Origin of the sequence: Streptomyces lusitanus, from assembly GCF_042647945.1 — a bacterium.
GTDB classification, from domain to species: domain Bacteria; phylum Actinomycetota; class Actinomycetes; order Streptomycetales; family Streptomycetaceae; genus Streptomyces; species Streptomyces pseudogriseolus.
Genome location: NZ_JBHRWL010000009.1, coordinates 1 through 55,707, shown reverse-complemented (window position 1 = coordinate 55,707; position 55,707 = coordinate 1). Strand labels below are relative to the sequence as shown.

The window sequence follows — 55,707 nt, the reverse complement described above, 5'->3', positions numbered from 1 at the left end:
CACGTTCGACGCGGTGACGTCGGCGGCGTACAGCGTGAGCCTGTTCACCGACTGGCGGGAGCCCGGCTTCCGGCAGGTGTGGGTGAAGCACCGCACCGACCGGCCGCGCACGGACTTCCCGTGGGCTGCGCCCGCGACGGAGAAGATGCACCCGGTGCCGGGGATGCCCGGCGTGAACTGCACCGAGCAGTTCGGCGTGCCGGGCCCGTGGCACGAGCGGCTGCCGCACTTCCGCGCGGAGTTCACGCCGAGCAGCGGCGCGGAGCTCCAGTCGGAGTACCTGCTGCCCCGCGAGGCGGCCGTGGACGCGCTGCATGCCCTGGACGCCGTCCGCGGAACGGTCGCGCCGGTGCTCCAGACCTGCGAGGTGCGCACGGTGGCCGCCGAGGAGCAGTGGCTGGGCCCCGCGTACGGCCGTGACACGGTGGCCCTGCACTTCACCTGGGTCGAGGACACGGCGACGGTGCTGCCGGTGGTGGGGCGCGTGGAGGAGGCGCTCGCGCCGTTCGCGCCGCGCCCGCACTGGGGCAAGGTGTTCACCACCCCGCCGGCCGAGCTGCACGCCCGTTACCCGCGGCTGCACGACTTCCGCGCCCTGGTCCGCGAGCTGGACCCGGAGGGCGTGTTCGGCAACGCGTTCGTGCGGGGGGTGCTGGGCGGCTGAGGGCGCGGGGTGCTGGGCGGCTGAGGGCGCGGGGCCTGCCGGGCCCCGCACACCTCCCTCCAGCTCAGTGGTCCGCGCAGCACGGCGTCGGGTTCGGCGCCTCGAACGGCACCAGCGTGTCCCCCAGGGCCGGCGTGGCGGCGAGGACCAGCACCCCGCCCTCCCACTGCGGCCGTACATGGTCCCGCGTCACCATGCGGGTGTCCGGCTCCGGCGGCAGCGGCGAGCCCAGCACCGTCACCCGCTCGATCGCGGAGCGCTCCAGCAGTTCCCCGACCGTCAGGGTGCCCGTGAGCCCGGACGCGCCCGGGTAGAGCACGGCGCGCCCCGACGGGTCCGGCAGTCCCGCCGACACCGTGCCGTACTCCCCCGCCGCGAGCCGCTCCCGCACGGTGTCCAGGAGCGGCGCGGAGGGCAGGGACAGCGACACCACGACTCTCGGGCGCGCGTCCCGCACCAGGTGGGTGCAGCCGACGGTGTTGCCGGGCAGGGCCAGCCGGTCCGCCAGCGCGTGCAGCAGATGGTCCGCCGCCCGCAGGTCCCGCGCGCCCGCGTCCACGGTGAGGGCGTGCACCGTCATGACGGGAGCACCCACACGGGGTTGGAGTAGAACCACAGGTCGCGCCAGGGGTCGGCGTCGCCGACGACGTCCAGGGCGGGACCGGCCGGGTCGGCCTTGGCGCCCATGACCCCGACGGCGGACCGGTTGCCGTCGGTGCCGCGCAGCCGCAGGTACACCGGGCGGTCGACCCGCCCGAGGTCGAAGGTGAGCCGCACGCTGCCCGTGGACTTCTTGACCTCGTACGACCGGACGACGGCCGCCGTGGGCGCGGTGAACGTGTCCCGGTCGGAGACCGGGCCGGTGACGTCGCCCTGGATGACGTCGACGCGGGCCAGTTCCGGCGTGAACCCGGCCCAGTTGGGGCCGCCGGCGAGCGCCACGTCGGCGGTCAGCGTGACCTTGGTGCCCTTGCGGACGTGCAGGGCGCCGCCGAGGGTGGCCCAGCGGCCGCCGCCGGCGACGCGGACGTCGAGGCCGGAGAGAAGCTGCCCGTGGTCGACCCAGATGCGGCCGGCGCGGATGCCGTCCATGACGGCGGCGTAGGAGAAGCCGTCGGCGCCGACGTGGGTACGGCTGTACTGGCCGGGCCAGAAGTCGCCCTGCTTGGTGTCGATCTTCCCCGCGTAGACGGGGTCGCCGTAGCGGCCGTCGGTGGCGAAGTCGCCCGCGCCGCGGGCGGCGGTGTCGGCGTACACCTGGTGGGAGTCGGAGTTGGCGGTGATCCACCAGGGGCGGCCCTCGGCGAGGAGGCTGTCCCACAGGCCGCCGACGGTGGCGGTCATCCAGTCGAAGCCGCCCCAGGTGCGGTAGCTCTCCAGCGGATAGCCGGGGAAGGAGTTCGCGCCGGGGCTGCCGTCGTAGATGCCGCGGGCGCCGCCCGGGCCGAGCGGGGCGGGCAGTCCGGCGGCCTGGTGGCCGGGGGCGCCCTCGAAGCCGACGGCGATCTGCCGGCCGGTGCCGTTGGCGTCGCGCCAGGCGCGGATCTCGTGCGGGGAATCGATGCCCTTGCGGGACGGGTGGTTGGCGAGCATCAGCGCGTCCTCGACCTTGCGGCGCCTGACCTGCTCGGCGAGGAACTGAAGACCGGCGACGGCGAGGGCCTCGTTGGCAGGGGTGGAGTCGCCCGCGCCCTTCACGCTGCCGTCGTAGTCGTTCTCGAACTGCTTGAGGACGGCGACCTCGTTGCGCCCGGGGTGGACGAACACGGTGCCGTGCTCGGCGGCCGGGATGTTCCACTCCAGGCCCTGGAAGACGAGAGTGTCCTTGTGCGCGGCGCGCGCCTGCCTGATGTCGGGGTTGACCTTCTCGACGCCGATCTTGGCGTGCGTGGTGCTGCCGTGGTCGGTGATGACCAGCCAGTCCATGCCGTTCCTGGCGCCCTGGCGCACCTGGTCGATGACGCGGTACTTGCCGTCGCTGCTGTACTGCGTGTGGATGTGGTGGTCGCCCGCCAGCCACAGGAAGCCCTTGGCGGGACCTCTGCCGTGCGTTCTGCGGTCGCCCGCGGCGGGCGCCGCCGTGGCCGCGCTGCCGGACAGGACGGTGCCGGCGGCGAGGCCCGCGCCGAGGAGTCCGGTGCGGCGCAGCAGCGCGCGGCGGGACGCCTGTCCGGGGTTCAGTGCCTCGTCGGGCACGGAGGTGTCGAAGGCGGCGGGCAGGGGGGCGGTCGCGCCGTGCCCGTGCCCGTGCCCGTGGTCGTGACCGTGGTGGTGGTGGTGCGGTCCGTGTGCGTGTCCGTGGCCCATGGGTGGAGGATCAGGGGGGCGCGTGAACCGGGGGCGTCCGCAGGGTGACCGGTGCATGCCACCGGTTCGACGGCTGCGGGCAGCGGAGCTCCTCGGGGCGCGGGGAACGGCGCGACCAGCCACGGATCAGCCGCAGGCGAGCGGCATCCCGCCGGTGTCGGCTACATTCACGTGTCCCGAACCCCGCCCGACCGACCGCCGGAGGCCCGCATCCCCCGCGCCGGACTCACCGCCGACCGCCTCGTGGCGGCCGCCGCCGACCTCGCCGACGAGGCCGGCTACGAGAACGTCACCCTGTCCGCGCTGGCCCGGCGTTTCAACGTCAAGGACGCGAGCCTGTACGCGCATGTGCGCGGGCTGCGGGACCTGCGTACCCGGATGGCGCTGCTGGCGGGCGGCGAGATGATCGACCGGATCGCGGCGGCGGTCGAGGGCCGCGCGGGGAAGGACGCGCTGGCCGCGTTCGCCGGCGCGTACCGCGACTACGCCCTCGGCCACCCGGGGCGGTACGCCGCCACGCAGATCCGCCTGGACGAGGCCACGGCGTCGGACTCCCCCGCGCTGCGCCGCACCACCGAGGTCATCAACGGCCTGCTCCGCGCGTACGGTCTTGAGGAGCCCGATCTCACGGACGCGGTACGCCTGTTGCGCAGCTCCTTCCACGGCTACTGCGCCCTGGAGTCCGCCGGCGCGTTCGGCGCCCCGCGCGACCTCGAGGCGTCGTGGGACCGGATGATCGACGCGCTGCACCTGACGTTGGAGAACTGGCCGCGCGGAGCGGCGGACCGGCCGACTTCGGATGTCAGGCGGCGAGCACCTGCACCTCCCGGTACGACGGCACCGTCCCCTCCCCCGCCGCCCGGCCCTCCCGCACCGCGACCGCCGCGTCCAGCGCCGCCCCGAGGGCCCGCCGGTACGGCAGCGAACCGAGACTGACGCGCCGCACGCCGAGGTCGGCAAGGTGGGCGAGGGACGGACCACCCGGTGCGTACAGGACGTTCAGGGGGCAGCCCTCCAGGGCGCGCACCAGGCCGGCGATCGTGCCGGGGTCGGCGAGACCGGGCACGAACACCCCGTCCGCCCCGGCGTCCCGGTAGGCCAGCACCCGCTCCAGGGTGCCCTCACCGTCACCGAGCCAGTACGTGTCCGTCCGGGCGTTGACGAAGAGACCGGGCGCGGCGGCGCGTACGGCGCGGATCTTCGCCACGTGCCGGCCCGCCGGCCCCAGCCCGTCCTCGAGATTGACGCCGACCGCGCCCCGGGCCCGCAACTCCGCCGCGAACGCGGCCACTTCGCCGGGATCGTCGCTGAAGCCGTCCTCCGCGTCGACGGAGAGCGGACACGGCAGCGTCCCGAGGACGCCGGCGAGACGCAGGGTCTCCTCGCGGGTGGCCCGGGCCCCGTCCGGCAGCCCCGCCGCCGCGGCGACGCCCAGGCTGGTGGTGCCGACGGCGGGGAAGCCGTGGGCGTGGAGGAGGGCCGCGGAGGCGTGGTCCCAGGCGTTGGGGAGCAGCAGGGGACGGTCCTGGTGGTGGAGTGCGGCGAAGGTGTCCGCGGGGCGGGCGGCGTGGTCGTCGGTCATGCGGGCCACGCTAGGCGCGGGACGCTTCGGCGCCCGCCGAACGGTCGGGCGTGAGCCGCTCGCTCCGGGGCGCGCGGCTCACTCGGGCCCGCGCGGCTCATTCCGGTGCGAACGCGTGCATCTCGTCCTCCTCGTCCGGCAGCACCACCCCGTACGAGCTCTCCGGGACCTCGTTCCAGGCGCCGGGCAGGTCACCGAGAGGCTCGGAGACGATCAGGCGGGCGTCGTCCGCGATGTCGCGCAGGAAGGCCACGTCCGGATGGAGGGACTTCAGCGTCTCGACGCGGGAGCTGTAGAAGAGGGAACGCGACTGCCGCTGCGTGGAGTAGCGGAACGCCCACAGCCGCACGCCGTCGGTCACCGCGACCGTCATCTGGAGGGCGGAGGCGACGCCGTGCTCCCGGCCGGTGCGCTCGACCAGGCCGGCCATGCGGGCGACGGCGCCGCGCGGATCGTCCTCCAGGCCGAAGGTGAGCGCCAGGTAGAACATCATCTCGGAGTCCGTGGACCCCTCGATGTGCGGGAAGAGGTCCGGGCGGACGGCCAGGGCGAGGTCGCGCCGCAGCAGCGGAAATCCCTCGATCGCCCCGTTGTGCATCCACATCCAGCGTCCGTACCGGAACGGGTGGCAGTTGGTCTGCTGCACCGCCGTGCCGGTCGAGGCGCGGATGTGGCCGAAGAACAGCGGGGAGACGACATGCCCGGCGATCTCCCGCAGATTGCGGTCGCTCCAGGCCGGGCCGATGTCCCTGACCACGGCGGGGCTGTCCTTGTCCGGCATGTACCAGCCGATCCCGAAGCCGTCGCCGTTGGTGGTCTCCACGCCCATCCGGGCGTGCAGGCTCTGGTCGATCAGGGAGTGGACCGGCCGGTAGAGGAGGTTCTCGAGCAGGATCGGCGTGCCCGAATAGGCGAGCCAACGGCACATGTCCACCGCCTTCCCCGTCGGAACGGGACCCTGGTACGGCCTCGGGTACCCAGCCCGCCGGGCGGGACGCGTCCCACGTCAGGTGCGGGGAAGGCGTACCGCGTCACGCGCGGGAACGGCCGCCCACGCACAGCGCCCAGATGACGAACCCGGAGAAGGCGATCATCACGACGGACCAGACGGGGTAGTACGGCAGCGACAGGAAGTTCGCGATGACGACGAGCCCGGCAATCACCACGCCGGAGACGCGGGCCCACAGGGCGCCCCGGCCCAGACCGAGGCCGACGAGCACCGCGATCGCGCCGAGCACGAGGTGCGTCCAGCCCCAGGCCGTCAGGTCGAACTTGAAGACGTAGTTCTGCGTCCTGACGAAGACGTCGTCCTCGGCGATGCCCATGATCCCGCGGAAGATGTCCAGCACCCCCACGAGCATCAGGGTGACGGCGGCGAAGACGGTCAGGCCGCCCGCCCACTCGCGCTTCGCCGACGGCGCGTGCGCGCCGTGTGTCGGATGTGTGGCTGTCATCGCTGTGCCTCGGTTCCGTGTCGTGTCCGCGATGGGGCGGACGGTGTCCCCCGCGCCGGCGAGGGCGTCCCGGTCACTCGCGGGGCCCGTGGCCGCTCAGGACCAGCTCCTTGGCCCTGCGGAACTCGTCGTCCGAGATGTCCCCGCGTGCCTTGATCTCGGAGAGCCGGGCCAGTTCGTCCACGCTGCTGGTTCCCTCCCCGGTCCCCTTCGCCGTCTGACGGATGTAACTGTCGAGCGCCTCCTGCTGGGCGCGTGCCTGGGCCAGTTCCCGGCTGCCCATGTTCCTGCCGCGGGCGATCACGTAGACGAAGACGCCCAGGAAGGGCAGGACGATCGTGAAGACCAGCCAGCCGGTCTTTCCCCAGCCGCTGAGGGAGTCGTCGCGGACGACGTCGACGACCACCCGGAAGAGCAGGATGAACCACATGATCCACAGGAAGAACACCAGCATGGTCAGCAGCGCACTGAGCAGCGGGTAGTCGTACGCGAGATACGTCATGCCGGTCATCTCCTCCTCGCTCGCGGGCCCTGAGTGCCCGCCCGCGGGCCCGCCGTCGCGCCGTGCCCGTACCAGCGTGTTCCGTCCGGCGCCCCGGTCGCCTCACCCGGCGCGGGTGATCCGCCGGGCGGCGCGCGCGGGGTGGGATGGACGGCGTGGACCGGTGGTCCGTGGAAGAGGTCCGTGAGAGAGGCGGGAGGACGGCGATGGCGGTACCGGACGCGTTCGACGCCTCCCGCTCCCCGGCCGAGCGGGCGTCGTACGGCAGGCGGGCGCGCGGGCGCGCGCCCCGCTCGGCCCACGCCGGGTTCTCGCCGGCTCCCGACCGGCCGGACCCGGTGGGCTTGCTGGAACGGCAGTCGGCCACCCGGCTGCACGAACTGGTGCCGGTCCGTTACGGCCGGATGCTGGAGTCGCCGTTCCGGTTCTACCGGGGCGCCGCCGCGATCATGGCGGCGGATCTCGCCCCGCTGCCGGACACCGGCCTGACCGTGCAGCTGTGCGGCGACGCGCATCTGTTGAACTTCCGGCTGCTGGCCTCCCCGGAACGGCACCTCGTCTTCGACATCAACGACTTCGACGAAACCCACCCCGGTCCCTTCGAATGGGACGTCAAGCGGCTCGCGGCCAGTCTCGCCGTCGCCGGGCGGGAGAACGGCTTCACCGTGGCGGAGCAGAGCGACGCGGTCCGCGCCTGCGTCGCCGCGTACCGGCTGCGCGTTCGGGAGTTCGCCGGGATGCGCACGCTGGACGTCTGGTACGCGCAGGACGACGCCGACCGGCTGCGCGAGCTGGCGGCGTCGTCCCTGACCTCCGAGGCCCGTCGGCGCACCGCCGAGGCGACGCGGAAGGCGCGCACCCGCACCCACCTCCAGGCGTACGCGAAGCTCACCCGTGCCACGCCGCAGGGCCGGCGCATCGCCGCGGACCCGCCGCTGATCACCCCGCTGCGGGAGCTGCTGGGCGGCGCCTCGGCCGAGGAGAAGGGCCTGCGCGCGGTTCTGGAGGGGTACACGCGGTCGCTGGAGTCGGACCGCCGCCTTCTGCTCAGCCGGTACCGGCTGGTCGACGTGGCCCGCAAGGTGGTCGGCGTCGGCAGTGTCGGCACGCGCTGCTGGATCGTGCTGCTGCTCGGCCGGGACGACGACGATCCGCTGCTGCTCCAGGCCAAGGAGGCGCAGGAGTCGGTGCTCGCCCCGTACACGGACGGCGCGGAGCCGGACAACCAGGGCCGGCGGGTCGTGGAGGGCCAGCGGCTGATCCAGACGACCAGCGACATCCTGCTCGGCTGGACGCACGCCACCGGCCTCGACGGCAGGCCCCGCGACTTCTACGTACGGCAGCTGCGTGACTGGAAGGGCATCGCCCGGCCCGACACCATGGACCCCGGCCTGCTGCGCCAGTTCACCCGCCTGTGCGGGGCGAGCCTGGCGCGGGCCCACGCGCGGTCCGGCGACCCGGTCGCCATCGCCGCCTACCTGGGGCGCGGCGACCGCTTCGACCGGGCGCTCGCCGCGTTCGCGCAGGACTACGCCGACCGCAACGAACGCGACTTCGCGGCCCTGGGCGAGGCGGTGCGGTACGGCCGGGTGCGCGCGGAGGGGCATTCCTGACCCGCGCCCCCGCCGGAGGGCTCACCGCGGCACCTGGCGCAGCTCCAGGATCCGCAGGCCGAGGGACTGGCAGCGGGCCAGCAGCCCGTAGAGGTGCGCCTCGTCGACGACCTGTCCGAACAGCAGGGTCTGCCCGGACATCGTGACGTGGTCGAACTCCGGGAACATCCGGATCAGCGGCTCCGACAGCTGCCCCTCGACGCGGATCTCGTAGCGCATGAGCCGCTCCCCGGGTGACGCCTGGACCGCACGGACCACGGCCGCACCCTTCCGATGGTCCGGCCCTCGGCGGCGGCGCGGCTCACCCCCGGCAGGTGAGGGCAGGTGAGAGGGGCGACGGCCCGGTGGGTGTTCAATGCTTCAGCCACAGCTTGCTCGCCAGGATGACCAGCCCCAGGAAGAGATTGACCAGGGCCGACAGCGCCATCAGCCGCACGGGCGCGCCCGCCTGCCGCGCCGCGGCCACGGACCAGCCCACCTGTCCCGTCACGGCGACGGACAGCGCGAACCACTGGCCGCCCTGCACGTCGAGGCCCAGCACGGGCCCGACGGCCACGGCCAGCGCCGGAGGCACGGCGGCCTTGACGATCGTCCACTCCTCCCGGCACACCCGGCGGACGACGGCACGGTCCGGCGGTCGCTGCGCCAGTCGCGCCCCGAACAGGTGGGCGTGCACATGGGCGATCCAGAACACCACGCCGGTGAGCAACAGCAGCAGCACGAGTTCGAGCCGCGGGAACGACCCGAGCGTGCCGGCCCCGACGATCACCGACGCGGCGAGCATGGAGCCGTAGACGCCCCCGGTGTAGTCGGCGTGCGTACGGCGAGGGGCGGACACGCCGTCCGCCCCCGTCCCGGGGTTCCGCGCGGGACGCGGCGCGTGTGTCCCGCCGGCCGTTCCGGCGGGGGTGCGTGCCCTGGGCGGCTGCGCCCGTCGGGGCGTCATGGCGTGGCGCCTGCTCACAGCAGGCCCAGTTCGCGGGCGCGGCGCACCGCCTCGTTACGGCGGCCCACCGACAGTTTTCGGTAGGCGTTCTTGAGGTGGGTCTTCACGGTGTTCACCGAGACGTACAGGTCGGCGGCGATCTCCTCCGTGGACATCGCCTGGGCCAGCCGCCGCAGCACGTCCCGCTCGCGTCCGCTCAGCTCCTCGACGGGCGGGGGCGGGCTCGTGGTCGCACGGGACGGGGGCGTGCGGCGGTGGTGGTGCGGGGTGGTCGTCAGGTACAGGTAGGGGCGGATCCAGGTCCCGGTCTCGGCGAGGGGCCGGCGCAGGCCCTCCCGGTGCGCCTCCCGCACCGCGCGGGTGACAAGGCGCCGCGCGGCGGCGGTGTCGCCCGCCCGGTCGGCGGCCCGCGCCCGCACCAGCGCGGCCCGTACGGTCACCGCCGGGCCGGCGTGTTCGTCGACGGCCGCCCGGTCGAGGAGCCGTACGGCCGCCTCGGGCCGTCCGGCGGCGAGCAGCACCCGTGCCGCGCCCACCGCGCACGCCGGCTGGTCGCGGGGCACCTCGGGCAGCAGCGCGGCGGCGTCCTGCGGCCGGCCCTCGGCGAGGCCGGCTGCCGCCGCGACCAGGGCCGTCTCGCCCCGGGCCCACGGCGACACGGTGTCGGCCGGCACCCCGGGCTCCACCGCCTTCCACGCCGCGCCGGGTTCGCCGCGCGCCAGGTGCAGACGCGCGGCGACCAGGGCACGCCCGGCCTCGAGGACGGGGTCCCGCAGCGCGGGGTGCGACTCGCCCGCCGTGTCGAGCAGCGCCCGGGCCTGCGCCAGTTCCTCGCGTTCCACGGCCACGGCGGCGAGGACCAGGCGTTCCACGCCGGAGGCGGCGAGGCGGCCCAGCCCGGACCGTACCGTCTCCGCGAGCGCCTCGCGCGCCGTGCGTTCGGCGCGATCCGGCCAGCCGTGCAGCACGTCGAGGAGGGCGAGCCGCGCCAGCGCGTCCTCGCGCGGCAGGGCCGTGACCGCCGCGCCGGGTCCGGTCGCCGCCGCCCGGGTCAGCGCGGCCCGGGCCCCCGCGAAGTCCCCGGCCCACAGCCGGGCGGACCCCAGGTGGTCCAGCAGCAGCGCGAGGAACTCCGGGTGGCGGTCCAGGAGTTCGGCGGGGATCTCGTCGCGCAGCGCCTCGGCCTCACGTACGGCGTCCTCCGCGCGGCGGGGTGCGCCGGCCAGCCGGGCGGTGAGGGCTTCCAGGAGGGCGCAGCCCATCCGGACGGCCGCCGTGTCCGCCACGTCAGCCGCGTCCGCCAGGTCGTCGTACCGGGTCGCCAGCTGCCGGGCCCGGTGGAGCCGGGCGGCGCCCCCGGCGAGGTCGCCGCGGGACAGCCGGACGGCGGCCCGTACGAGTTCCGGCGCGGGACCGTCGCCGCCCCGCTGCCCCATGCCGGAGAACAGCGCGGCGAGGGTGTCGGCGCGGGGGCCGGTGAAGAACTCGCCGAGGGCGAGGTCGTCGACCAGGGCGGAGGTGGTGAACTGCCAGTCGCCGGCGGCGGCGCCGTGCCCGAGCGCCTCCGGGACGGCCCCGGCCGCGCGGAGGCCGGCGGCGGCCCGCCGGTGCAGCTCGGGTTCCAGTCCGGGCCGGCGTACGCGCAGATGGGCGCGGAGGATCTCCGCGAACAGCGGGTGCAGCCGGTACACGCCGTGGCCGACGTGCTGGACGAACGCGTTGCTCCGGTGCAGCCGGGCCAGTACGGCCTCGGCGTCCGCGCGTCCCGTGACGGCGCTGGCCAGCCGCGGACCGAACCGGTCGAGGACGCTGACCCGCAGCAGCAGTTCCTGAGTCCCGGCGTCCTGCCGTTTGAGCACCTCGGCCAGCAGGAAGTCGGCGACGGCGCTCCGGTCGGCCTCGAACTCCTTGAGGCACAGCTCCGGGTCGGGTGCCTGCTCGGCCGCGAGGGCGCACAGCCGCAGTCCGGCGGCCCATCCCCGGGTCCGTGCCACGATCCCGCGCACGGCGGTCGGGGACAGCCGCAGGCCGTGCGCCTCCATCAGCCGGGCCGCCTCGCCGGGCGTGAAGGCGAGTTCGGCGTCACGGATCTCGGTCAGCTCGCCCGCGGCGCGGTACCGATGCACGGGCAGCAGCGGCTCGGTGCGGGTGACGAGGACGAGCCGCAGCCCCGGCGCGGAGTGACGCAGCAGGAAGTCGAGCTGGGCGGCGATCTCCGGGGCGGTGACCCGGTCGAACTCGTCCAGCACCAGGATCACGGGCCGGTCCCGGCCGCCGAGCAGGGCGGCGAGCCGGGCCGGCAGGGCGTCACCGACCCGGTTCGCGTCCGCCGGGAGGGCGATGTCCGCAGGCAGCGGCACACCGGAAGTACGCAGCGCCTGGAGGAGGTACGCCCAGAACATGCCGGCGCCCTGCCCGTCGGCGTCGGTGGTGAGCCACGCGACGGGCAGCTCGGGGCGCCCGGTCACCCAGTCCGCGACCAGCAGCGTCTTCCCGGCGCCGGCGGAGCCGTTCACCATGGTCAGGGGGGTGTGCAGGGCGCCGTCGAGGTGCCGGGCCAGCCGCTGTCTGCGCAGGAACGTGGCGGGCGGGGCGGGGACGGCGAAGCGGGTACGCAGGAACGGGTCGCCGTGCGGGTCGTACGTCTCGGCACGCTCGTACGTCTCGGCACGCTCGTTCGTCTCGACCCGGTGGCCGGCGCGGTGGCCTGTGTGGGGTTCCACGGCCGGGCGGTGTTCCACGGCCGGGCGGTGTTCCGCGGCCGGGCGGCCGCCGCCCTGATGTGCGGTTGTCACGGGCACTCACCGCCCTGGTCGGGCCGGGTTCCCTTCCAGCATCCCAGCAGCCGGGCCGGGGGGCGCGCCGGGGCCTGAACCTCGGTTAGCGTCGCCGTATGAGCACCACGGAATCCCTCGCCGCGGCCCTGGCGGACGGCACGGTCGTCCTGGACGGCGGCATGTCCAACCAGCTCGCGGCGGCCGGTCACGACCTGAGCGACGCGCTGTGGTCGGCGCGGCTGCTCGCGGACGAGCCGGAGGCGGTGACGGCGGCGCATCTCGCGTACTTCGAGGCGGGCGCGGACGTGGCGATCACGGCGAGCTACCAGGCGACGTTCGAGGGGTTCGCGCGCCGCGGGATCGGCCGGGAGCGGGCCGCGGAGCTGCTGGCGCTGAGCGTGGAGTGCGCCCGTACGGCGGCCCGGCGCGCCCCGGGTCCGCGCCGCCCGCTGTGGGTGGCGGCGTCCGTCGGCCCGTACGGCGCGATGCTCGCGGACGGGTCCGAGTACCGGGGCCGCTACGGGCTGTCCGTGGCGGAGCTGGAGCGGTTCCACCGCCCGAGGATGGAGGTCCTGGCGTCCGCGTCCCCGGACGTGCTGGCCCTGGAGACGGTCCCCGACACGGACGAGGCCGAGGCGCTGCTGCGCGCGCTGCGCGGGCTGGAGGTGCCCGCCTGGCTGTCGTACTCGGCGGCCGGCGGCCGTACCCGGGCGGGACAGCCGCTGGAGGACGCGTTCGCACTGGCCGCGCGGGCGGACGAGGTGATCGCGGTCGGCGTCAACTGCTGCACCCCGCAGGACGCGGACCACGCGGTCGCCGTCGCCGCGCGCGTGACGGGCAAGCCGGTGGTGGTGTACCCGAACAGCGGTGAGCGGTGGGACGCCCGGGCCCGCGCCTGGACCGGCGAGGCCACGTTCTCGGCGTCCCGGGTGACGGGCTGGCGGGACGCGGGGGCGCGGCTGGTCGGAGGGTGCTGCCGGGTGGGCCCGGAGACGATCGCGTCGGTCGCGCGGACGCTGCGGGGGTCGTAGCCGCCCGCGCGGCCCCCTTGTCACGGTCCCGCTCCGTGGTACGGTGCCATGAGTGCCGTGCAGCGCCCCGTCGGGCGCCGGGCCCCGTCTTCACCGCCGGAATCTTCTTCGCTTCGGCTTCTCTCCCAGCCGTCACGCCGGCTCTCGCACCGCCGCGTACGGCTTTCCCACACGGTCGCACGGCGACCGCAGTGAGGTTCCCACCGCTGTGAGGCGCGCACACGCCCTCCCCGAAGACCGCGGTTCCCCCCTTCCTTGCCGTCCTTGCTCCTCTTCTTTTCGTCTTCTCTCCTCTTCCTTCCGTCCTTCGAAAGGACCGACCACATGACCACTGCCCTCGACCGCCCCGGCCGGCAGACCTCAGCCTCCGGCCGACAGCAGAAGCAGCAGCAGTCCGAGTCCGTCACCGTCACCGGTGTCCTCGACGTCGACGCGACCGGGAAGGGCTACCTGCGCGGCGCCGGCCTCGTGGCCGGCTCGTCCGACCCGGTCGTCTCCTCCGCCCTGGTGCGCCGGCACGGGCTGCGCAAGGGCGACCTGGTGGAAGGCGTCCTCGGCGACCGCCGCGCGCTCACCGGCATCGCCCGCGTCGACGGCCGTACGCCCGGCTCGCTCGCGGGCCGTCCGGACTTCGGCGACCTGACCCCGGTCCACCCCCACCGGCGGCTGCGCCTCGAACACCGGGCGTCCGGGCTCGCCGGCCGTGTCGTCGACCTGCTCGCGCCGGTGGGCAAGGGGCAGCGCGGGCTGCTCGTGGCCCCGCCCAAGACCGGCAAGACGGTGCTCATCCAGCAGCTCGCGGCGGCCGTCGCGGGCAATCATCCCGAGTGCCGGCTGATGGTGGTGCTGCTCGACGAACGCCCCGAAGAGGTCACCGACATGCGGCGCTCGGTGCACGGCGAGGTGTACTCCTCGACGTTCGACCGTCCCGCCAAGCAGCACATCGCGCTCGCCGAGCTGGTCGTGGAGCGGGCCAAGCGGCTCGTCGAGGCCGGCGAGGACGTCGTGATCCTGCTGGACTCGCTGACCCGGCTGTGCAGGGCGTACAACAACGCGGCCGGCCCCGGCGGGCGGACCCTCAGCGGCGGCGTGGACGCCCGTGCGCTGATCGGCCCGAAGCGGTTCTTCGGCGCCGCCCGGCAGACGGAGGGGGCCGGTTCGCTGACGATTCTCGCCTCCGCGCTGGTGGACACCGGCTCGCGTGCGGACGAGTTCTTCTTCGAGGAGCTCAAGGGCACGGGCAACATGGAGCTGCGCCTGAACCGCGAGGCGGCGACGCGGCGCCTGTTCCCGGCGGCCGACATCACCACCTCGGGGACCCGACGCGAGGAACTCCTGTTCACCCCCGAGGAGCTGACGGCCACCCAGGGCCTGCGCCGCGCCCTGACCTCCCGCGACTCCGCGACCGACCTGGAGACCCTGCTGACGCGCCTGCGCGAGACGCCGGACAACGCGACGTTCCTCCGCCAGGTACGCCCGACCCTGCCGACCGGCTGACGCCGCCGAACGACGGCGCCCTCCGACCGTGGCTCACAACTGGTCGCCCGGCGACGGAGTGTCCGGCGGGTGGGTTCCGCCGCCGTCCTTCATGTCCTCGTCGCAGGTACGCCCCTGGTAGGACTGGTCGTTGGGGATCACCAACACCTCGGCGGTCCGTTCGGGGTGCTCGACGCCGAGCCAGCCGTCGCCCGTGCGCTCGGCCTTCTGGCCGAACGCCTCGCTGGCATGGACCGTCTGACAGCCCAGCACCACGCGCTCCTCGTCGACCGCGCAGGCGTCCACCGCCGGTCCCTTCCACCCGTCGACGCCCTGGAAGCGGATGTCGAAGTGAACCTGGTCGCCGTCCGCGGGTACCTGCGGATGAGGCTCCCTGCGCCAGTCGAGCACCTCGGCGGTGACGCCCGACGGCCGGCCGTCCGTGTCCACGACCTCCACCCGGACGCCCGCCTCCCCGCGCTCGGCGGTCGTGTCGGTGCAGTTCCACACCAGGGAGCAGCCGGACAGGGTGAGCGTCGCCAGGACCGACGACGTGCCGGCGAGTATCCGTGCGAGGGTCACCAGGACAGCCTCCGTTGTCGATGTGATCAGGGGCGGGGGTGCAGGATCTCCAGCGTCCCGGTCTCCGTGTCGAAGCTTCTCAGGGTGGTCAGGCGGGCCGACAGCGGGGGCGGCGGCAGGATCTCGGGGATGCGGCGGCCCGCGAAGGCGCCGGGGCGGCGGGTGCGGCCGAGGGTGATGTGCGGGCTCCACGTGCCCGGCGCGTGGAAGGGGTTGAGGGTCTCGGGCCGGTTGTCCGAGGTCACCGCGTCCCACACCTTCCGGTGCAGGTCGGTCAGCGCCTCGTCGGGCACCAGTGACCAGGCCAGGACGGACGTGGGCCGCTCGAAGCGGATCAGGCCCGCGAAGCGGACCGGCAGCGGCAACGCGGCGGCCGCCTCGGCCAGTTCCCAGCGGATCGGAGCGGTCAGCTCCGGGCACGCGGCCAGGGTGAGGTGGGGACTGTTGGTCGGTGAACGGTGCCGCGCCTGACTCGGCAGTCCCGCGTCCGCGAGCCTCCGCCAGGCCTCCCTGACCGCGGCGTCCGCCGTCTCGTTCAACAGAAGTTCCACCGTGCGCACCCCGGCAGCCTACTGGTGTGCCCGTGCGCCCCTTCCGCTTCGAACAGCGCGTTGCGGATGGGTCAACGCACGTGACGTCGCGGCGCGTCCGCCCCTTCAATGGCAGGCATGGTGCGCACATCAACAACGTCCCTCGCCCTCGCCGCCGTTGTCGCGGTCGCTCTCTCCCTCACGTCGTGTTCCTCCGGCGACGGCAACGACGGCGGCGGCGGTAACGGTGGCGGTAACGGTGGCGGTAAGGACCGCTCGGCGGGCGGGGCCGGCGCCACGGTGTCCGCGTCCGCCTCCGCCACGCCGTCGCCCTCCCCCTCGCCCACCGGGCCCTGCGCCGACGGGTCCTGTGAGATCACCGTCGGCGTCGGGGACGTCGTCGAGGTTCCCGCGACGTACGGGCTCGGGCCGATCGAGGTCACGGCGGTCGGCGGGGACGAGGTCGAGATGGCCGCACCGCTCCACGGGTCGGGCTACAGCATCGCCGGCTGTTCCGGGGGCGGCGGCGTGACGTCGCAGGGCGGCGGGGGTGTCCGGATCCAGTGCGGTGTGGGGCCGGCGGCGACCCTGAACGACGCCATGCGCCTCACGGTCGTCGAGGTACGCGGCACGTCCGCCGTGCTCCGTATCGCGCCCGTCTCCTGAGCGGCGGGCGGGGCCGGCGAAAACCATTGGCGGGCCGCTGCCCCCACGGCCGAGCATGGGGCGTATGACCGACGCACCCGCGCGATGGACCCAGGCCACCGTCTACCCCGACATGTGGACCGACCCGGACGACGACCCCCGGAACAACGAGGGCCCCGGACCCGACGGTGAGCTGCCGACCCTCAAGGACGTCCTGCGGGACTACCGGCTGACGCTGCTCATGAAGTGCGAGGGCCTTACCCCGGAGCAGCTGGCGCGGCGGTCGGTGCCGCCGTCGACGATGTCGCTGCTCGGGCTGGTGCGGCACCTCGCCGAGGACGAGCGGGACTGGCGGAACTGGATCACCGACGGCGAGCCGCTGCCCAAGCTGTACGGGCGGCGGGACGCCGACTTCGACGAGGCGGTCGGCGAGCAGGCCGTGGTGGACGCCGCGTACGCGGACCTGAAGCGGGAGCAGGACGCCACCGACGCCGTCCTCGACGCGCATCCGGACCTCGGCGAGCGCCTCGGCCGGGAGAACGTCGCCGTCCGGGAGCTGCTGGTGCACCGGATCGAGGAGTACGCCCGCCACTGCGGCCACGCCGACCTGCTGCGCGAGTGCGTCGACGGCCGCGTGGGGCAGTGAGCGGGGCGTCGCCCCGGCCGCGCCCACGTCCGCGTCCGCGTCCGACCGTGCGTCGCGGCGGCAGGCCGATGGCGTAACACCAGGAGAAATGCCCGCTTCGCCCGTGTCATGCTGTGGTTTTGTTCGATCACGGGTGTGTCGGGAGGCCGGGTGTACCCCTCGCGTGGAGGGCTGGACGAGCGGACCAGCCGTGGCCGGCGCGCTGCTGCCGCCGGGGAGTCGCCGAGGTGGACGCGTTGAGCGAGCACGACGAGCGGGGCGAGCAGCACGAGCGGGGCCGGCAGCACGAGCGGCGCGAGCCGGAGCGGGCGGGGCCCGGTCCCGCCCCGGAGCCTCTCGAGGTCCCGGACCTCCGGTTCCACCTGGACGCCGAGCTGGAGCGGATCGGCACCCAGCTGCGCGCCCTGACCGACGCCAAGGACCGGCTGCAAGGGCTGCTCGACGCCGTCCTCGCCATCAGCGGCGAGCTGGACCTGTCCGCCGTGCTGCGGCGGATCGTCACCACCGCGATGGACCTGGTCGGCGCCCGCTACGGCGCTCTGGGCGTGCTCCACGAGTCCGGCGAGTACCTGAGGGAGTTCATCACCGCGGGCCTGAGCGAGCAGGAGCGCGCCGCGCTGTCCGGGGTGCCCTTCCCGCACGGCCGCGGGGTGCTGGGGCTGCTGATCCAGAATCCGGAGCCGCTGCGCGTCGAGGACATCCCCGGGCACCCCTCCTCCGCCGGGTTCCCTCCCGGCCATCCCCCGATGCGGACGCTCCTCGGCGTGGCCATCAGCGTCCGCGGTGAGATCTACGGCGATCTGTACCTCTCCGAGCGGTACGACGGCCGGCCGTTCGACCGGGAGGACGAGGACGTCGTCGTCGCCCTGGCCGGCGCGGCCGGCATCGCCATCGAGAACGCCCGCCTGTTCGGGCGGGTACGGGAGAGCGCCGAGCGTTTCCAGCGGCTGCTGCTGCCCTCCCTCCCCGACCTGAGCCCCTTCGAGGCGGCCACCGTGTACCGGCCGGCCACGCAGCCCAGCCGGCTCGGGGGCGACTGGTACGACGCGATGGTGCTGCCCGACGACACGGTCGGCGTGGCGATCGGGGATGTCGGGGGCCACGACCTGGACGCGGCCGCCGTCATGGCCCGTATCCACAGCATGCTGCGCGCCCTGCTCTACGACCGCCGGACCCCGCCCAGCGAGGTGCTCGTCCAGCTGGACCGCACGCTGCAGGCCACCGCGGACATCCCGGTCACCACCGTCTGCCTGGCCCGGATCGAGCCGCAGCAGACCGGCTGGGTGCTGCGCTGGAGCACCGCGGGTCACTTCCCTCCGCTGCTGATCACCCCGGACCTCAGGACGGAGTACCTGGAGGCCGAGCCGGGCGTGCCGCTCGCGGTGAGCACGGGCATCGAGCGGCCCGACCACACGCACGAGCTGCCCGCCGGCTCGATCCTGCTCTTCTTCACCGACGGGCTGGTCGAGCACCACGCGCGCTCCGTCGACGAGGGCCTGACCGCCCTCGCCGGCCTCGCCGCCACCCACGCCGAACGGCCGCTGAAGGAGTTCGTGCGGGTGCTTGCGGACCATCACCCGAGCGACGGGCAGGACGACATGGCGCTGCTCGCGCTGCGCATCCCGGCCAGTACGCGCAGCCCGGAGCCGGGGCCGCCGGCCGGGGACCCGGCCGCCTGAGTGGCGCGCCCCGGGGCCTCAGGCGCGGCGCAGCGCCCCCGGAGGTCTCAGGTACGGCGCAGCGCCCCGCTGCGGCGGAGCCGGCGGACGACCGCACGGAGTTCCGGCGACTGCCGGGTGCGCGGGGCCCGCTCGCCGTCGGGGGCGGCGGTCCACAGGGCCAGTTCGCGGTCGCGGAGGCCGTGCACGACGTGCGGGGCGCCGTCGCCGTACACCTGGACCGGGTGGTGCGGACCCCACGGCTCCCAGCCGGGGTCGCCGTCGGTGACGAACCGTACCCACGCCCCGTGCATGGCGTCCGCCAGTTCCCGCGGGGCGCCCTCGCCGGCGAGCTTGCGGGCGTCGGGGCTGTCACCGCTGTCGAAGACGAAGCCCAGCTCCAGGGCGTGACAGGCGCCCATGCCGGGTCGCTCCGAGGGCCAGGCGAACTCGTAGACGTACGAGGGTTCCGCGCGGCCGTCGGACAGCCGGTGCAGGGGGTTGCGCAGCAGGTGGTCGGTGACCATCTGGCCGACGGTCTCGGCGGTGCCGGCGCCGGGGTGCAGGGCGCGGTAGCCGCGCGGGACCTCGCTGCCGCAGCGGCAGCGGGCCATGGCCCCGGCCAGGGCGACCGCGCCGAGCCGGTCGACGCGTTCCGTCAGGCCGCCGGGGACCAGCCAGAGCCGGTACTCGTCGCGGGTCCAGCCGGTCATCAGGGTGACGCCGGGGGCCGCGCCGTCGGTGAGGGCGTCCAGGGGGTCGCGCGGGACCAGGTCCCCGTCGACGACGATGCCGAAGGCCGGACCGCCGAGCACCGGGCTGCTCAGCCGCCCGACGTCCGCCTGGGCGCGCAGCAGCTGCTCGCGGTCGACGGCGGCGAAGGCCTCGGCGGTGGCGGGCACCTTGAGGCGGGCGGCCATCCGGCGGACCACGCGCCGCACCTTGTCCCGCTCCGTGGTCTCGGGCGGTCCGCTCTGCAGGACGGCCTGCCGTATCAGCCCCTGCGACTGGGGGGCGGCGACGAGCGCGCCCGCGCTGATGGCTCCGGCGGACTGGCCGGCCAGGGTCACCCGGCCGGGGTCGCCGCCGAACGCGGCTATGGACGCGTGCACCCATGCGAGCGCGGCGAGCTGGTCGCGCAAGCCGGGGTTGGCGGGGGCGTCCGGGAAGAGGCCGTACCCCTCGACGCCGAGGCGGTAGTTGAGGGAGACGAAGACGACGCCGTCGCGGGCGAAGGTGCTGCCGTCGTACACCGGGACGGCGGAGGAGCCTCTGGTCAGCGCGCCGCCGTGCAGCCACACCAGGACCGGCAGCCGGGCGCCCGGTGCCGGGTCGGGGGTCCAGACGTTCAGGTTGAGACAGTCGTCGCCCTCGATGTCGGGGTCGGAGAGGTACTCGGCGAAGGCCGGGGAGTACGGCGGTTTCGGCGCGGTGGGCCCGAACGCGCCGGCGTCGCGCACACCGTCCCAGGGCTCCGGCGGGACGGGCGGCCGGAAGCGGCGCGGTCCGAACGGGGGCGCCGCGTAGGGGATGCCCCGGAACACGGCGACACCCTTCTCCCACCGCCCGCGCACGGCACCGTACGCCGTCGAGGCCACCGGGTACTCCCGCTCCTCCGCCATGAGCCCACCACCCTTCGGACCGAACCCGCCGGTAACAACAAGAGCGCCCTGCCGTTCACGGGTATTCCTGCCCGTCCGGCGTGCTGCTCGATCCGCCGGAGCCCCGCGGGGCTCCGGCGGAGGGGGGCTCAGCGGGCCGCGGCCCAGCTGATCCCGCCGCGCAGATGGTCGAGGAAGAGCGGGTCGGCGTAGGCCTCGGCGGGGTGGCCGAGGGCGGTGTAGAAGACGCGGCCCGCGCCCTGGGTGCGGCACCAGGCCAGCGGGTGGTCGTCGCCCATGGCGCCGCCGGCGTACGACGACTCGTCGGCGGAGAGCAGGACGTGCGCGGACGGACGCGGGCTGGCGTGGAAGTCGTACCACTCGTCGGTCACCTCCCAGACGGGAGGCAGGTGCCGGGTCGCCGGGTGGTCGCGGTCCTCGACGAGGGCGCGGCCGGGCTGGACCGGGGGGTGGCCGGCGAAGCGGGCGGCGAGGAGTTCGCCGTAGTAGGGCCAGTCGTCCTCGGTGCAGGTCGCCGCGTGCACGCCCGCGAACCCGCCGCCGCCCTCGACGTACGCCGCGAGCCGCTCACGGCCGGCCGGGGTGAGCACCTCGCCGCTGGTGGAGAGGAACACGACCGCCGCGTACTTCTCGAGCGGCTCCTCGAGCGCGGCCGGGTCCTCGTGGGCGTGGACCTCGAAGCCGCCGAGGCCGCGCAGGGCGGCGACGCCGGCGGGGATGGAGTCGTGCCGGTAGCCGGTGGTGCGGGTGTAGACGAGGAGCGCGGGATCGGCCATGCGCCGGAGCCTACGCGCGCGTGCGCGACCCGTGGGCCGCCGGGCCCCGCGCCTGCGGTGACGGCCGGCCGGGGGGCGCCCGCCCATGACATCTGGGGCGCGCCCGGTGTCCGATTCGTTCAAGACGTCCGGCCGGCGCCCGCCCTACCGTCGGCCGCATGAGCACACGATTCGATGCCATCGGAATGGTCGTCTCGGACATGGCCGCCTCCGTCGCCTTCTACCGGCGGCTCGGGCTGGTGTTCCCGGAAGGGGCCGAGGCGGAGGGACATGTGGAGGCGGAACTGCCGGGCGGGATGCGGCTGTTGCTGGACACCGAGGAGGTCGTCCGGTCGTTCCACGCCCAGTGGCGGCCGCCGGCGGGCGGGGGCCGCACCTCGCTGGCCGTGCGGTGCGAGGGACCCGCGGAGGTCGACGCGCTGTTCGCGGAGCTGGTGGAGGCCGGCGTCCGCGCCGAGCTGAAGCCGTGGGACGCGGTGTGGGGGCAGCGGTACGCGGTCGTGCTCGACCCGGACGGCAACGGGGTCGACCTGTTCGCACCGCTCCCCGCGGGCGGCCGGTGACACCGTCCGCTCAGCGCGGGGGCCGCAGGCCGTCCATCAGCAGGTCCAGCAGGCGGGCGGCCCTGGCCTCGCTCGCGGGCCGGGGGGCCACGGTGAACACGCCGATGAGCGCGGCGGCGACGTCCTCCGCGGTGACGTCGGCGCGGAGGTCGCCCGCCGCGCGGCCGGCGTCGAGGAGGGCGGTGAGGGCGGTCAGCAGCTCGGTCCGGGTCCGGGCGTGGGCGATCTCGCCGGCGTCGATCATCGCGAGCAGCGTGTCGAGCATGCCGTTCTTGGTGGCGATCCAGTCGCCGAAGAGGTCCATCCAGCGCCGCGTCGCCGTGGCCGGGGGCAGCTCGGCGAGCAGGTCGCGGGCGCCGGCCGTCAGCCGTTCGACCTGGTCCTGGTAGACGGCGTCGACCAGGGACTCGCGGGTCGGGAAGTGCCGGTAGAGCGTGGCGATGCCGACCCCGGCCTCCTGGGCGATCGCGCGCATCGAGGGTTCCTTGCCGGTCGCCATGAAGACACGGGTCGCCACGGCGAGCAGCTGCTCACGGTTGCGCGCGGCGTCCGCCCGCGGCGGGCGGGCCTCCGCGCGGCCGGAAACGGAGCGCGCTCCGTTTATGTTATGGTCGCTCATGTAAACGGAGCGTACTCCGTTTCCATGACGTCCACTCGGCCCAAGGAGACAGGGCACATGCAGACACAGAGCGAGCAGCCGCCCGTGGGCGGCGACGGGACGGCCGGCCGCGGCGCGGTGCGGGCGGTCCAGCTGGACGCGTTCGGCGGGCCCGAGCTGCTGGAGGTGCGCGGGGTCCCCGAGCCGCAGGCCGGTCCCGGGCAGGTCCGGGTGCGGGTCACGGCGGCCGGGCTGAACCCGATGGACTGGATCATCACCGCCGACGCGGACACCGCCGCCCGGTTCGGCCTGACCCTGCCGGCCGGGTTCGGCACCGACTACGCGGGCGTGGTCGACCAGGTCGGTGACGGGGTGACCGGCTTCGCCCCCGGCGACCGGGTGTTCGGCGGCGCCCTGTCCCGCGCGGTCGCCGACGCCGTGGTGGTCGACGCGACCGGGAAGACCGCGGCGGACGAGGTCCACCACACGCCCGACGGCGTCGACGACCGCACCGCCGCCACCCTCACGATCGCGGGCCGCACGGCGTCCGCCGCGCTCGCGGCGGTCGCACCCGGCCCGGACGACACCGTGCTGATCGGCGGCGCCGGGGGCGGGGTCGGCGTGTTCGCCGTCCAGCTGGCGCGGATCGCGGGAGCGCGGGTCATCGGCACGGGCTCGGCGGAGTCGGCCGGCCATCTGCGCGGCCTCGGGGCCGAACCGGTCGTCTACGGGGAGGGCCTGGCCGACCGGGTACGGGCGCTCGCACCCGGCGGCATCACCGCCGCCGTCGACCTGTACGGGACGGAGACGGTGCACGTCGCCCGGGAGCTCGGCGTCCCGGACAGCCGTATCTGCACCATCGCCGCGCAGGTCGACGGCGTGACGGCGGCCAACGGCGCGTCCTCCCCTCCCGGCGCCCTGGAGGAGATCGCGGGCCTGGTCGCGGCCGGCCGGCTGCGGGTGCCGCTCGCGGCGACGTTCCCGGTCGAGGAGGTCCGCCGCGCGGCCGCGCTCCAGGCGGACCGCCATGTGCGGGGCAAGATCGTCATCACCCTCTGACGACCTCCGTCGGCAGCGGGAAGCAGGAGCCAGGACGCCGTGTTCAGGGACCCGCGTCGGGCGGCACCAGCTCCCGCAGCGCCAGCCCCGTCAAGCTCCGTACCTCACGCGACAGATGGGGCTGGTCCGCGTAACCGGCGCGGGCCGCGGTCTCGGCGAAGGGGACGCCCGCGCGGGCCAGGGCCAGGGCGCGGCGCATGCGCAGGACGCGGGCCAGGGTCTTGGGGCCGTAGCCGAAGGCGGTGAGCGAGCGGCGGTGCAACTGGCGGGCGCCGAGGCCGAGTTCGTCGGCGGTCGCGGCGACCGGGCGGCCCGCGTCGAGCGCCGCGACCAGGCGGGCGAGCAGCGGGTCGGGCGGGGCGGCCGACGCGGCCAGGGCGAGGGCGACGTCCTCCAGGCCGCGCGCCGGGTGGTCCGCCGCGTGCACGCGGGCGGTCGCGCGCCGTACGTCCGCCGCCGGCCACAGGTCGGCCAGGTCCACGCGGCGGTCGCGCAGTTCGTGGGCCGGCACGCCCAGCAGCGCGGGTGCGGTGCCGGGGTGGAAGCGGACGCCGGCCCAGAGGCTCGCGGCGCCGGCGGTGTGCGCGCGGGTGTCGGGGCCCGCGACCAGCAGGCGGCCGCCGTGCCACAGCAGGTCCATGCACCCGTCGGGCAGCACCCGGCCCGGCCCCTCGTCGCCGGAGACGGAGGGGGTGCTGGTCCACACGGCCGCGCCCGGCAGCCGTGACGCGCGCTCCCTGTACACGGCTCCAGGCTACGCGGCGGCCCTGGTCCGCCACTCCTGCGGACTGACGTCGAAGGCCCGCTTGAAGGCCGTGGAGAGGGCGAAGGCGCTGCCGTAGCCGACCTGACGGGCGATGGCGGCGAGGGTGTCGTCGGTGTCGCGCAGCCGGTCGGCGGCGAGGGCGAGACGCCAGCCGGTGAGGTAGGACATCGGGGGTTCGCCGACGAGCCGGGTGAAGCGGCGGGCCAGCGCGGCCCGGGAGACGCCGGCCTTCTCCGCGAGCCCGGCGACGGTCCACGGGCGGGCCGGGTCGTCCTGGATGAGACGCAGCACCGGCCCCACGACCGGGTCGGACAGGGCCTCGTACCAGGCGGGCGGCTCCGCCTCGGGGCGCGCGAACCAGGCCCGCAGAGCGGCGATGACGAGGAGGTCGAGCAGCCGGTCCAGGACGACCTCCTGGCCGGGTGCGTCCCGCGCGACCTCCTGCATCAACAGCGGGGTGAGCGGGCACTCCCACACGTCGGCGCCGAGGGAGAGCAGCGGCGGCAGCGCGTCCAGCAGCCGGCCGCCGATCTCGCCGCGCATCTGGTAGGTGCCGATGAGCAGCACGGTCCCGCTGTCGGGGCGGTCGCCCCAGGCGCGGACGCCGAGGTCCATCGAACCGTTGAGGGGCCGCCCGTCGGGGTAGTGGCACTGTCCGCCGGGCAGGATCAGCGCCTGCGGCGCGGTGCCGGCGGCGTCGGCGCAGGTGTACGGGTCGGGGCCGCGCGCGACGGCGAGGTCGCCGGCGCGCAGCCGGACCGGTTCGCCCCGGTCGGGCAGCAGCCAGGCGTCGCCGCGTACGAGGAGCATCACCGTCAGCGGGGCGCGGTCCTCCACCCGCACCGCCCACGGCGGGTCGAAGCACGCCCGGATCATGAACGCGCCCCGGGCTCGGGGCCCCTCCAGCAGACCGGTGAGTGCGTCCATGGGGTCAGCGTAGACGCGGGCGTATGCGAGCGCGCCGCTCGACGATGGTTCCGCGCGCGGCACGGCGGTTGACTCGGAGACATGGTCAAGGACTTGGGCACGGACGGGGACACGGACATGGTCAGGGACACGGACATGGGCGAGAAGACGCGTGCGAAGGACATGACGCTGGTGGTCACCGGGGCCTCGGGGCGTACCGGGAGCCGGGTGGCGCGGGCCGCGGCGGCGGCCGGGATGACGGTGCGGGCGGCGTCACGGGCGACCGGCTTCGACTGGGCGGACCGTACGACGTGGGAGGGCGCGCTGCGCGGGGCCGACGCGGCGTATCTGGTGCACCCGGCCGACGTGGGCGCGCCCGGGACGGCGGAGGCGGTGGCCGGGCTGGCGGAAACGGCCCTCGGCGTGGGGATGCGGCGGCTGGTGCTGTTGTCGGCGCGGGGCGAGGACCAGGCGCTGCCCACGGAGGAGGCGCTGCGGGCGTCCGGCGCGGACTGGACGGTGGTGCGGTCGGCGTGGTTCGCGCAGAACTTCAGCGAGGGGCCGCTGGCGGAGGGGGTGCGGGGCGGGGAGCTGGTGTTCCCGGCGGGTGAGGTGGCGGAGCCGTTCGTGGACGTGCGGGACGTCGCGGAGGTGGTGGTGGCCGCGGTGGCGGGTGGGGAGCGGTATGCCGGGCGGACGGTGTCCGTGACGGGGCCGCGGTTGTTGACGTGGGGGGAGGCGGTGGGGGAGATCGCGGGGGCGGTGGGGCGGCCGTTGGTGTATCGGGCGGTGCCCGTGGACGCCTACCGTCAGGCGCTGGCCGGGTTCGGGGTGCCGGACGGGGAGGCCGGGTTCCTCGTCGAGCTGTTCGCGACCCTGCTGGATGGGCGCAATGCGCGGGTGGAGGACGGGGTTCGGCGGGTGTTGGGGCGGGAGGCGCGGGATTTCGGCGCGTTCGTGGCGGAGGGGGTGGGGGCCGGGGTGTGGGGGGCGTGAGCCGGGGGTTTTTCGCCCCCGCCGCCCCTTCCCGTCCCGTCCCCGGGGCTCCGCCCCGGACCCCGCTCCTCAAACACCGGAGGGACTGAGAGGGGCGGGTCATTTGTCCTCGTGGTCCGGGCCCTCCCCGTTTCTCTGGTGCGTGGACTTCACGTGGGTGCGGAGGCGGCCCGTGACGTCCTCGGGGGGCAGGAAGCGGGACCAGCGTTCGGGGAACTCGGAGGGCATGTCGGGGTCCGCGTCCCCGGACGCGGTGGTGCGGGCGACGTACTCGGCGACCTGCGCCTGCCGCTGCCGCTCGTTGGCCTCGCGGGCCGCGGCGGTGGCGGCGGCCGGCCACACCCGGTCGATGGCCGCGTTGACGGCCGCCCCGACGAGCACGGCGAACGCGGACACGCCGATCCACAGCAGCACGGCCACGGGCGCGGCGAGGGAGCCGTAGATGGTGGGGCCCTCGACGGTGCTGGTGAGGTAGATGCGCAGCAGGAAGCTGCCGAGCACCCACATGGCGAGGGCGACCAGCGCGCCCGGCACGTCCTCGATCCAGGGAGACCGTACGGGCACGGACACGTGGTAGAGCGTGGTCAGGAAGGCCACGGAGAGCAGGATGACGACCGGCCAGTAGAGGATCTGCACGACGGTCGTCGACCACGGCACGACGTCCACCACCGCGTCCGGTCCCGCGACCATCAGCGGCAGCGCGACCGAGCCGATCAGCAGGGCCACGATGAACAGCAGGAAGGCGAGCAGCCGGGTCTTGACGATGCCCCGGACGCCGTCGAGGCCGTACATGACGGTGATGGTCTCGATGAACACGTTCACCGCGCGGGAGCCCGACCAGACGGCGATCAGGAAGCCCAGGGAGATCACGTCGGGCCGGCCGCCCTTGGTGACGTCCCGCAGGATCGGCTCCGCGACCTCCCGCACCCCCCGGTCGGACAGGACCGTGCGGGAGGCGTCCAGCAGGTTGCGCTGCACGCTCTGGATGGTGTCCGCGCCGGTCCAGGCGTCGACGTAACCGAGCAGGCCGATCAGGCTGAGCAGCAGCGGGGGCACCGACAGCAGCGTGAAGAACGCCGCCTCGGCCGCCAGGCCCAGGATGCGGTACTCCATGCACGAGTTGACGGTGTCCTTGAGCAGCAGCCAGGCGGTCCTGCGTTTGGAGACGTTCCGGTACAGGGCGCGGGCCCTGTGGAGGCGACCGGAGGGCGCGTCGGGGGATTCACTTGCTGGCTGCACGAACCAAAGGTATCCGCCATGCCCGGCCCCACTCACCCACAGGCCCGGTCCTCGCGTGAGGCGGGGCGGGGTGCGGGGTAGGTTCGCCCCATGGCAGGCAGCACGCACACCGTGACCAACCAGGTTCCGCCGCTCGTGCAGTACGACGTGTTCGGCTCGGACCGGGCCCTGCTGGAGGCGGTCGAGCGGCACCTGTCGCCCGAGGCCCGGAAGGACGGGCTGGCGGAGCTGTCGGCCCTCGGGCGCACGTGCGGGTCCGCTCAGGTGCGGGAGTGGGGGGTGCAGGCCGACGAGAACCCGCCCCGGCTGCGCACCCACGACCGGTACGGCCACCGGATCGACGAGGTCGACTTCCACCCCGCCTGGCACCGGCTGCTCGGCAAGGGCGTCTCGGCGGGGCTGACGGCGGCCTGGGGCCGGCCCGGCGGGCATGTGCGGCGGGCGGCGGCCTTCCTGATGTGGACGCAGGTGGACGCGGGCACCTGCTGCCCGCTGTCGATGACGCACGCGGCGGTGCCCGCGCTGCGCGCCGACCCGGAGCTGGCCGCCGAGTGGGAGCCCCGGCTGACGTCCGTGATCTACGACCGCGCCCTGCGGCCGGCCGGGCAGAAGCCCGGCGCGCTGTTCGGGATGGGGATGACCGAGAAGCAGGGCGGCAGCGACGTCCGGGCCAACACGACGGCCGCGCGGCCGCTCGCCGAGGACGGGACGTACGCGCTGACCGGGCACAAGTGGTTCTGCTCGGCGCCGATGTCGGACGCCTTCCTGGTGCTGGCGCAGGCGCCCGGCGGGCTGACCTGCTTCCTGGTGCCGCGGGTGCTGGAGGACGGCAGCCGCAACGTGTTCGCCCTTCAGCGGCTCAAGGACAAGCTGGGCAACCGCTCCAACGCCTCCGCCGAGGTCGAGTTCGACGGGACGTGGGCGCGCCGGGTCGGCGAGGAGGGGCGCGGAGTGCGCACCATCATCGGGATGGTGGCGGCCACGCGGCTCGACTGCGTGCTGGGCTCGGCGGGGCTGATGCGGCAGGCCGTGGCGCAGGCGGTGCACCACTGCGCGCACCGGGAGGCGTTCGGCGGGAAGCTGCTCGACAAGCCGCTCATGCGCAACGTGCTGGCCGATCTTGCGCTGGAGTCGGAGGCGGCGACCACGCTGGCCATGCGGCTGGCGGCGGCGTACGACGACGACGGCGAGCAGGAGCGGGCGCTGCTGCGGATCGCGGTGCCGGCCGCGAAGTACTGGGTGACCAAGCGGTGCGCGCCGGTCGCGGTGGAGGCGGCGGAGTGCCTCGGCGGCAACGGCTACGTCGAGGAGTCGGGGATGCCCCGGCTGGTGCGGGAGTCGCCGCTGAACTCCATCTGGGAGGGCGCGGGCAACGTGCAGGCGCTCGACGTGCTGCGGGCGCTGCGCGACCCGGCGACGCTGGACGCGTATCTCCGTGAGGTCGGCCGGGCGCGCGGGGCGGACCACCGGCTGGACGCGGCGATCAAGGGCCTGCTGACGGAGCTGGCGGACCTGGAGGGCGTCGAGGGCCGGGCACGGCGGCTGACGGAGCGGCTCGCGCTGGTGCTCCAGGGGTCGCTGCTGGTGCGGTACGCGCCGCCGGAGGTGGCGGACGCGTTCTGCGCGGGCCGCCTGGCCGGCGACGCGGGCACCGCGTTCGGCACCCTGCCCCACACCCTGGACCTGACATCGATCACGAACCGCGCCCACCCAACCCCGTGACCCAAGCCGCCTGAAGGGGCGCGGGGAACTGCGCGACCAGCCACCCCCAAGGGGCGCGAGGAACTGCGCGACCAGCCACCCCCAAGGGGCGCGAGGAACTGCGCGACCAGCCACCACCACCCGGCACCCGCCGACGCACGTCAACCCACCCCCGCGCCACGCGCACCCCACCCCGTACCCCCCGTGGCATGCCACGGGGGTGGTGCTGCGCCGACACGGCACCACCCCCGCCGCCACGGGCTCCCGAAGAGCCGTGCACGCCGCTCGGGACGGCGTCGCTCAAGTTTCAAACAGTGACGTCTTCCGTCACCAGAGTTGCAAGGGGTTGCAACTTGCTGTTTCCGTGTCGGTACTGAGCGTCCGCGCCCCGGGCAGACGGCAGTATGGGTTCCGACAGGTTTTCTTCCGGGAGGTCCGGTGGCGCTCTCGCCGATGGACGTGTCGCATCTGGCCGCCGTCGACACCGTGCGCGCGGCGCGGGTGCTCGACGAGGTCCGTAACGCCGCGCTGTCGGGGCGGCCCGCGCCCGTCCCTCCCCGCCCGGTGATCGGGCAGTCCTGGGAGCGGGTGCTGCGCAGCGGCGTGGACCCGGACCACGGCTCGCGCAGCGGGCTGCTCTCGATGGACGAGGTGCGGCGGCGCCGGGAGGCCTCGCCGCTGCGGCACGTGCTGCCGGTGCTGCGCGAGGGGCTGTTGTCGGTCGCGGACGTCGCCCGCCACATCATGGTGGTGGCCGACGACGAGGGCCGGGTGCTGTGGCGGGAGGGCAGCGCGCCGGTGCTGCGCAAGGCGGACGGGCTGGGTTTCGAGATCGGCGCGGACTGGCGTGAGGACGTCGTCGGCACCAACGGGGTGGGCACGCCCGCGGTGACGGGACGGCCCGTGCAGGTCTTCGCCTCCGAGCACTTCGTACGGTCGCACGCCACCTGGACCTGTTCCGGCGCGCCCATCACCGACCCGCGGGACGGGCGGCTGATCGGCGTGGTCGACGTGAGCGGGCCGCTGGAGAGCATGCATCCCGCGACGCTGGCGTGGGTGGACTCGGTGGCGAAGCTGGCGGAGGCGCGGCTGCGGGAGATGCACGTGCGGTCGCTGGAGCGGCTGCGCGCGGTGGCCGCGCCGGTGCTGTCGCGGACCGAGGGGCGGGCGCTGGTGGTGGACCGGCACGGCTGGACGGCGGCGGTGACGGGGATGCCGTACGTGGAGCGGCTGGCGCTGCCCAAGTCGGTGTCCGCGGGCCAGCGGTGGCTGCCGGCGCTGGGGCGGTGCTCGCTCGAACCGCTCGCCGGGGGCTGGCTGGTGCGGGCGGCGGACGAGCCGTCGGCGCGGCCGGCCGCGCGGATCGTGCTCGATCTGGGCGGGCCGCGCCGCCGGTCGGTGCGGGTGTCCGACGGGGCCGGTTCGTGGACGCGTGAACTGAGTCCGCGGCACGCCGAGTTGCTGTATCTGCTGGCGGTGCACCGGGCGGGCCGCAGCGCCGCCGACCTGGCCCGCGACGTGTTCGGCGACCCGGCCCGCACGGTGACGGTCCGCGCGGAGATGTCCCGCGTACGGCGCTATCTGGGGGCGCTGCTGGAGCACCGCCCGTACCGCTTCACGGAGTCCGCCGAGGTGGAGGTGGTGCTGCCGGACAACCCGGGGGACCTCTTCCCGCGTACGGCGCCGGCCCCGGGTCTGGTGCACGGCTCGCACTGAGGATCTGGCCGGAAACCGCCCCGCCGGCGGGGTACATCTGTACGTGGGTACGTGCCCGTGGGCGGTCCGCGCGGGAAATCGCGGGGTCTTCGTCCCGTCCGGCCGTTCGCTGTCGTAGCATCCGGGGACGGGCCGTCCCTTCTGCTCCACGGTCAACCCGCGGATCACCGGACGCAGTTGGCTCGCTCGGGAGGACGTCATGAAGCATCGCGGCCGACACCGCCGGCGCCGCAGAGGCAGAGCGCTGCGCGCCACCCTGGCCGGTACCGCCCTGGCGCTCACCGCGACCGCCACCATGATCAGCACCTCGCAGGCCACCGACGCCGACGACCCCGGCGCGCTGAAGCCGCTCACCGCGGCCGCCGACACCGCGCCCCTCCGACTGACCGAACACGCCGTCCCCGGCGCCGAACTGAACCGGCTGACCGCGTCGATGGGCCCCGCCGTGGGCGTGGGCGCCGTGCTCGCCGACCCGGACGGAACGCTTCAGGACGCCGGCGCCTGCACGGAGGACGACCGGCGGGCGCTGCCCGTCGAGCCGGCCGTGACCGCCGCGTACTGCTGGCCCGAGCGGGACACCGAGGGCTGGCGGGCCGGCGCGGTCACCACCTCCGGGGACGCCGACGAGGACGGCCGCTGGGGTGCGCACCGGGTCGTCCTGTCCGGCTGGACCCGCGCCACCGGCACGCCCGCCGAGCAGGGGCTCGCGCGGATCGCCTTCGTGGCCGCCGACGACGGCCGCGCGCCGCGCTACACCTGGGCGCTGCTCGCCGTGCCGGTGGACGGCGGGCGGGACCTGCGCGGGCTGGGCTCCGACGTGTCCGGCATGGTCTGGTACCAGGACAAGCTGCTCGTCACCGCCGGCCGGGGCGAGGGCGAGGCGCTGTACGTGTACGACCTGGACCGGGTGCAGCGGGCCACGGTGGACGCCGTGACCGTGGGGCGGGTGCCCGGCGGCTGGTCGGCGGCCGGCGCCCGGTACGTGCTCCCGGCGGTGGCCTCCTACGGGACGGCGGGCGCGGGCGCGCCGCGGCCCGGCGGGCTCGCCCTGGACCGGGGCACCGCGCCGGACAGTCTGGTGGTGCACGAGGAGACGGCCCCGGACGAGGAGGGCCCGACCCGGCTGTGGCGGTATGCGTTCGGCCCGCGCCCGGACCGGGGCGCGCTGCTGCGGCCGGAGCCGGTCGCGGCGTACGAGACGGAGCTGACGCGGGTGCGCGGGGTGCTGGCGCACGGGTCCGACTGGTACGTGAGCCGCGCCGCGGGGGCGGCGGAGGAGCGCGGCACGCTGTGGCGGCAGGACACCGAGGGCGCGGACCCGGTGCGCTGCGGGGCGGACGAGACGTACCGCTGCTGGAGCGGGCCGGCGACGTCCCTGTCGTACTGGCAGGTGACCGGGGACGTGTGGTCGCAGTCGGGGCGGATGCTGTTCGCGCTGCCGCTGGCGGCGGTCGACGAGGCGCTGGAGCGGTAGGGGCTGTCCGTTCTCCGGGCAGGCGTTCGACACGGGTGCGGGCCGGATGGTTGTCTTTCGGACATGACGACCCTCTCCGTGACCACCTGGTCCCTGGAGCAGACCGCGCCCACCGATCTCCGTCCGGCCGCCGTGCCCGAGGGGGACGTGCGGGTGGTCCGCTCCGAGGTGCCCTCCCCCGAGTTCAGCCGGTTCCTGTACGCGTCGGTGGGGGGCGACATCCGCTGGACCGACCGGCTGGGCTGGTCGTACGCGCGGTGGCAGGAGCATCTGGAGCGGCCGGGCGTGGAGACGTGGGTCGCCTACGACCGGGGCACGCCGGCCGGGTACGTGGAGCTGGAGGCGCAGGGCGAGGGGGTCGTGGAGATCCTCTACTTCGGGCTGCTGCCCGCCTTCCGCGGCCGGCGTCTGGGCGGTCACCTGCTGTCGTACGGGGCGGCGCGCGCCTGGGACCTGGCGGACCGCCGGCCGGGGGTGAAGCCGACCGCGCGGGTGTGGCTGCACACGTGCAGCAAGGACGGCGAGCACGCCCTGGACAACTATCTGCGGCGGGGTTTCCGGCTGTTCGACACCACGGTGGAGGACGAGCCGGACGTGGCCACGCCGGGCCCGTGGCCGGGGGCGTACTCCGCCTGAGCGGCTCCGGCAAGACCGCTCGCGCCGCGTGTGACCAAGGACACCCTTGTCTCGCCTGACGGGACAGGGGCGTCCACATGACGGACGACGGTGGACTGCCTCCGGATGGCCGTGCCAGGCTTCCGTCATGCCTGGAACTGGAATCGCCTTGGTGAGTCGGCGGCACGTCGACCTCGGCCGCATGTCCAGCGCCATCTGTCCGGCGCGCTGAGAGCACCCAGCAGCGCCCGACACCCCTCTCCCCTCCCTTCCTGCGCAAGGACGCGCACGGTTCTGCCCGCGTGCGCGCAGCCGCAGGTCAGAGCCGCTCCCCCGGCATGGCGCCCCGCGCCGAGAGACCATCCACCGCTGTCCCGAAGGACGTATCAACCATGGCCGCCACCCCGCAGAAGCCTGCCGCCGCGCAGCAGCCTGCCACCGCGACCCCCCGCCGCAAGGCGAGCCGTCACCGCGGGGAGGGGCAGTGGGCAGCGGGGCACTTCACCCCGCTCAACGGCAACGAGCAGGTCAAGAAGGACGACGACGGTCTCAATGTGCGGACACGCATTGAGACGATCTACTCCAAGCGGGGCTTCGACTCGATCGACCCCAGCGACCTGCGCGGCCGCATGCGGTGGTGGGGCCTCTACACCCAGCGCAAGCCCGGGATCGACGGCGGCAAGACCGCGATCCTGGAGCCGGAGGAGCTGGACGACTCGTACTTCATGCTGCGGGTGCGCATCGACGGCGGCGCGCTGACGACGCGGCAGCTGCGGGTGATCGGCGAGATCTCGCAGGAGTTCGCGCGCGGCACCGCCGACATCACGGACCGGCAGAACGTCCAGTACCACTGGATCCGCATCGAGGACGTGCCCGAGATCTGGAACCGTCTGGAGGCCGTCGGGCTGTCCACGGTCACCGCCTGCGGCGACACGCCCCGTGTGATGATCGGCTCCCCCGTCGCGGGCATCGCCGAGGACGAGATCATCGACGGCACCCCGGCGCTGGAGGAGATGAAGCGCCGCGTCCTGGGCAACAAGGCGTACTCGAACCTGCCGCGCAAGTTCAAGACGGCCATCTCCGGCTCGCCGGTGCTCGACGTGGTGCACGAGATCAACGACGTCGCGTTCGTCGGCGTCCGCCACCCCGAGCACGGGCCCGGCTTCGACCTGTGGGTCGGCGGCGGCCTGTCGACCAACCCCAAGCTGGGCGTGCGGCTCGGCGCCTGGGTGCCGATCGAGGACGTGCCCGACGTCTACGAGGGCGTCATCTCCATCTTCCGCGACTACGGCTACCGCCGGCTGCGCAACCGCGCCCGGCTGAAGTTCCTGGTCGCCGACTGGGGCGCGGAGAAGTTCCGCCAGGTGCTGGAGGACGAGTACCTGAAGCGGAAGCTGACCGACGGTCCCGCGCCCGCCGAGCCGGTGTCCCGCTGGCGCGACCACGTCGGGGTGCACCGTCAGAAGGACGGCCGCCACTACGTCGGCTTCGCGCCGCGCGTCGGCCGGGTCGACGGCACCACCCTCACCAAGATCGCGGACGTGGCGGAGGCGCACGGCTCGGGCCGGGTGCGCACCACCGTCGAACAGAAGATGATCATCCTGGACGTCGAGGAGTCCCAGGTCGACTCCCTGGTGGAGTCCCTGGAGGCGCTGGACCTCAGCGCCCGCCCCTCGACGTTCCGGCGCGGCACCATGGCCTGCACCGGCATCGAGTTCTGCAAGCTCGCCATCGTCGAGACCAAGGCGCGCGGCGCCTCGCTGATCGACGAACTGGAGCGCCGCATGCCGGAGTTCGACGAGCCGATCACCATCAACCTCAACGGCTGCCCGAACGCCTGCGCCCGTATCCAGGTGGCGGACATCGGTCTCAAGGGCCAGCTCGTGCTGAACGACCGGGGCGAGCAGGTCGAGGGCTACCAGGTGCACCTCGGCGGCGCGCTCGGTCTGGAAGCCGGCTTCGGCCGCAAGGTGCGCGGTCTGAAGGTCACCGCGGACGAGCTGCCCGACTACATCGAGCGGGTCCTGGGCCGCTTCCAGGCGGAGCGCGAGGACGGCGAGCGGTTCGCCTCCTGGGTCGGTCGCGCGTCCGAGGAGGCCCTGTCGTGAGCGAGCGGGCGGCGCCGTTCCACTGCCCCTACTGCGGGGACGAGGACCTGCGCCCGGCCGAACAGGGCCACGGCGCGTGGGAATGCGGCGCGTGCAACCGAGCCTTTCAGCTGAAGTTCCTCGGGCTGCTGGCCCGCGGCCTTGAGCGATCCGAGACGGGAGGGGACCGGACATGACCGCGGTTCAGGAAGAGCGCGGCACCGAGGAGTTGAAGGCGCTCGCCGAGCAGGCGGGCCGCGACCTGGAGGACGCCTCCGCCCTGGAGATCCTCACATGGGCCGCCGAGACCTTCGGCAGGCGGTTCTGCGTGACCTCCTCCATGGAGGACGCGGTGGTCGCCCACCTCGCCTCCCGGGCGCTGCCCGGGGTCGACGTGGTGTTCCTCGACACCGGCTACCACTTCCCCGAGACCATCGGCACCCGGGACGCCGTGGAGGCCGTGATGGACGTCAACGTCATCACGCTCACCCCGCGGCAGACGGTCGCCGAGCAGGACGCCGAGTACGGCCCGAAGCTCCACGACCGCGACCCCGACCTGTGCTGCAAGCTCCGCAAGGTCCAGCCGCTGGAGGAGGGCCTGAAGAACTACCTGGCCTGGGCGACCGGCCTGCGCCGCGACGAGTCCCCGACCCGGGCGAACACCCCGGTCGTCGGCTGGGACGAGAAGCGGCGGAAGGTGAAGATCTCGCCCATCGCCCGGTGGACCCAGGACGACGTGGACGCCTACGTCGCCGAACACGGCGTCCTCACCAACCCGCTGCTCATGGACGGCTACGCCTCCGTGGGGTGCGCCCCCTGCACCCGCCGCGTGCTGGAGGGCGAGGACGCCCGCGCCGGCCGCTGGGCGGGCCGCGCCAAGACCGAGTGCGGACTGCACGGCTGACCCCCATGACCGCGCCTTCGACGAACCAGGAGAACCACGTGACGACCGGAGCCACCGTCTGGCTCACGGGTCTGCCGAGTGCGGGCAAGACCACCATCGCGCACGAACTCGCCGCCCGGCTGCGCGAACAGGGCCGGCCGGTCGAGGTGCTCGACGGCGACGAGATCCGCGAGTTCCTCTCGGCGGGCCTCGGGTTCAGCCGCGAGGACCGGCACACCAATGTGCAGCGCATCGGCTTCGTCGCCGAACTGCTCGCCCGCAACGGCGTGCTGGCGCTCGTCCCGGTGATCGCCCCCTACGCCGACAGCCGCGAGGCCGTCCGCGCCCGCCACGAGGCGAACGGCACGCCGTACGTCGAGGTGCACGTGGCGACGCCGCTGGAGGTGTGCTCCGTCCGCGACGTGAAGGGCCTGTACGCCAAGCAGGCGGCGGGTGAGCTGTCCGGGCTGACCGGCGTCGACGACCCGTACGAGGAGCCCGAGAAGCCCGATCTGCGCATCGAGTCGCAGCACCAGACCGTGCAGGAGTCCGCGGCGGCGGTTTTCGCCGTGCTCAGCGAAAGGGGACTGGCATGACGACGACCGTCGCCACCGTCGAGGAGGGTACGGACAGCCCGTACGCCCTCTCCCACCTGGACGCCCTCGAGTCGGAGGCCGTGCACATCTTCCGTGAGGTGGCGGGTGAGTTCGAGAAGCCGGTGATCCTGTTCTCCGGCGGCAAGGACTCCATCGTCATGCTGCACCTGGCGCTGAAGGCGTTCGCGCCCGCGCCGGTGCCGTTCGCGCTGCTGCACGTGGACACCGGGCACAACTTCCCCGAGGTCCTCGACTACCGCGACCGCACGGTCGCCAAGCACGGGCTGCGGCTGCACGTCGCCTCCGTGCAGGACTACATCGACCGCGGCGTCCTCAAGGAACGCCCGGACGGCACCCGCAACCCGCTCCAGACGCTGCCGCTCACGGACACCATCCGCGAGCAGGGCTTCGACGCGGTGTTCGGCGGCGGCCGGCGCGACGAGGAGAAGGCCCGCGCCAAGGAGCGGGTGTTCAGCCTCCGCGACGAGTTCTCCCAGTGGGACCCGCGCCGCCAGCGCCCCGAGCTGTGGAACCTCTACAACGGGCGGCACGCCCCCGGCGAGCACGTGCGCGTGTTCCCGCTGTCCAACTGGACCGAGCTGGACGTGTGGCAGTACATCGCCCGCGAGAACATCGAACTGCCGCGGATCTACTACGCGCACGAGCGCGAGGTGTTCAAGCGCGCCGGGATGTGGCTGACGGCCGGCGAGTGGGGCGGCCCGAAGGACGGCGAGAGCGTCGAGAAGCGCCTCGTGCGCTACCGCACCGTCGGCGACATGTCCTGCACCGGCGCCGTCGACTCCGACGCCGACACCATCGAGAAGGTGATCACGGAGATCGCCGCCTCCCGGCTCACCGAGCGCGGCGCCACCCGCGCCGACGACAAGATGTCCGAGGCCGCGATGGAAGACCGCAAGCGCGAGGGGTACTTCTAAGCATGAGCACGATCACGACCGAGGAGCTCTCGGCCACCACCCTGCTGCGGTTCGCCACCGCCGGCTCCGTCGACGACGGCAAGTCCACCCTCGTGGGCCGGCTGCTGCACGACTCCAAGTCTGTGCTCGCCGACCAGCTGGAGGCCGTCGAGCGCGCGTCGGCCAGCCGCGGCCAGGACGCCCCCGACCTGGCGCTGCTCACCGACGGCCTGCGGGCCGAGCGGGAGCAGGGCATCACGATCGACGTGGCCTACCGCTACTTCGCCACGCCCCGGCGGCGGTTCATCCTCGCCGACACCCCCGGCCATGTGCAGTACACGCGGAACATGGTCACCGGCGCGTCCACGGCCGAGCTGACGGTGATCCTGGTCGACGCCCGCAACGGTGTCGTCGAGCAGACCCGCCGGCACGCGGCGATCGCCGCCCTGCTGCGGGTGCCGCACGTGGTGCTCGCCGTGAACAAGATGGACCTGGTCGACTACCGGGAGCCCGTGTTCGCCGCGATCGCCGAGGAGTTCACCGCCTACGCCACCGAGCTGGGCGTGCCCGAGGTCACCGCGATCCCGATCTCGGCGCTGGTCGGCGACAACGTGGTGGAGCCGTCCGCGCACATGGACTGGTACGGCGGCCCCACCGTCCTCGAGCACCTGGAGACCGTGCCGGTCAGCCACGACCTGACCCGCTGCCACGCCCGGCTGCCGGTGCAGTACGTGATCCGCCCGCAGAGCCCCGAGCACCCCGACTACCGCGGCTACGCGGGCCAGATCGCCGCCGGCGCCTTCCGCGTCGGCGACGAGATCACCGTGCTGCCGTCGGGCCGGTCGACCACCATCACCGGCATCGACCTGCTGGGCGAACCCGTCGACGTCGCGTGGACGCCGCAGTCGGTGACGCTGCTGCTCGCCGACGACATCGACATCTCCCGCGGCGACCTGATCGTCCCGGCCGAGGACGCCCCCGCCACCACGCAGGACCTGGAGGCGACCGTCTGCCACGTCGCCGACGAGCCGCTGACGGTCGGGCACCGCGTGCTGATCAAGCACGGCACCCGCACGGTCAAGGCGATCGTCAAGGACATCCCGTCCCGGCTCACGCTGGACGACCTGTCCCTGCACCCGCACCCGGGCCGGCTCACCGCCAACGACATCGGCCGGGTCGTCATCCGCACCGCCGAACCGCTGCCCGCCGACACCTACGCCGCCTCCCGCCGCACCGGGTCGTTCATCCTGATCGACCCCGGCGACGGGACGACGCTGACCGCGGGCATGGTCGGCGAGTCCTTCGCCTCGCCCGACCCGGCCGACGACGGGACGGACGACGACGGGTGGGACTTCTGACCGCCCGCCGCGCACCCGCCCAGCCCTGAACCCGCCGACGGCCCGGCCACGCACCGACGAAGCGTGACCGCCGGGCCGCCATCGAGAGGACCGTTCCCCTTGCCTGCCACGACCGCCCTGCGCCGCGCCCTCGCGGTGACGGCCGTGCTGCCGTTGCTGGCCCTGGCCGCCTGCGGGTACGGGTCCCAGGCCAAGGACGCCGGCACCGCGCGGGCCGTCTCGGGCCCGAGGACCGACGGTCTGGACTCCGTCCGGATCGGCTACTTCGGCAACCTCACCCACGGCACCGCCCTGGTCGGCGCCCAGAAGGGGTTCTTCCAGAAGGAACTCGGGGGCACCGAGGCGAAGTACGCGGTGTTCAACGCGGGCCCTTCGGCGATCGAGGCGCTCAACTCCGACTCCCTGGACGTCGCCTTCATCGGCCCCTCCCCGGCGGTCAACGGCTGGACCAAGGCGGACGGCGAGAACCTGCGGATCGTGGGCGGTTCGGCGTCCGGCGGGGTCAAGCTGGTCGTGAACCCGGACAAGGTGACGTCCGTCCGGGACGTCGAGGGGAAGCGGATCGCGACCCCGCAGCTCGGCAACACCCAGGACGTGGCGTTCCTCGACTGGGCCGCCCGGCAGGGCTGGAAGGTCGACCCGCAGAGCGGCAAGGGCGACGTCACCGTCGTCCGCAGCGACAACAAGGTCACGCCCGACGCCTTCCGGTCCGGGTCGGTCGACGGGGCCTGGGTGCCGGAGCCGACCGCGTCCCGGCTGGTCGCGCAGGGCGGCAAGGTGCTGCTGGACGAGGCGTCTCTGTGGCCGGACGGCAAGTTCGTGATCACGAACATCGTCGTCCGCCAGGAGTTCCTCGACGAGCACCCGAAGGCCGTCGAGGCCGTGCTGCGGGCGTCCGTCGCGTCCAACCGGTGGATCAACGCCCACCCGGAGGAGGCCAAGGAGGCCGCCAACGCGCGGCTCGCGGCCGACACGGGCAAGCCGCTGCCGGCGGACGTCCTCGACCCGGCCTGGAAGTCGATCACCTTCCTGGACGACCCGCTGGCCGCCACCCTCAGGACCCAGGCGGGCCACGCCGTCCGGGCGGGCCTGCTGGAGGAGCCGGACCTGAAGGGGATCTACGACCTGTCCCTGCTCCGCAAGGTCCTCCGGGCGGCCGGCCGGCCCGCCGTCGACGACGCCGGACTCGGCGTCTCCTGAACCGGATCCCGCACGCTTCCCAGGAGGTGACGACCATGGCCACGACCCTCGCCAAGGCCGCCGACGGCACGCAGTCGGCCACGCACGCGGCCCGCATCGAGCACGTCTCGAAGTCCTTCGCGGGCCCCGCCGGACAGCAGCTGGTGCTGGACGACATCAGCCTCGACGTCGCCCCCGGCGAGTTCGTCACCCTCCTCGGCGCCTCCGGCTGCGGCAAGTCCACCCTGCTCAACCTCGTCGCCAGCCTCGACCGGCCCACCGCCGGCGCCATCACGACCGACGGCCGGCCCGCGCTGATGTTCCAGGAACACGCCCTGTTCCCCTGGCTCACCGCCGGGAAGAACATCGAACTCGCCCTGAAGCTGCGCGGCACCCCCAAGAACGAGCGCCGCGAGCGCGCCGAGCAGCTGCTGGAACTGGTGCGCCTCCAGGGCGCCCACGGCAAGCGGGTGCACGAGCTGTCCGGCGGCATGCGCCAGCGCGTCGCCCTGGCCCGCGCCCTCGCCCAGGAGAGCCGGCTGCTGCTGATGGACGAGCCGTTCGCCGCGCTCGACGCCATCACCCGCGACGTCCTGCACGACGAACTCACCCGCATCTGGCGCGAGACCGGCCTGTCGGTGCTGTTCGTCACCCACAACGTCCGCGAGGCCGTCCGCCTCGCCCAGCGCGTCGTCCTGCTGTCCTCCCGCCCCGGCCGCATCGCCCGCCAGTGGACCGTGGACATCCCGCACCCGCGCCGCATCGAGGACACCGCCGTGGCCGAGCTGTCCGTCGCGATCACCGAGCAACTCCGTGGGGAGATCCGCCGACATGGCCAGCACTGACACCACTCCCAAGGACGCCGGCGACCTGGCCGGACTGAACGCGGGCCTCGACGCGCTGGAGTCGGTGCAGGCCGCCCGCAGGCCGCTGCGGCAGACCCTCACCCAGAAGGTCCTCCCGCCCATCGTGGCCGTCGCGCTCGTGCTGGCCGTGTGGCAGTCGCTGATCACCTTCGAGGTCGTCGACGACCCCACCAAGCTGCCCGCGCCCGCCGATGTCTGGCACGTGCTGGAGAAGGCCTGGCTCCAGGGCGAACTCCTCGGCTACATCTGGACCTCCGTCTCCCGCGGCCTGCTCGGCTTCGGCCTCGCCCTGCTCATCGCCACCCCGCTCGGGCTCCTCCTCGCCCGACTGAAACTCGTCCGCGCCGCGATCGGCCCCATCCTGTCCGGCCTCCAGTCCCTGCCCTCGGTCGCCTGGGTGCCGCCCGCCGTCATCTGGCTCGGCCTGAACAACCGGATGATGTACGCGGTCATCCTGCTCGGCGCGGTGCCCTCCATCGCCAACGGACTGCTCTCCGGCGTCGACCAGGTCCCGCCGCTGTTCCAGCGCGCCGGCCGCACCCTGGGCGCCACCGGCCTGAAGGGCACCTGGCACATCACCCTGCCCGCCGCCCTCCCCGGCTACGTCGCGGGCCTCAAGCAGGGCTGGGCGTTCTCCTGGCGCTCCCTCATGGCCGCCGAGATCATCGCCTCCTTCCCCGACCTGGGCGTCGGCCTCGGACAGCTCCTGGAGAACGGCCGCAACGCCAGCGACATGGCCATGGTCTTCGAGGCGATCCTGCTCATCCTCACCGTCGGCATCGCCGTCGACCTGCTGATCTTCAGCCCCCTCGAACGCCGGGTGCTGCGCACCCGCGGACTGCTGGTGAAGAGCTGAGGTGCGTGTGATGCGTCGTCCCGTCCTGCTCGTCGTCGCCCACGGCAGCCGCGATCCGCGGCACGCCGCGACCGTGCACGACCTGGTGCGCCGGGTGCGCGCGCTGCGTCCCGGGCTGCGGGTGGAGACCGGGTTCCTGGACTTCAACGTGCCGTCCGTCGGCGCGGTGCTGACGTCCCTGGACGCGGAGGGGGTGCGCGACGTGGTCGCGCTGCCGCTGCTGCTGACCCGCGCCTTCCACGCCAAGGCGGACATCCCCGCGGTGCTCGCCGAGGCCCCGCCGCGGCTGCGGATCCGGCAGGCGGACGTGCTGGGCCCGTCCCCGCTGCTGCTGGCGGCCCTGGAGCGCCGCCTGTACGAGGCGGGCCTGACGCCCGCCGACACCTCCTCGACCGGGGTCGTGCTGGCCTCGGCGGGGTCCTCCGACCCGGAGGCGATCGCAGTGATCGCAGACATCGCGCGGGAGTGGCGGCACACCGGCTGGTGCGCCGTGCGGCCTGCGTTCGCCTCCGCGGTGATTCCCGGCGGGGTGCCCCGCACCGAGGACGCGGTGCGGGAGCTGCGGGAGCTGGGCTGCGCCCGCGTCGCCGTCGCCCCGTACGTGCTGGCGCCGGGGCGGCTGCCCGACCGGATCGTGCGGGGCGCGGCCGGGGCGGACGTCCTGGCGGACGTGCTGGGCCCGTCGCCGGAGGTCGCGCGCGTCCTCCTGGAGCGCTACGACCAGGCCCGCACGCCGCTGCTGACGGCGCTGGGGGCCTGAGCCCGCGCGGGGGTCAGGCCTCGGTCATCTCCACCAGTTTGCGCACCGTGTTCCAGTTGCGGCTGGTGGCGACGACGCCCTTGTTCAGGCGGGGCTTCGACACGTGCTCGGCGAGCTTGGAGCGGCCGAGGCCGTCGGGGACGTACAGATAGAGGGCGCGGTCGCCGAGGCGGAACTCCTCGGGGAGGTACGCCGCGCGGTCGATCTCCGCGAACCGGTCCTCGGTGACGGGTGCGGAGAAGTAGACGACGTGGAGCTGTTTCGGCTCCAGGGTGTCGGCCGGGAAGGGGCAGTCGTCGAGGACGCTCCGCAGATAGGCGTGGCCGCGCACGATCACGTCCACGTCGAAGCCGAAGCGTCCGGCGAGCGCCCCGGACAGGTCGGCGGCCAGCGACTCCTCGTCGCCGTGGCCGGCGGTGAACGCGGCCTGGCCGCTCTGGAGGTAGGTGCGCACGTCCAGGAGGCCGAGGCTCTCCAGCAGGCCGCGCAGCTCGGCCATCGGGACCTTCCTGCCGCCGCCCACGTTGATGCCGCGCAGCAGCGCCGCGTATCTCGTCGTCATGGCCCCGACTGTAGTGCGGCCGTCGTGCCCCGTGGGGGCGGGCACGACGGCCGGGGCCCATGCGCGGCGGGCCTCGCAACTCTGACCGACGGGTGGGGGCGGGAGCAACTTGAACGCGCTGCTGTGACTTGTTCAACAAGGTTGCGGAACGGGCCGCCGGCCTGATCCGCCGTCCTTGATCCGTCGCCCCTGATCCCGTCGTCCCTGATCCCGTCGTCCCTGATCCCGTCGTCCCGGTGTCCCGGACATGTGTAAGGGGCCACGGTCCTTCCCAGTGGGGAGGCGGGCCGCGCCGTCGGGAGGAGCCGGGACGCGGCAGGCTCACCGGGCAGCACGACGAGACGCCCCCGGGCCGCCCGTAGCGTCGAGACGTCAGGTGGCGGCAGGGGGCCGCCGCCGCGGACGAGGGAGCGAACCCGTCATGGGGAACCGAGACGCGCGGGTACGGGGGCTCGCCGCCCGGGCCGGCGGCTGGAGCGCGCGGCACCGGTGGGCGGCCGTCGGCATCTGGGTGCTGTTCGTGGTGCTGGCGATGGGGCTCGGCTCGGCCGCGGGCCGGGTCGACGTCGAGGACAGCGAACAGCTCAAGGGGGAGACCAGCACCGCGGCCCGCATCGTCGAAGAGGCCGGGATCGAGGAGCCGGCCTCGGAGACCGTGCTCGTCCAGGCGAAGGACGACGGCGTGACGTCCACCGACCCGGAGTTCCGGTCGGCGGTCGCCGCGGTGGTCACGGCCGTGCAGGGAACCGGCGAGGTCACGGACGTCACCTCCCCGTACGACAGCGGCACGGTCTCGAAGGACGGGCGCAGTGCGCTGGTCCAGTTCGACGTGCGGGGCGACCCCGGGACGGCCGGTGAGCGGATCGAACCGGTGCTGGACGCCGTGGCGGACGTCCAGAAGGAGCACGGCTCGCTGCGGATCGAGGAGATCGGCGGCGCCAGCATGATGAGGACGTTCGACGAGGCGTTCGGCGACGACTTCAAGAAGGCCGAGTACTCGGCGGTGCCGGTCGCCCTCGGCATTCTGCTGATCGCGTTCGGCGCGCTGGTGGCGGCGCTGCTGCCGGTCGCGCTGGCGCTCACCGCGATCATGGCGACGATGGGCCTGATGGGGATCGTCAGCCATCTCCAGCCGATGAGCGACACCGCCAACTCGGTGATGCTGCTCGTGGGTCTGGCCGTCGGCGTGGACTACTGCCTGTTCTATCTGCGCCGCGAGCGCGAGGAGCGCGCGGCGGGCCGGGACGCGCGGACCGCGCTGCGGATCGCCGCCGCGACCAGCGGCCGGGCGATCGTCGTCTCCGGTGTCACGGTGTGCGTGGCGATGGCGGGCATGCTGTTCACCGGGATCGCCGAGTTCGAGGCGATGGGCCTGGCCTCCCTGATGGTGGTGGCCGTCGCGATGGCCGGCTCGGTGACCGTGCTGCCGGCGCTGCTGTCGCTGCTGGGCGAGCGGGTCGAGAAGGGCAAGGTGCCGTTCCTGCGCAGGCGGACGAGCGGCAGCAACGACAGCCGCTTCTGGGCGGCCGTGCTGAAGCGGGTCCTCGCCCGGCCGGTGCTGTCGGTGGCCGTGGCGACCGGTGCGCTGCTCGCGGTGGCCGCGCCCGCGCTCGGCATGAAAACGCAGAATCTCACGCTGGACCAGGAGTTCGGCGACTCGCTGCCGATCGTGCAGACGTACAACCGGGTCAACGAGGCGTTCCCGGGCGGCTCGGAGCCGGCCGAGGTGGTCGTCAAGGCGGACGACATCAACGCGCCGGCGGTGAGGGCGGCGCTGGCCGACTTCCGTGAGCAGGCGGTCAGTTCGGGCGCCTCGCGCGGCCCGGTCGAGATCAAGCTGCACGACCGGCAGAACCTGGCCTTCGTCTACGTGCCGCTGGTGGGCGGCTCCGACCAGGACGCGGCGGGCGCCAGCCTGGAGAAGCTGCGCGACGAGGTGCGGCCCGCGACGCTGGGCGCGGTCGACGGGGTCGAGGCGCCGATCACCGGCCAGGTGGCGGGCAACAAGGACTTCAACGACCAGCTGGTCGGCTCGGTGGTCCCGGTGTTCGCGTTCGTGGTGGTGTTCGCGTTCCTGCTGATGCTGCTGTCGTTCCGGTCGCTGACGGTCGCGGTCACCTCGATCGTGCTCAACCTGCTGTCGGTGGGCGCCGCGTACGGCGTCCTCGTGGCGGTCTTCCAGCACGGCTGGGGCGCGTCCCTGGTGGGCGCGGAAGGGGTGGGCGCCATCATCACGTGGCTGCCGCTGTTCCTCTTCGTGATCCTGTTCGGCCTGTCGATGGACTACCACGTGTTCGTGGTGTCGCGGATCCGCGAGGCGCGGGCGCGGGGCCTCGAGACGCGGGACGCGATCCGGCACGGGGTGGTCACCACGGCCGGCGTGGTCACCAGCGCCGCGGTCATCATGGTCGCCGTGTTCGCGATCTTCGGGACGCTGTCCATGCAGTCGATGAAGCAGATGGGTGTCGGCCTGGCGGCCGCGGTGCTGATCGACGCGACGGTCATCCGGGGGGTGCTGCTGCCGGCGGTGATGGCGCTGCTGGGTGAGCGGAACTGGTACTTCCCGAAGTGGCTGCGGGGGTTGCCGGACCTGACGCACGACGAGTCGCCGGCGGTGCCGGTGGCGGCGGGGGCGTCCCGGGACGACGAGGGGGACCGCGTCCCGGTGTGATCCCCGCGTAACCGCGGGCAGTCGTGCCGCTGGGGCGGCACGGGTGGGCGCGGCGGCACCTCGCAAGCGCCGTGCTGCGCGACCTCCCCCCGTTCACTGCACACCGGGCGGTGTTGAGGTGGGCCGGGCGGAGGTTCGCCTGCCGGTGCTGAACGGGTGCCGCTGCGCCCACCCGTGCCGCCCTGCGGCACGACTGCCCGCAGCTAGGCGGATGATCGCCCGCGGCTGCGTGGCGGCTGCCCGCAGCTGTGCGGCTACCTCCGAAGCTCTGCCTCGATCAGGTCCGCCGCCCGGTGCGTGCCGCCCTCCTCCGCCATCTCGGCCTGGACGGCCTTCAGACGGCGGGCGACCTCCGGGTCGTCGACCAGCGCGAGGGCCGCCGCCCTCAGCACCTCCGCCCCCGCCTCCTCCGCCGGCACGTGCCGCGCCACCCCCAGCCCCTCCAGCATCTCCGCGTTGCCGAACTGGTCCACCGCCTGGGGCACGGCGATCATCGGGGTGGCCGTGGCCAGCCCCTCCTGGCTGCCGCCCGCACCCGCGTGGGTGACGAACAGATCCGCCTGCCGCAGAATCGCCAGCTGCGGCACCCAGGACCGCACCTCCACGTTCCCCGGGACGTCCCCCAGCTCGGCCGGGTCGACGTGCTTGCCGATCTGGAGCACCAGGTGCCAGCCGGGCAGCCCGGCGAACGCCTCGACGCACGCCCGGTAGAAAGCCGGCTGCTTGGTGAAGGACGAGCCGAGCGACACCAGCACGACCCTCTCGGCGCCGGCGGGCCGCTGCCAGTCCCCCTCGGCGCTCCGGTCCCCCTGGCAGGCGCCGACGAAGGAGTACACGCGCTCGTCCACCCGGTCGGCGTTCGGCTGGAGCGCCTTCGGGATGAGCACGATGGAGCGGTCGGGTCGGCCGGCGAAGTCGTCGGGGTGCAGGGTGACCCCGTTCTCCTCCAGCCACGCCCGGAAGCGGGCGTAGTACGCCTGCCCCCGCTCGGTCTTCAGCGGCTCCGCCCACATCGGCTCGGCAATCTCCTGCTCGTAGCCCTCCCAGGCGACGAGGTTCGGCGAGAGGGAGACGGCGGGCACGCCCCAGCGGTGGGCGAGCACGCGGGCCGGGTAGGCGGTGATGTCGTGGAGCACGAGGTCGGGGGTGTCGCCCTCGTACGCCTCGACGAGCTGCGGCAGCGCCTGGATCGCGTCCGCGAGGAACGGCTCGACGTTGTCGAGGAGGGTGGTGCCCCAGGCCTCGGGGTCGTCGTCGGGGCCGGGCAGCGTGGAGTTCCACAGCTTCGGCTCGGCACCGGTCTCGGCGACCTTCTCGGCGAACAGGGGCGGGATCGCGTAGGTCACCCGGTGGCCGCGCGCCACGAGCTCGCGGATCACCTCGAGGCTCGGGTTCACGTGCCCGTGGGCGGCGATGGAGAACATGGCGATGTGTGCGGGAGCGGTCATGCGACGAGCCTAAGCGAGACGAGACGTCTCGTGCAACTCAAAACCCGCACGCACCGCTCACCGCTGGTACCGGGCGAGCACCAGGTTCCCGTCCTCCTCCAGTCGTTTCCGCAGCTCGTCAAGGCCGATCGCGCCGCTGTAGTACTCCTGGAGCGCCGGGGTGGCGACCTTGTCCTTCCACTCCGGGTAGCCCCGCACGGACTGCGCGGGCGCCGGGCGCAGATGGGCGGCGAGCGCCGTGCCGGTGGCCCAGCCGTGCTCGGGGGTGCGCAGGGCCGGGTCGGCGAGGGCCTGGCGGCCGGTGGGCAGCATCCAGTCGCCGAGCGCGAGGCGCACCATGTTCCGCGGCCGGAGCAGGAAGTCCAGGAAGGCCACGGCCTCCTTCTTGTGGGGGCAGTCCTCGGCGACGGACAGCGTCTGCGGGCTGACGCCCTGGGCGAGTCCGCCGGCCCCGGCCGGTGCGGGCAGCACCTGCCACTCGAAGCCCTTCGGCGCCTGCTGCACGATCTGCTGGCGGTACGAGAAGCCGAGCGGCACCATCGCGTACTTGCCGGCGAAGAGGCCGGGCAGGGTGTCGGAGCCGCCGCTGCCGAGGGTGGTGGGCGAGGCGCTGCGGTCGGTGCTCACCTGCTCGTGGATGGTGCGCGGGACGACCTCGTCGCCCTCCTCGAACCGCACGGTGACCTTCCCGTCGGCGTCGCGGTGGAAGAGCCGGCCGCCCGCGGAGAGGGACAGGTTGAGGGTGGCGGACACCGGTTCCTTGAGGGGCCAGGCCACGCCGTAGCGGCCGTCGCCGGACAGGTCCTTCGTCACCTGGCGGAACTCGGCCCAGCTCCAGGGGTGTTCGGGGGTGGGGACGCGGACGCCGGACTCCCTCAGGCGGGCGGCGTCGGCGATGAGGACGCGCGGTTCCTGGAGGAAGGGGACGCCGTAGACGCCGTCGCCGAAGGTGACGGACTGCCAGGCGAGCGCGGGGATGTCGGAGGTCAGCCGCTTCGGCAGCAGCTCCGTGAGGTCGGCGAGGTGGCCCCCGTAGGCGAAGTCGGCGAGGTCGTCGGAGGCGTCGTGGACGATGTCGGGCGCCTCGCCGCCCTCGAAGGAGGTGAGCAGCTGGTCGTGGACGCTGTCCCAGCTGCCCTGGACGTACTCCACGCGGATGTCCGGGTGGAGGGCGTTCCACTCCTCGACCAGCGCCTTGGTGGCCTCCACCGACTCCTGCTGCCAGGCCAGGGACTGGAAGCGCAGGGTGACCCGGCCGTCGTCGCGGGTGCCGCCGGAGGAGCAGCCGGCGAGGAGCAGGGCGAGGGCGAGCGCCCCGACGAGCATCCTGAGGCGTGTCATCAGCCCTTCACCGCCCCGGCGAGGAGGGAGCCGGTGATCCGGCGCTGGATGAGCGCGAACACCAGCAGGGACGGGAGCGTCGCGAGGAACGCGGCGGCGGCCAGCGGGCCGAGGTCGGCGACGCCCTCGGCGCCGATGAAGCGGGTGAGGAGCACCGGCAGCGTCTGCTGCTCCGGCGTCTTCAGCAGGACGAGGGCGAAGAAGAACTCGTTCCACGCGGTGACGAACGCGAACAGCGCGGTCGCCGCGATGCCCGGCGCGAGCAGCGGCACGGTCACCGACACCAGGGTGCGCAGCCGTCCGGCGCCGTCCACGGCCGCCGCCTCCTCCAGCTCGGCCGGTACCGCGCGGACGTACCCGGTGAGCATCCACAGGGCGAAGGGCAGCGCCCAGACGACGTAGACCAGCACCAGGCCGGGCAGCGAGTCGATGAGCCGCAGGTTCTTCAGCACCAGGAACAGCGGGATGATCAGCAGCACGAACGGGAACGCCTGGCTGACCAGCACCCAGCCGGTCGCCGCCCGTGCCAGGGCGCCGCGGTGGCGGGCCATGACGTAGGCCATCGGGGTGGCCACGGCGACCGCGACGAGGGCCGCGGCGGACGCGGTGAGCAGGGAGTTGAGGGCGGCCCGCAGCAGCGGCTGCTCGTCGAAGGCCTGACGGAAGTTGGCGAGGGTGGGGTCCTGCGGGATCCAGGTGGGGTGCAGCCCGGCCAGTTCGGTCGGGGGCTTGAACGCGGTGGACGCCAGCCAGACGAACGGGAAGCCCAGGAAGACCAGGTACGCGAGCAGGGCCGCGTACTGGCCGGCGCGGGCGGCGGGACGGGTTCTCACCGTTCGTCACCTCCCCTCAGCCGGCCGGCGAGGAACACGGCGAGCAGCACCGCGATCACGGCGACCATGACACAGCCCATGGCGGCCGCGTAGCCGAACTGGCCGTACCGGAAGGCCTCTTCGTAGGCGAACAGCATGGGCAGTCGGGTGCGGCCTCCGGGGCCGCCGTTGGTGAGCACGTAGACCAGGGCGAAGGAGTTGAAGTTCCAGATCAGGTTGAGCGCCGTGATGGCGAGGGCGACGGGCCGCAGCGCGGGCCAGGTGACCGTGCGGAAGCGGCGCCAGGCGCCGGCGCCGTCCACGGCGGCGGCCTCGTGCAGTTCGCGCGGGGTGTTCTGGAGCCCGGCGAGCAGCGCCACCGTGGTCTGCGGCATGCCCGCCCACACGCCGACGACGATCACGGCGGGCAGGGCGGTGGCGAGCCCGCTGAGCCAGTCGCGGTCGCCGTCGAGGCCGAGGTCGCGCAGGGTCTCGTTGAGGATGCCGGCGTCCGGGTTGTAGGTGAGGCGCCACATGATGCCGACGACGACCTCGGGCATCGCCCAGGGCACGATCGCCAGCGCGCGGGCCGCCCAGCGCAGCCGCAGGTCCTGGTTGAGCAGCAGGGCGAGGCCGAGCGCCAGCAGGAACTGCGGGACCGTCACGCCGACCGCCCAGACGAGTCCGATGCGGAACGACTCCCAGAACAGGGTGTCGTGGAGCAGGTCCTGGAAGTTCAGCGTGCCGATCCAGCGGGTCGGCTCGGTACGGCCTGACTGGGCGTCGGTGAAGGACAGCAGGATGCCGTAGAGCAGCGGGCCGACGCTGAGCACCAGGATCGGGATCAGCGCGGGCAGCACCAGGAACCACGGGCCGTGATCGACGGCGCGCCGCGCCGGCCGGCTCGGGTCGGGCGCGCGGGGCTCGGATCTCCTGGCCTCGGTCACCGACGTCACGGCATCAGCCCCTTTGCACGGTGGGGGGTGGGCCCGGTCATGGTCGTGAACGCGACACCGCACGTCAAGGGGCCGCGCACACCATCCGACCTGTGCGAATGCGAGACTGGCCGGCGAACGGCCGGGCCAAGGCGACCGGCAGGGGCCGACGGGGCCACGGCAGGACACGGAGGCGGGAGCGATGGACGAGGCGCGGGCGCGGGAGGTTCTTCAGACCGCGGGGGTGCTGCCCCGGGGCGCCGGGGAGGCGCGGCTGCTGGCGCTCGGGGAGAACGCGGTGTTCGCCGCCGGGGACCTGGCGGTCAAGGTGGGCCGGGACGCGGAGCTGCTGGAGCGGGCCCGCCGCGAGCTGGCCGTCGCCGGATGGCTGGCGGAGCAGGGTGTGCCCGCCGTGCGTCCCGCCGGGTCCGAGGCGCTGCTGGTCGAGGGGCACCCGGTGACCGTGTGGCACCGGCTGCCCGACCCGGTGCGGCCCACCGAGCCTGCCGACCTGGCCGCGCTGCTGCGGCGCGTGCACGCGCTGCCCCCGCCGCCGTTCGCTCTGCCGCCCCGCGCGCTGCTGGACGGCGTGGAACGCTGGCTGCGGCTCGCGGGCGACGCGATCGACCCGGCGGACGCGGCGTATCTGCGCGAGCGGCGCGACGGGTTCGCGGCGGCCGCCGCCGCGCTGACGCCCCGGCTGCCGCGCGGGCCGATCCACGGCGACGCGCTGCCGCGCAACGTGCACGTCGGCCCGGACGGGCCTGTGCTGATCGACCTGGAGACCTTCTCCTCGGACCTGCGCGAGCACGACCTGGTGGTGATGGCCCTCTCCCACGACCGCTACGGGCTGCCGGACGAGGCGTACGACTCGTTCACCGCGGCCTACGGCTGGGACGTGCGGGAGTGGGAGGGCTGCTCGGTGCTGCGTGGGGCGCGGGAGACCGCCAGCTGCGCCTGGGTCGCCCAGCACGCCCCGGGCAACCCCAAGGCGCTGGCCGAGTTCCGCCGCCGGGTGGCGTCGCTGCGGGACGGGGACGAGACCGTGCGCTGGTATCCGTTCTGAGCGGTGCCCCGTCGAACCCGCGGCTCCGGGGCTCCCGCGGCTCCGGGGCTCCCGGGGCGGCCTTCGACGCGGCTCGTCCCGGCGTCGCGCGGTATCCGGCACGCGTTCCCTCGCCGCCTGCGGCCCCCCACCCGCCGCCGTGCGGCCGCCCGCACCGGACCCCGCCCGGGCCGGCCAAGGACACTGTGTGCCTCACGGCCGCCCTGATCCGGACGCAGGGCGTCAGGGCTAGGTGAGCCCGGGCCGGACCGGCTCCTGCGCCGGTTCGCGCAGCGGCCAGTTGCTGTCGACCAGGGCGGCCGGGTCGCCCTTGCGGCGCAGGAAGTCCTGGAAGTCCGCCGCCCAGGCCGCGTACCACTCGATCTGACGGCGGTGCAGCTCCGCCGGGCCGAGGGCCGCGACCTTCGGGTGGCGGTCGGCTATCGCGCAGGCCAGCTGGGCGGCGGCGAGGGCGTCCGCCGTCGCGTCGTGCGCCGCGTCGAGCCTGACGCCGTACTCCGCGCAGACCGCTTCGAGGGTGCGCTTGCCGCGGCGGTAGCGGTCGACGGCGCGGTCGATGGTGTACGGGTCGACGACCGGGGCCGGGTCGGCGCCGCTCAGGCGGTCGCGCAGGGACGGCAGTCCGTACCGCCGCAGCTCGGCGGAAAGCAGGCTCAGGTCGAACGAGGCGTTGTAGGCGACGACCGGGACGCCGGTCTTCCAGTAGGCGGCGAGGACTCCGGCGATGGCGTCGGCCACCTGGTCGGCGGGGCGGCCCTCGGCGGCCGCGCGCTCGTTGCTGATGCCGTGGACCGCGACCGCGTCGGCGGGGATCGGCACGCCCGGGTCGGCCAGCCACTCCCGGCGCCCCAGCGTCTCCCCCGCGCGGAGCTCGATCACGGCTCCCGTGACGATCCGCGCCTCGCGCGGATCCGTCCCCGTCGTCTCCAGGTCGAAGCCGATCAGCAGCTCCCGGTGCCAGCCCATGGGCTGCCCCCCTTCTGTGCGGTGCGTTCCCCCAGTGGCTTTCACCCTCGCACGCGCCACTGACAACCAGAGGATCGCATTCCGTTTCCCGGGCGGACCGGGCGGCCCCGGAACCCGCGCGGACCCGGAGGTTCAGGACACCGGCCGCGAATCCGCCCACATCTGCTCGAACTCCTCGCGGTAGGTGGGGAAGAGGCCGCCCTCCTCGATCTCGCCCGGCTTGACCACCTTCGTGCCGTTGCGCAGCACCAGCACCGGCGCCTCCATGCCGCGGGTGCGGCGCAGATGGTTCTGCACCACGGCGATGCCGTCCGAGCCGTCGCCGTCGACCAGGTAGGCGGTGCAGCGCGGCGTCTCGTCGTAGACCTGGATCTCGAAGGCGCCCGGGTCCCGCAGCCGGGACCGCACCCGGCGCATGTGGAGGATGTTCATCTCCACGGAGCGGCCCAGCTCGCCCCGCTTGATGCCCAGTTCGCGCTCGCGCCGCTTGACCGCGCTGGAGGCCGGGTTGAGGAACAGCAGCCGCACCCGGCAGCCGGACTCGGCCAGCCGCACCAGGCGGCGGCCGGAGAAGTTCTGCACGAGCAGGTTCAGACCGATGCCGACGGCGTCGAGCCGCCGGGCGCCGCCGAACATGTCCTCGGCGGGGAACTGGCGCAGCAGCCGCACCCGGTCCGGGTGCACGGCGACCACGTCCGCGTACCGGTCGCCGACCAGGTCCTCGACCGCGTCCACCGGCAGCCGGCGCGCCGAGGGCACGTCGCCGCCCGCGCCGAGCATCTCCAGCAGCCGGGCGGAGGCCCGCTCGGCCTGGTTCAGCACCGCCTCGGACAAGGCCCGGTTGCGGGAGACCACGTTGCGGGTGACCTCCAGCTCGTCCAGTGCCAGCTCGACGTCCCGGCGGTCGTCGAAGTACGGCTCGAAGCACGGCCAGTGCTGCACCATCAGCTCGCGCAGCTGCGGCAGGGTGAGGAACGACAGCACGTTGTCGTCGGCCGGATCGAGCAGGTAGCCCTTGCGGCGGCTGACCTCGCGCACGGCGACCGCGCGCTGCACCCACTCCTGTCCGGCGGGCCCGGCGGCGGCGACCACCCAGTCGTCGCCGTGCACGGGCTCGTAGATCGGGCGCAGCACGGCGGCGACGACCGCGCGCAGCCGCTGCTCGACCAGGTTCAGCCAGATGTAGGCCCGGCCGGCCCGCTGCGCGCGCGTGCGCACCTCGCGCCACGCGTCCGCGCCCCAGTCCAGTTCCGGCCCGATCGCACCCGCGTCCATCGGCCGCGCCAGGGACACCGCACCGGGCGGGACGTCCGTGGAGCCGCTCCCCTCGTGACCCTCGTCACCAGGGGGCAGTTCCAGCCCTCCCGAGCCCACCCGCGCACCGCCTTCCAGTCCCCCGAGCACTCCCGTCCAACGATCAAGGAGAGTACTCCGCATGCGGTGCGCGGTGCAGCCCGATGGACAGGGTCGTTTCCCAACTTCCCCCTCATAAGCGACCGTTCCGCGTCCCGGGACCGGGGAGTGAGCTTGTTCATAGCGGAATCGCCGGATGTGCGGCCGTCGGAGGGCGGGGCATGGGTAGAGGGTGGACCCGCCCTTGATCCCGCCCGTTCGGGGAGACACGGGGACCACTCGGAGCCAACGCGCCCCCACCGGCGCCGTACACCTGAAAGAGTCGTGTCCATGCAGGTCTGGCCTGGCGAGGCGTATCCGCTCGGTGCCACGTACGACGGCGCCGGAACGAATTTCGCGGTCTTCACGGAGGCCGCGGACCGAGTAGAGCTGTGTCTGCTGCACGACGACGGCTCCGAGACCGCGGTCGAGCTGCGGGAGAGCGACGCGTTTGTGCGGCACGCGTACCTGCCCGGGGTCATGCCCGGGCAGCGGTACGGCTTCCGTGTGCACGGGCCGTACGCCCCCGAGCGGGGGCTGCGCACCAACTCCGCGAAACTGCTGCTCGATCCGTACGCGCGTGCGATCAGTGGCTCGATCCAGTGGGGCGAGGAGGTCTACGGCTACCACTTCGACGACCCCGACCGGCGCAACGACCTCGACTCGGCGCCGCACACGATGACGTCGGTCGTGGTCAACCCGTACTTCGACTGGGGGGACGACCGGCGCCCCCGGACGGAGTACCACCACACGGTGATCTACGAGGCCCACGTCAAGGGGCTCACCATGCGCCACCCGGGGCTGCCCGAGGAGCTGCGCGGCACCTACGCGGGCCTGGCGCACCCGGCGATCATCGAACACCTGACCGAACTGGGCGTCACCGCGCTGGAACTGATGCCGGTGCACCAGTTCGTGAACGACCACCGGCTGGTCGACATGGGGCTGAACAACTACTGGGGCTACAACACCATCGGCTTCTTCGCCCCGCACAACGCCTACGCGTCCTGGGGCGACCGCGGCCAGCAGGTGCTGGAGTTCAAGTCGGCGGTGAAGGCGCTGCACGAGGCGGGGATCGAGGTGATCCTCGACGTGGTCTACAACCACACCGCCGAGGGCAACCACCTGGGCCCCACGCTGTCCTTCAAGGGCCTCGACAACCCCTCGTACTACCGTCTGACCGACGACCCCCGCTACTACATGGACACCACGGGCACCGGGAACTCGCTGCTGATGCGGTCCCCGCACGTGCTCCAAATGATCATGGACTCGCTGCGGTACTGGGTCACCGAGATGCATGTCGACGGATTCCGCTTCGACCTCGCGGCGACGCTGGCCCGACAGTTCCACGAGGTGGACCGGCTGTCGTCGTTCTTCGACCTGGTGCAGCAGGACCCGGTGGTCTCCCAGGTGAAGCTGATCGCCGAGCCCTGGGACGTCGGCGAGGGCGGTTACCAGGTGGGCAACTTCCCGCCGCTGTGGACCGAGTGGAACGGCAAGTACCGGGACACCGTGCGGGACCTGTGGCGGGGCGAGCCGCGCACGCTCGCGGAGTTCGCCTCCCGGCTGACCGGCTCGTCGGACCTCTACCAGGACGACGGGCGCCGTCCGCTCGCCTCCATCAACTTCGTCACCTGCCACGACGGCTTCACCCTGCACGACCTCGTGTCGTACAACGACAAGCACAACGAGGCCAACGGGGAGGACAACCGGGACGGCGAGAGTCACAACCGGTCCTGGAACTGCGGGGCCGAGGGCGACACCGACGACCCGGACGTGCTGCGGCTGCGGGCCCGGCAGATGCGGAACTTCATCGCCACGCTGATGCTCTCCCAGGGCGTGCCGATGATCAGCCACGGCGACGAGCTGGCCCGCACCCAGCACGGCAACAACAACGCCTACTGCCAGGACAACGAGCTGGCGTGGGTGGCGTGGCCGGAGGGCGAGGACGCGGACACCACGCTGCTGGAGTTCACGCGCGCGATGGTGTGGCTGCGCAAGGACCACCCCGTCTTCCGGCGCCGCCGCTTCTTCCACGGGCGTCCCGTGGAGGGCACCCACGACGACCTCTCCGACATCGCCTGGTTCACCCCCGAGGGCGAGGAGATGACCCAGCGGGACTGGGAGTCGGCGCCGGCGTCGGCGCTGACGGTGTTCCTCAACGGCAACGCGATCTCCGAGCCCGGGCAGCGGGGGGAGCGGATCACCGACGACTCGTTCCTGCTGATGTTCAACGCCTCGCCGAAGCCGCTGGACTTCGTGGTGCCGGTGGATCATGGGGCGCAGTGGCAGGTGGTGGTCGACACGGCTCGGGCGGACGGCGTGCCGCCGGGGAGCGGGCCGAAGGTGTCGGCGGGGACGCGGCTGACGTTGACGGACCGGAGTATGACGGTGCTGCAGCGGCCGGTGTAGCCGCAGGTGTCGGTCGCCCCCGCCGCCCCTTCCCGTCCCGAAACTGGGGCTCCGCCCCAGACCCCGCTCCTCAAACGCCGGAGGGGCTGGATGTAGTCCCTCCGGCGTTCGAGGAGCGGGGGTCCGGGGGCAGCGCCCCCGGGGACGGGAAGGGAAGGGGCG

The 55,707-nt window shown here is 73.9% G+C and carries 52 protein-coding genes and 1 pseudogene (1 of these 53 only partly in view); 29 read left to right on the top strand and 24 right to left on the bottom strand.

The genetic code is table 11. The features are described 5' to 3' along the window. Positions 1-664, top strand: partial view of an FAD-binding protein gene (locus ACFOSY_RS15875; RefSeq protein ID WP_394307461.1) — the 3' portion only. 590 nt of this gene lie to the left of the window's left edge; 664 of the gene's 1,254 nt are visible here — the last part of the coding sequence; the start codon falls outside the window, past its left edge; it ends in the stop codon at positions 662-664. A 64-nt stretch (positions 665-728) separates the two neighbouring features. Here the strand turns inward: ACFOSY_RS15875 and ACFOSY_RS15870 are convergent, their stop codons facing one another. After that, positions 729-1,244 (bottom strand): hypothetical protein, encoded by a 516-nt coding sequence (locus ACFOSY_RS15870; protein WP_394307460.1) that lies wholly within the window; start codon positions 1,242-1,244, stop codon positions 729-731. Beyond that, positions 1,241-2,971 (bottom strand): PHP domain-containing protein, encoded by a 1,731-nt coding sequence (locus tag ACFOSY_RS15865; RefSeq protein WP_394307459.1) that lies wholly within the window; start codon positions 2,969-2,971, stop codon positions 1,241-1,243. The genes ACFOSY_RS15870 and ACFOSY_RS15865 overlap by 4 nt, the downstream gene beginning before the upstream one ends. A 210-nt stretch (positions 2,972-3,181) precedes the next feature. Between ACFOSY_RS15865 and ACFOSY_RS15860 the strand changes: the two are divergent. Beyond that, a pseudogene (locus ACFOSY_RS15860) lies at positions 3,182-3,745 on the top strand (TetR/AcrR family transcriptional regulator); the annotation flags it as partial. Between the two features lie 28 nt (positions 3,746-3,773). Here the strand turns inward: ACFOSY_RS15860 and ACFOSY_RS15855 are convergent. From ACFOSY_RS15855 to ACFOSY_RS15840, 4 genes are all read right to left on the bottom strand, one after another. Then, the gene (locus ACFOSY_RS15855; RefSeq protein WP_394307458.1) at positions 3,774-4,553 is read right to left on the bottom strand and encodes an isocitrate lyase/PEP mutase family protein; all 780 of its coding nucleotides are present in this window, start codon (positions 4,551-4,553) and stop codon (positions 3,774-3,776) included. 97 nt (positions 4,554-4,650) lie between these two features. Further along, positions 4,651-5,481 (bottom strand): class II glutamine amidotransferase, encoded by an 831-nt coding sequence (locus ACFOSY_RS15850; protein ID WP_394307457.1) that lies wholly within the window; start codon positions 5,479-5,481, stop codon positions 4,651-4,653. A gap of 103 nt (positions 5,482-5,584) precedes the next feature. Further along, positions 5,585-6,007 carry a DUF7144 family membrane protein gene (locus ACFOSY_RS15845; RefSeq protein WP_394307456.1) on the bottom strand — a complete coding sequence of 141 codons (423 nt, stop codon included), beginning with the start codon at positions 6,005-6,007 and terminating at the stop codon, positions 5,585-5,587. 73 nt (positions 6,008-6,080) lie between these two features. Further along, positions 6,081-6,518 carry an SHOCT domain-containing protein gene (locus ACFOSY_RS15840; RefSeq protein ID WP_394307455.1) on the bottom strand — a complete coding sequence of 146 codons (438 nt, stop codon included), beginning with the start codon at positions 6,516-6,518 and terminating at the stop codon, positions 6,081-6,083. 197 nt (positions 6,519-6,715) lie between these two features. Here ACFOSY_RS15840 and ACFOSY_RS15835 point away from each other — a divergent pair, with 197 nt between their 5' ends. Beyond that, positions 6,716-8,122: a DUF2252 domain-containing protein gene (locus ACFOSY_RS15835; protein WP_394307454.1), complete on the top strand. Its 1,407-nt coding sequence runs from the start codon at positions 6,716-6,718 to the stop codon at positions 8,120-8,122. 21 nt (positions 8,123-8,143) lie between these two features. Here ACFOSY_RS15835 and ACFOSY_RS15830 read toward each other — a convergent pair whose 3' ends face one another. The 3 genes from ACFOSY_RS15830 to ACFOSY_RS15820 form a co-directional block, all read right to left on the bottom strand. Further along, positions 8,144-8,341, bottom strand: a complete 198-nt coding sequence (locus tag ACFOSY_RS15830; RefSeq protein WP_394307453.1) for a hypothetical protein — start codon at positions 8,339-8,341, stop codon at positions 8,144-8,146. A gap of 133 nt (positions 8,342-8,474) precedes the next feature. Further along, positions 8,475-8,906 carry a hypothetical protein gene (locus ACFOSY_RS15825; protein WP_394307752.1) on the bottom strand — a complete coding sequence of 144 codons (432 nt, stop codon included), beginning with the start codon at positions 8,904-8,906 and terminating at the stop codon, positions 8,475-8,477. Between the two features lie 176 nt (positions 8,907-9,082). Beyond that, positions 9,083-11,791, bottom strand: a complete 2,709-nt coding sequence (locus ACFOSY_RS15820; protein WP_394307452.1) for a LuxR C-terminal-related transcriptional regulator — start codon at positions 11,789-11,791, stop codon at positions 9,083-9,085. 170 nt (positions 11,792-11,961) lie between these two features. Here ACFOSY_RS15820 and mmuM point away from each other — a divergent pair, with 170 nt between their 5' ends. Then, positions 11,962-12,876: a homocysteine S-methyltransferase gene (mmuM, locus tag ACFOSY_RS15815; protein ID WP_394307451.1), complete on the top strand. Its 915-nt coding sequence runs from the start codon at positions 11,962-11,964 to the stop codon at positions 12,874-12,876. A 324-nt stretch (positions 12,877-13,200) separates the two neighbouring features. Further along, positions 13,201-14,373 carry a transcription termination factor Rho gene (gene rho, locus ACFOSY_RS15810; RefSeq protein WP_394307450.1) on the top strand — a complete coding sequence of 391 codons (1,173 nt, stop codon included), beginning with the start codon at positions 13,201-13,203 and terminating at the stop codon, positions 14,371-14,373. A 33-nt stretch (positions 14,374-14,406) separates the two neighbouring features. Here the strand turns inward: rho and ACFOSY_RS15805 are convergent, their stop codons facing one another. Together ACFOSY_RS15805 and ACFOSY_RS15800 are read right to left on the bottom strand one after the other, a co-directional pair. After that, the gene (locus ACFOSY_RS15805; RefSeq protein WP_394307449.1) at positions 14,407-14,934 is read right to left on the bottom strand and encodes a hypothetical protein; all 528 of its coding nucleotides are present in this window, start codon (positions 14,932-14,934) and stop codon (positions 14,407-14,409) included. 26 nt (positions 14,935-14,960) lie between these two features. Beyond that, positions 14,961-15,485, bottom strand: a complete 525-nt coding sequence (locus ACFOSY_RS15800) for a 2'-5' RNA ligase family protein (RefSeq protein ID WP_394307448.1) — start codon at positions 15,483-15,485, stop codon at positions 14,961-14,963. A gap of 117 nt (positions 15,486-15,602) precedes the next feature. Between ACFOSY_RS15800 and ACFOSY_RS15795 the strand changes: the two genes are divergently transcribed. From ACFOSY_RS15795 to ACFOSY_RS15785, 3 genes are all read left to right on the top strand, one after another. Continuing rightward, on the top strand, positions 15,603-16,130 hold the full coding sequence (locus ACFOSY_RS15795) for a hypothetical protein (protein ID WP_394307447.1): 528 nt from the start codon (positions 15,603-15,605) through the stop codon (positions 16,128-16,130). A 55-nt stretch (positions 16,131-16,185) separates the two neighbouring features. After that, the gene (locus ACFOSY_RS15790; protein WP_394307446.1) at positions 16,186-16,755 is read left to right on the top strand and encodes a DinB family protein; all 570 of its coding nucleotides are present in this window, start codon (positions 16,186-16,188) and stop codon (positions 16,753-16,755) included. 236 nt (positions 16,756-16,991) lie between these two features. Beyond that, on the top strand, positions 16,992-18,434 hold the full coding sequence (locus ACFOSY_RS15785; protein ID WP_394307445.1) for a PP2C family protein-serine/threonine phosphatase: 1,443 nt from the start codon (positions 16,992-16,994) through the stop codon (positions 18,432-18,434). A gap of 47 nt (positions 18,435-18,481) precedes the next feature. Here ACFOSY_RS15785 and ACFOSY_RS15780 read toward each other — a convergent pair whose 3' ends face one another. Next, positions 18,482-20,035, bottom strand: a complete 1,554-nt coding sequence (locus ACFOSY_RS15780; RefSeq protein ID WP_394307444.1) for a carboxylesterase/lipase family protein — start codon at positions 20,033-20,035, stop codon at positions 18,482-18,484. 128 nt (positions 20,036-20,163) lie between these two features. Continuing rightward, a complete protein-coding gene (locus ACFOSY_RS15775) occupies positions 20,164-20,811 on the bottom strand; it encodes a ThuA domain-containing protein (RefSeq protein ID WP_394307443.1) in 648 nt (215 codons plus the stop codon). A gap of 158 nt (positions 20,812-20,969) precedes the next feature. Here ACFOSY_RS15775 and ACFOSY_RS15770 point away from each other — a divergent pair, with 158 nt between their 5' ends. Continuing rightward, complete coding sequence (locus ACFOSY_RS15770; protein WP_394307442.1) at positions 20,970-21,374, top strand: VOC family protein; 405 nt, start codon at positions 20,970-20,972, stop codon at positions 21,372-21,374. Positions 21,375-21,384: 10 nt separating this feature from the next. Here ACFOSY_RS15770 and ACFOSY_RS15765 read toward each other — a convergent pair whose 3' ends face one another. Further along, complete coding sequence (locus tag ACFOSY_RS15765; RefSeq protein WP_394307441.1) at positions 21,385-21,993, bottom strand: TetR/AcrR family transcriptional regulator; 609 nt, start codon at positions 21,991-21,993, stop codon at positions 21,385-21,387. 57 nt (positions 21,994-22,050) lie between these two features. On the opposite strand from ACFOSY_RS15765, the gene ACFOSY_RS15760 reads away from it, so the two are divergent. Then, positions 22,051-23,031 (top strand): NADP-dependent oxidoreductase, encoded by a 981-nt coding sequence (locus ACFOSY_RS15760; protein ID WP_394307440.1) that lies wholly within the window; start codon positions 22,051-22,053, stop codon positions 23,029-23,031. Positions 23,032-23,074: 43 nt separating this feature from the next. On the opposite strand, the gene ACFOSY_RS15755 is transcribed toward ACFOSY_RS15760, so the two are convergent. Together ACFOSY_RS15755 and ACFOSY_RS15750 are read right to left on the bottom strand one after the other, a co-directional pair. Next, positions 23,075-23,776, bottom strand: coding sequence for a helix-turn-helix domain-containing protein (locus tag ACFOSY_RS15755; RefSeq protein WP_394307439.1), 702 nt, complete (start codon positions 23,774-23,776; stop codon positions 23,075-23,077). 9 nt (positions 23,777-23,785) lie between these two features. Then, entirely contained in the window at positions 23,786-24,724 is a 939-nt protein-coding gene (locus ACFOSY_RS15750) for an AraC family transcriptional regulator (RefSeq protein ID WP_394307438.1), read from the bottom strand. 135 nt (positions 24,725-24,859) lie between these two features. Here ACFOSY_RS15750 and ACFOSY_RS15745 point away from each other — a divergent pair, with 135 nt between their 5' ends. After that, positions 24,860-25,699: an NmrA family NAD(P)-binding protein gene (locus ACFOSY_RS15745; RefSeq protein WP_394307751.1), complete on the top strand. Its 840-nt coding sequence runs from the start codon at positions 24,860-24,862 to the stop codon at positions 25,697-25,699. A 99-nt stretch (positions 25,700-25,798) separates the two neighbouring features. On the opposite strand, the gene ACFOSY_RS15740 is transcribed toward ACFOSY_RS15745, so the two are convergent. Further along, positions 25,799-26,938 carry a YihY/virulence factor BrkB family protein gene (locus tag ACFOSY_RS15740; RefSeq protein ID WP_394307437.1) on the bottom strand — a complete coding sequence of 380 codons (1,140 nt, stop codon included), beginning with the start codon at positions 26,936-26,938 and terminating at the stop codon, positions 25,799-25,801. Between the two features lie 90 nt (positions 26,939-27,028). Between ACFOSY_RS15740 and ACFOSY_RS15735 the strand changes: the two genes are divergently transcribed. From ACFOSY_RS15735 to ACFOSY_RS15665, 15 genes are all read left to right on the top strand, one after another. Beyond that, positions 27,029-28,660: an acyl-CoA dehydrogenase family protein gene (locus ACFOSY_RS15735; protein ID WP_394307436.1), complete on the top strand. Its 1,632-nt coding sequence runs from the start codon at positions 27,029-27,031 to the stop codon at positions 28,658-28,660. Between the two features lie 432 nt (positions 28,661-29,092). Further along, positions 29,093-30,355, top strand: a complete 1,263-nt coding sequence (locus tag ACFOSY_RS15730; RefSeq protein ID WP_394307750.1) for a GAF domain-containing protein — start codon at positions 29,093-29,095, stop codon at positions 30,353-30,355. 199 nt (positions 30,356-30,554) lie between these two features. Continuing rightward, entirely contained in the window at positions 30,555-31,829 is a 1,275-nt protein-coding gene (locus ACFOSY_RS15725; protein ID WP_394307435.1) for a hypothetical protein, read from the top strand. Between the two features lie 63 nt (positions 31,830-31,892). Then, positions 31,893-32,465, top strand: coding sequence for a GNAT family N-acetyltransferase (locus ACFOSY_RS15720; protein WP_394307434.1), 573 nt, complete (start codon positions 31,893-31,895; stop codon positions 32,463-32,465). 127 nt (positions 32,466-32,592) lie between these two features. Then, on the top strand, positions 32,593-32,676 hold the full coding sequence (locus ACFOSY_RS15715) for a putative leader peptide (RefSeq protein WP_310887545.1): 84 nt from the start codon (positions 32,593-32,595) through the stop codon (positions 32,674-32,676). A gap of 160 nt (positions 32,677-32,836) precedes the next feature. After that, the gene (locus tag ACFOSY_RS15710; RefSeq protein ID WP_394307433.1) at positions 32,837-34,552 is read left to right on the top strand and encodes a nitrite/sulfite reductase; all 1,716 of its coding nucleotides are present in this window, start codon (positions 32,837-32,839) and stop codon (positions 34,550-34,552) included. Then, positions 34,549-34,728 (top strand): hypothetical protein, encoded by a 180-nt coding sequence (locus ACFOSY_RS15705; protein WP_394307432.1) that lies wholly within the window; start codon positions 34,549-34,551, stop codon positions 34,726-34,728. The genes ACFOSY_RS15710 and ACFOSY_RS15705 overlap by 4 nt, the downstream gene beginning before the upstream one ends. Next, positions 34,725-35,435: a phosphoadenylyl-sulfate reductase gene (locus tag ACFOSY_RS15700; RefSeq protein WP_394307431.1), complete on the top strand. Its 711-nt coding sequence runs from the start codon at positions 34,725-34,727 to the stop codon at positions 35,433-35,435. The genes ACFOSY_RS15705 and ACFOSY_RS15700 overlap by 4 nt, the downstream gene beginning before the upstream one ends. Positions 35,436-35,440: 5 nt before the next feature. Then, positions 35,441-36,010 (top strand): adenylyl-sulfate kinase, encoded by a 570-nt coding sequence (gene cysC / locus ACFOSY_RS15695; protein ID WP_394307430.1) that lies wholly within the window; start codon positions 35,441-35,443, stop codon positions 36,008-36,010. After that, complete coding sequence (gene cysD / locus ACFOSY_RS15690; protein WP_394307429.1) at positions 36,007-36,945, top strand: sulfate adenylyltransferase subunit CysD; 939 nt, start codon at positions 36,007-36,009, stop codon at positions 36,943-36,945. The genes cysC and cysD overlap by 4 nt, the downstream gene beginning before the upstream one ends. Before the next feature lie 2 nt (positions 36,946-36,947). Then, a complete protein-coding gene (locus tag ACFOSY_RS15685; protein ID WP_394307428.1) occupies positions 36,948-38,282 on the top strand; it encodes a sulfate adenylyltransferase subunit 1 in 1,335 nt (444 codons plus the stop codon). Between the two features lie 99 nt (positions 38,283-38,381). Next, positions 38,382-39,482: an aliphatic sulfonate ABC transporter substrate-binding protein gene (locus ACFOSY_RS15680; protein WP_394307427.1), complete on the top strand. Its 1,101-nt coding sequence runs from the start codon at positions 38,382-38,384 to the stop codon at positions 39,480-39,482. Positions 39,483-39,517: 35 nt separating this feature from the next. Continuing rightward, on the top strand, positions 39,518-40,306 hold the full coding sequence (locus ACFOSY_RS15675; protein ID WP_394307426.1) for an ABC transporter ATP-binding protein: 789 nt from the start codon (positions 39,518-39,520) through the stop codon (positions 40,304-40,306). After that, positions 40,293-41,183, top strand: coding sequence for an ABC transporter permease (locus ACFOSY_RS15670; protein WP_394307425.1), 891 nt, complete (start codon positions 40,293-40,295; stop codon positions 41,181-41,183). Before ACFOSY_RS15675 ends, ACFOSY_RS15670 begins: the two co-directional genes overlap by 14 nt. A 10-nt stretch (positions 41,184-41,193) precedes the next feature. After that, on the top strand, positions 41,194-41,943 hold the full coding sequence (locus tag ACFOSY_RS15665) for a sirohydrochlorin chelatase (RefSeq protein WP_394307424.1): 750 nt from the start codon (positions 41,194-41,196) through the stop codon (positions 41,941-41,943). Between the two features lie 13 nt (positions 41,944-41,956). Here ACFOSY_RS15665 and ACFOSY_RS15660 read toward each other — a convergent pair whose 3' ends face one another. Beyond that, entirely contained in the window at positions 41,957-42,505 is a 549-nt protein-coding gene (locus ACFOSY_RS15660; protein WP_394307423.1) for a DUF1697 domain-containing protein, read from the bottom strand. A 421-nt stretch (positions 42,506-42,926) separates the two neighbouring features. Here ACFOSY_RS15660 and ACFOSY_RS15655 point away from each other — a divergent pair, with 421 nt between their 5' ends. Next, entirely contained in the window at positions 42,927-45,176 is a 2,250-nt protein-coding gene (locus ACFOSY_RS15655; RefSeq protein ID WP_394307422.1) for an MMPL family transporter, read from the top strand. A gap of 254 nt (positions 45,177-45,430) precedes the next feature. On the opposite strand, the gene mgt is transcribed toward ACFOSY_RS15655, so the two are convergent. Genes mgt through ACFOSY_RS15635 form a run of 4 tightly spaced genes read right to left on the bottom strand, consistent with a single transcriptional unit; the run spans position 45,431 to position 49,733 of the window. After that, positions 45,431-46,624 (bottom strand): macrolide-inactivating glycosyltransferase, encoded by a 1,194-nt coding sequence (gene mgt / locus ACFOSY_RS15650; protein WP_394307421.1) that lies wholly within the window; start codon positions 46,622-46,624, stop codon positions 45,431-45,433. Between the two features lie 57 nt (positions 46,625-46,681). Continuing rightward, positions 46,682-47,965: an ABC transporter substrate-binding protein gene (locus ACFOSY_RS15645; protein ID WP_394307420.1), complete on the bottom strand. Its 1,284-nt coding sequence runs from the start codon at positions 47,963-47,965 to the stop codon at positions 46,682-46,684. Continuing rightward, positions 47,965-48,798, bottom strand: a complete 834-nt coding sequence (locus ACFOSY_RS15640) for a carbohydrate ABC transporter permease (protein ID WP_394307419.1) — start codon at positions 48,796-48,798, stop codon at positions 47,965-47,967. Before ACFOSY_RS15640 ends, ACFOSY_RS15645 begins: the two co-directional genes overlap by 1 nt. Beyond that, complete coding sequence (locus ACFOSY_RS15635; RefSeq protein WP_394307418.1) at positions 48,795-49,733, bottom strand: carbohydrate ABC transporter permease; 939 nt, start codon at positions 49,731-49,733, stop codon at positions 48,795-48,797. The genes ACFOSY_RS15640 and ACFOSY_RS15635 overlap by 4 nt, the downstream gene beginning before the upstream one ends. A 181-nt stretch (positions 49,734-49,914) precedes the next feature. Here ACFOSY_RS15635 and ACFOSY_RS15630 point away from each other — a divergent pair, with 181 nt between their 5' ends. Further along, positions 49,915-50,778, top strand: coding sequence for a phosphotransferase enzyme family protein (locus ACFOSY_RS15630; RefSeq protein WP_394307417.1), 864 nt, complete (start codon positions 49,915-49,917; stop codon positions 50,776-50,778). Positions 50,779-51,006: 228 nt separating this feature from the next. Here the strand turns inward: ACFOSY_RS15630 and ACFOSY_RS15625 are convergent, their stop codons facing one another. After that, a complete protein-coding gene (locus ACFOSY_RS15625) occupies positions 51,007-51,744 on the bottom strand; it encodes a 3'-5' exonuclease (protein ID WP_394307416.1) in 738 nt (245 codons plus the stop codon). 132 nt (positions 51,745-51,876) lie between these two features. Beyond that, entirely contained in the window at positions 51,877-53,118 is a 1,242-nt protein-coding gene (locus tag ACFOSY_RS15620) for an SAV2148 family HEPN domain-containing protein (protein ID WP_394307415.1), read from the bottom strand. A gap of 309 nt (positions 53,119-53,427) precedes the next feature. Here ACFOSY_RS15620 and glgX point away from each other — a divergent pair, with 309 nt between their 5' ends. After that, entirely contained in the window at positions 53,428-55,545 is a 2,118-nt protein-coding gene (gene glgX, locus ACFOSY_RS15615) for a glycogen debranching protein GlgX (protein ID WP_394307414.1), read from the top strand. Positions 55,546-55,707 lie beyond the last annotated feature (162 nt).

Coding starts and splice junctions, on each gene's coding strand:
- ACFOSY_RS15710 (WP_394307433.1), top strand. CDS start 32,837: ATGGCCGCCACCCCGCAGAAGCCTGCCGCCGCGCAGCAGCCTGCCACC.
- ACFOSY_RS15735 (WP_394307436.1), top strand. CDS start 27,029: ATGGCAGGCAGCACGCACACCGTGACCAACCAGGTTCCGCCGCTCGTG.
- ACFOSY_RS15830 (WP_394307453.1), bottom strand. CDS start 8,341: ATGCGCTACGAGATCCGCGTCGAGGGGCAGCTGTCGGAGCCGCTGATC.
- cysD (WP_394307429.1), top strand. CDS start 36,007: ATGACGACGACCGTCGCCACCGTCGAGGAGGGTACGGACAGCCCGTAC.
- ACFOSY_RS15715 (WP_310887545.1), top strand. CDS start 32,593: ATGCCTGGAACTGGAATCGCCTTGGTGAGTCGGCGGCACGTCGACCTC.
- mmuM (WP_394307451.1), top strand. CDS start 11,962: ATGAGCACCACGGAATCCCTCGCCGCGGCCCTGGCGGACGGCACGGTC.
- mgt (WP_394307421.1), bottom strand. CDS start 46,624: ATGACCGCTCCCGCACACATCGCCATGTTCTCCATCGCCGCCCACGGG.
- ACFOSY_RS15770 (WP_394307442.1), top strand. CDS start 20,970: ATGAGCACACGATTCGATGCCATCGGAATGGTCGTCTCGGACATGGCC.
- rho (WP_394307450.1), top strand. CDS start 13,201: ATGACCACTGCCCTCGACCGCCCCGGCCGGCAGACCTCAGCCTCCGGC.
- ACFOSY_RS15750 (WP_394307438.1), bottom strand. CDS start 24,724: ATGGACGCACTCACCGGTCTGCTGGAGGGGCCCCGAGCCCGGGGCGCG.
- ACFOSY_RS15850 (WP_394307457.1), bottom strand. CDS start 5,481: ATGTGCCGTTGGCTCGCCTATTCGGGCACGCCGATCCTGCTCGAGAAC.
- glgX (WP_394307414.1), top strand. CDS start 53,428: ATGCAGGTCTGGCCTGGCGAGGCGTATCCGCTCGGTGCCACGTACGAC.
- ACFOSY_RS15685 (WP_394307428.1), top strand. CDS start 36,948: ATGAGCACGATCACGACCGAGGAGCTCTCGGCCACCACCCTGCTGCGG.
- ACFOSY_RS15870 (WP_394307460.1), bottom strand. CDS start 1,244: ATGACGGTGCACGCCCTCACCGTGGACGCGGGCGCGCGGGACCTGCGG.
- ACFOSY_RS15760 (WP_394307440.1), top strand. CDS start 22,051: ATGCAGACACAGAGCGAGCAGCCGCCCGTGGGCGGCGACGGGACGGCC.
- ACFOSY_RS15780 (WP_394307444.1), bottom strand. CDS start 20,035: ATGGCGGAGGAGCGGGAGTACCCGGTGGCCTCGACGGCGTACGGTGCC.
- ACFOSY_RS15730 (WP_394307750.1), top strand. CDS start 29,093: ATGGACGTGTCGCATCTGGCCGCCGTCGACACCGTGCGCGCGGCGCGG.
- ACFOSY_RS15700 (WP_394307431.1), top strand. CDS start 34,725: ATGACCGCGGTTCAGGAAGAGCGCGGCACCGAGGAGTTGAAGGCGCTC.
- ACFOSY_RS15840 (WP_394307455.1), bottom strand. CDS start 6,518: ATGACCGGCATGACGTATCTCGCGTACGACTACCCGCTGCTCAGTGCG.
- ACFOSY_RS15675 (WP_394307426.1), top strand. CDS start 39,518: ATGGCCACGACCCTCGCCAAGGCCGCCGACGGCACGCAGTCGGCCACG.
- ACFOSY_RS15665 (WP_394307424.1), top strand. CDS start 41,194: ATGCGTCGTCCCGTCCTGCTCGTCGTCGCCCACGGCAGCCGCGATCCG.
- cysC (WP_394307430.1), top strand. CDS start 35,441: ATGACCGCGCCTTCGACGAACCAGGAGAACCACGTGACGACCGGAGCC.
- ACFOSY_RS15790 (WP_394307446.1), top strand. CDS start 16,186: ATGGGGCGTATGACCGACGCACCCGCGCGATGGACCCAGGCCACCGTC.
- ACFOSY_RS15745 (WP_394307751.1), top strand. CDS start 24,860: ATGGGCGAGAAGACGCGTGCGAAGGACATGACGCTGGTGGTCACCGGG.
- ACFOSY_RS15825 (WP_394307752.1), bottom strand. CDS start 8,906: ATGCTCGCCGCGTCGGTGATCGTCGGGGCCGGCACGCTCGGGTCGTTC.
- ACFOSY_RS15845 (WP_394307456.1), bottom strand. CDS start 6,007: ATGACAGCCACACATCCGACACACGGCGCGCACGCGCCGTCGGCGAAG.
- ACFOSY_RS15835 (WP_394307454.1), top strand. CDS start 6,716: ATGGCGGTACCGGACGCGTTCGACGCCTCCCGCTCCCCGGCCGAGCGG.
- ACFOSY_RS15795 (WP_394307447.1), top strand. CDS start 15,603: ATGGTGCGCACATCAACAACGTCCCTCGCCCTCGCCGCCGTTGTCGCG.
- ACFOSY_RS15725 (WP_394307435.1), top strand. CDS start 30,555: ATGAAGCATCGCGGCCGACACCGCCGGCGCCGCAGAGGCAGAGCGCTG.
- ACFOSY_RS15625 (WP_394307416.1), bottom strand. CDS start 51,744: ATGGGCTGGCACCGGGAGCTGCTGATCGGCTTCGACCTGGAGACGACG.
- ACFOSY_RS15670 (WP_394307425.1), top strand. CDS start 40,293: ATGGCCAGCACTGACACCACTCCCAAGGACGCCGGCGACCTGGCCGGA.
- ACFOSY_RS15855 (WP_394307458.1), bottom strand. CDS start 4,553: ATGACCGACGACCACGCCGCCCGCCCCGCGGACACCTTCGCCGCACTC.
- ACFOSY_RS15655 (WP_394307422.1), top strand. CDS start 42,927: ATGGGGAACCGAGACGCGCGGGTACGGGGGCTCGCCGCCCGGGCCGGC.
- ACFOSY_RS15660 (WP_394307423.1), bottom strand. CDS start 42,505: ATGACGACGAGATACGCGGCGCTGCTGCGCGGCATCAACGTGGGCGGC.
- ACFOSY_RS15865 (WP_394307459.1), bottom strand. CDS start 2,971: ATGGGCCACGGACACGCACACGGACCGCACCACCACCACCACGGTCAC.
- ACFOSY_RS15645 (WP_394307420.1), bottom strand. CDS start 47,965: ATGACACGCCTCAGGATGCTCGTCGGGGCGCTCGCCCTCGCCCTGCTC.
- ACFOSY_RS15720 (WP_394307434.1), top strand. CDS start 31,893: ATGACGACCCTCTCCGTGACCACCTGGTCCCTGGAGCAGACCGCGCCC.
- ACFOSY_RS15630 (WP_394307417.1), top strand. CDS start 49,915: ATGGACGAGGCGCGGGCGCGGGAGGTTCTTCAGACCGCGGGGGTGCTG.
- ACFOSY_RS15775 (WP_394307443.1), bottom strand. CDS start 20,811: ATGGCCGATCCCGCGCTCCTCGTCTACACCCGCACCACCGGCTACCGG.
- ACFOSY_RS15765 (WP_394307441.1), bottom strand. CDS start 21,993: ATGAGCGACCATAACATAAACGGAGCGCGCTCCGTTTCCGGCCGCGCG.